Source organism: Streptomyces sp. NPDC051963 (assembly GCF_044593495.1).
Taxonomy (GTDB): Bacteria; Actinomycetota; Actinomycetes; order Streptomycetales; family Streptomycetaceae; genus Streptomyces.
Genome location: NZ_JBIUCC010000007.1, coordinates 644467 through 699750, shown reverse-complemented (window position 1 = coordinate 699750; position 55284 = coordinate 644467). Strand labels below are relative to the sequence as shown.

Below are 55284 nucleotides of genomic sequence, written 5' to 3'. Positions count from 1 at the left end.
CCCATGTTGCCGCGGAGCAGGGGGGTGTCCACGCCCCCGGTGACGAGGGCGTTGATCCGGATGCCGGCGGCTGCCGTGTCGAGGGCGGCCGACCGGGTGAGCCCGACCACGCCGTGCTTGGCGGCGCTGTAGGAGGCCATGGCGGCGGCACCGGTGACGGCGAGGTTGGAGGTGTTGTTCACGATCGCGCCGCCACCGGACGCCTGCAGCAAGGGAATCTGGTACTTCAGGCTGTAGAAGACGCTGGTGAGGTTGAGCGCCAGATCGGCGTCCCACGCCTTGGCGTCGACACCGACGATCGGGCCCACCGCGGTGGCCGCGCCAACGTTGTTGAAGGCCGCGTCGAGGCGTCCGTGCCGGTCGATCACCTGCTGGACCAGGTCCGCGACTTGGGCCTCCACGGTCACGTCCGTGGCCACGAAGACGGCGTCCGCTCCGCCGGCGCGAAGTTCGGCAGCCAGCGCGTCGCCGGCTTCCTTGCCGCGGGCCGCCAGGACGACCTGCGCACCTTCGGCGGCGATCCGCTCGGCGGCGGCACGGCCCATGCCGGAGGTGGCGCCGGTGACCAGGACGACTTTGTCGGTGAAACGTGCTGACATTGCTGCGTACTCCCACGTGTGCTCGATAGGGCCAATGGGGTCTGGGACCCGGCGATGAGGACGTCCGCCTCGGGGCCCCGTGAACGGCTCGTCCGCCGCCGTTCCCCCAGGGGTAACCGATAGGTACCTGGTACGTTTCCCGTACCTGGATCGAGTCTCCGGAACAGGTATCAACGCGACAAGAGGGCACTTTGAAGTGCTCAGGTATCACCGTGGGAACCGACCCCTGGGACGGGTGCTGCTCCTGTGATCTGCAGCATGGTTCCGGCATTGCACCTGGTTACGCTTGTATACTTCCTCGTATGGCGCAGGTGATCACGGACCCACAAGAGACAGACACCGAAATGTGCGAACAAGGCCATGACCTGATCCGCAGCGTGCTGGAACGCATCGGCGACAAGTGGTCGGTCGTGGTGATCTGCAAGCTCGCCGACACCACCCGCGGGTTCAACGAACTGCGCCGCCTCAGCGGCCCGAGCCCCATCACCCAGCGGATGCTCAGCACCACCCTGCGAAGGCTTGAGCGTGACGGTCTCGTCACGCGGACCGTCCACAACACCAAGCCCCCGCGCGTCGACTACGCCCTCACCGCGCGCGGGCTCAGCTTGCTCGGCATAGTCCAGTCACTGGCGCGTTGGGCAGAGGACAACTCCGGCGGCATCCTGGACTCGAGAACGACTTTCGACGCCGAACACGCCTGACAGACCGCTGGAGCCGACCCGCCGGTGAGAAGCGCCATTCGGGTCGGCACCAGCGAGTCGATCAGCCGGCGCCCGGTCCGCAGATCACGATGACCGACCACTCGTCGCCCATGCTCGCCTCGTGGTTGCCCACAGACACCTCCCGGAGCGGTTCCCTCGGTGATACCAGGGCACTTCAAACTGCCCTCTTGTCGACCCATCGGATCGGTCCGACGATCGTCGAGTCAGTAGTCAACCGACGCTGACCTGCGCATTGGGTACTGGAGGGTGATCCGTGAAAGCGGTAGCAGTGACCGAGTACGGCGGGCCGGAGGTGCTGCGCCTGGTCGACCTGCCCGAGCCGCATGCAGGACCGGGACAGGTCCGGATCCGAGTGCACGCGGCCGCGGTGAACCCTGCCGACACCCTCCTGCGGATCGGCGACACAGACGGGGCAATGTCCGAGGTGGTGCCTCAGCCCTACAGGCCCGGCATGGATCTGGCCGGAGTCATCGACGAGATCGGCGAGGAGACCGATACCGACCTCGAGCTCGGTGACCGAGTGATGGCCATGGTCGTCCCCATCGACGCCTCGGGCGGCGCCTACGCCGAGCTCGTGGTGCTCGACGCACGGCAGGTGAGCCGCTCCCCCGAGGGAGCGCGGCATGCCGAGGCCGCGACGGTGCCGATGAACGGGCTCACCGCGCGTCTTGCGATCGACGTGCTGTCACTCCCGCCTGGGGCTTGGATCGCGATCACCGGCGCGGCCGGCGCCGTGGGGGGCTACGCGGTGGAACTTGCGAAGGCCGACGGCCTTCGGGTGATCGCCGACGCTGCCGCAGCCGACGTCGATCTGGTGCGCGGTCTGGGTGCCGATGAGGTCGTCGCTCGAGGCGACGGCATCGCAGACCGGATCCTGGAGGTGCGACCAGAGGGTGTCGACGCGGTGATCGACGCCGCCCTCCTGGGCGCCCAGGTAGAGCCGGCGATCCGGCCGGGCGGTCAACTCGCGATTCTGCGGGGGCCGACGGAGCGGGGGGCGAGCCCGCTGTCGGGCCGAGCCGGAGTGCACGTCCGCGACGTCTGGGTGCCCGAATACCGGTTCGCCACCGACAAGCTCGAGCAACTCCGCCTTCTGGTGGAAGACGGCAAGCTCTCGATGCGGGTGGCTGCGGTCTATCCCGCGAGCGAGGCCGCTGAAACGCATCGTCGGCTCGAGGCAGGCGGAGTTCGGGGACGCCTCGTCCTCGAATTCTGAGCGCACCCGGTACTTCCCGAGAAGAGAGAGATATGACAAAGCCCATAGGTGTCGGCGTAATCGGCGCCAGTCCGGGGCCAAACAGTTGGGCGGCGAACTCGCACATCCCCGCCCTGCGCGCATTGCGCGGCTTCGAGTTGCGCGCGGTCGCGACGAGCCGACGGGCGTCCGCCGATGCCGCCGCACAGGCCTACGGCGTCGAGGGCTTCGACGATGCACGCAAGTTGATCGACCATCCTGGCGTCGATCTTGTGGTTGTCGCCGTCAAGGTCACGCACCACTACGACCTCGTCAAGCAGGCGCTCGCGGCGGGCAAAATGGTCTACAGCGAATGGCCACTGGGTGCGACGCCGGCGGAAGCCAGCACACTGGCCGAGCTCGCCGAGGCCAATGGTGTGCGCACAGTCATCGGACTCCAATCGAGGTTTGCGCCCGCAGTGCGCCGCATGCATGACCTTGTCAGCGAGGGCTATCTCGGCCGGACACTGGCAACCACGCTGATCGGGTCCGGCGTGGCCTGGGGAGCGACGACGGACCGAGCTCACGCCTACATGTTCGACGCCGCCAACGGCGCGACCACTCTCACTGTGCCGACGGGCCACGCCCTCGACGCGCTCACCTACGTACTCGGCGACATCACCAGCGTCACCGCAACCCTCGGAATCGGCCGCGGAGTGGTCCAGATCGCAGACGAGGGCGCGGATGTGCCAGTGACAGCACCGGATCAAATCGCCGTGACCGCAGGTCTACGGTCGGGAGCCACCGCGTCGATCTTCTACCGCGGAGGCTTGTCTCGCGCCGGTGATCTGCGGTGGGAGATCAACGGCACATCGGGCGACCTGTTGTTGACCAGCCCGGTGGCGAACGGGAACATCCAGGCCACCGAACTGACCTTGGCAGGCGGGAGCACCCCGGAAACAACGCTGAGCCGCCTGGAGTTGCCGAAGCCCGCCAGCCCGGACCTCGCCGCCATCCCGGTCGGACCTGCCCGTAACGTCGCCGCGCTCTACGCGGCGTTCGCCGAGGATCTGGCCAAGGACACCTGCAAAGTACCGGACTTCGCGCACGCTCTCACGATCCAGACATTGATCGCATACATCCAGGCCGCAGGCGCCCAGTCGGCCTTGACCCGTATCGGGTAGCACTCGCCCACGCAGCACCGCGTCGAGGTTGTCGGTCGACCAGTTGGACAAATGCAGCGGAGGAGGCTTCGGATGGCCGAGCCAATGGACTTCAACGAGATGAACAAGAAAGTTGTCGCCGAGTTCCGCGACAATGGCGGCAAAGTTGGTGGGGCATTCGCGGGCACGCCGTTGGTCCTGGTGCACCACGTCGGCGCCAGGTCCGGTGTCAAGCGAATCACGCCGCTGGCCTACTTCGCCGAGGACGGCCGGATCTTCGTGTTCGCCACCAAGGGCGGCGCCGACGACAACCCTGCCTGGTACCACAACCTTCTCGCCAACCCGAGAGTCACGGTTGAGCTTGGCACCGAGACGTTCGAGGGGGTCGCTCTACCGCTTTCGGGCCCTGAGCGCGACGAGTATTTCGCCAAGCAGGTCGCCGTGGCGCCGCACTTTGCCGAGTACCAACGCATGGCTGCCAGGGTCATCCCGGTCGTTGAGCTTCGACGGGTTGTCTGAGCTTGCCTCCGGCAGGAGTCCTGCGGTTTCCCAATGCGGGCGCATGCTCAATAGGCAGGTTCACAGCCGTTCCGTTCACGGCGTTCCGTCGAATGTGTCGCGGAGTTCGGGCAGGAACGAGGCGAGGTGGTTCATCTCCGCCGCGCAGTGGTGCAGCAGGGCGACTCCGAGCGCTTCGAGATCGGGCGCGCCGGTAGGTGCGCGTCCGGCCGGCGGCTGGGCCAGCGACGCGGGCGGCAGATCGAGGTGCTGCGGGTAGTTCAGGAAGAACCGGCTGCGCATCTCCGAGCCGGCTGCGGTGGCGCGTACCTGGTGGACGATCCATCCGAAGGCGGCAGGCGCGGTGCTGGGCCCGACCCTGGCGACGATGACCGTGTCGCCGGACGGGATGTCGTCGAAGCCCATCCGTGCGGGGTCGACGAAGCGGATGGCGAGCGGCACCAGGTGGCCGCCGACGTACTCGTCGACGTAGGAGACGTTGCCGATGTAGCGCTGCCGGTCGGAGAGGTCGCGGATGCCGCTGCGCGGCTGGCCGACCGCGCTGAACTGGTGGGCCTGCGGATGCCAGAGCTTGTACCGGGCCGACTCGCAGCTGTGCCAGCCGAACCACCAGTCCCACATCTCACCGGTCACGTTGGGCATGTCGGTCAGGACGGAGACCATGACCGTGCCGTCGTCCAGGACCGTCCAGCCGGTCTCCATCGGGTGGTGGCCGGGCCGGGTGAGCATGCGGACCGCGTCGGAGGGGCGGTAGCCGTATTCGGTGGGAGCCATGCCGGCGAGGAGCGCCTCTCCCACGTGGCCCTGCACCGGCAGGACGTCCTCGCGGAAGAACTCGGCGTACGGCTGGGCCCGGTCCGCCTCCCGGTAGCCCAGATACCGCGACTCGGTCCGATAGGACACGGGGACCGACGACAGGTCGGCCTCGCTGATCTCGTAGGTAACCATCCTCAGACTGTACCGAATAGTACAGTCATTGGCGCGGGCGGGTTGTGTGGCCCTGGTCATCCCAGGAGGAAGGAACACCAACTCACGGACCGTCCTCTGACGGCTCCTGCGGCGCCTGGCTCAGCGCCGTGCTGAGGCCAGCGCCGCGACGATCTCGGCGGTAGAGGCGGGAGCGGCCGGCTGGTTCAGGTACTGGTCGTTCTTGGTCACCGCGTAGGGCGCGCAGAAGACCGGGGTGCCCACATGTGAGCGCCAGCTTTCGGTGAGCGGTCCCATGTCGACGGAGTCGTACCCGAGCAGCGAGAGCAACTCGGCGGCGTGCTTCTTTGTGTCCGGGTCGTCGCCGGCGATCGGCAGGGTGGTGCGGTCGGCCGCGTCCACGGGGCGCGACAGCGCCGCCAGGTGTTTGTAGTTGATGTTGTTGAACGCCTTCACGACGTGGGCCTCGGCCAGGTGTCGCTGGAGCAGTTCGCTGTCGGTGAGTTCATGCGTTTCGAGTTCCGGGATGATGCCGTCACGCGGGGCCCAGTAGTTGCCGGTGTCGATGACCGTCTTGCCGACGAGGGGCTCCCGGGGAACCGTCGCGACAGCGCCGAGCGGGATCGTCACGACGACCCAGTCCCCGGCGGTTGCCGCTTGCGCGGGAGTGGCCGCACGGGCCCGCGGCCCCAGTTCGTCCACGAGGCCGGAAAGCGTCTGCGGCCCCCTCGAGTTGCTGAGCGCGACGTCCATGCCGGCGTCGACCGCCAGACGGGCGAGCGTGCTACCGATGTTTCCACTGCCGATGAGTCCAAGTGTTGCCATCCCTGGGAAACCTCCCGGTCGAGTGCCGATGCGCGCGAATGCCTCTCGTTGGCCCCCGAAGCGTGGCCCCCGAAGCGGGAGTCGTGCGATCAACAGTGACTGTTGAATTGCATCAAGAGCCCCGGCCCAGCTCCGCCCCGGCGAGCGGGGTCTTCGCCTGCCCGGGGCCGCAAGAGGTCGGAACGTGCCGTGCATGGCTGCGGAAGAGGCCGCCAAGGGCCCGTACCGCCGCCGGCTGTCTTCTCCTGGGGCGACAGCCGGCGGCGCATGACGGAGTTGTCCCGGCCGCGGAGCGGCTCAGGTCCGGTCGGCAGCCCCCTCCGCAGCCCGCTGTGGGGGCTTGGGGAACGGGCCGCAGCGTGATCAGTAGACGTAGGGGATGTCGTGAATGACGCCCAGGTGACGGATGCGCCAGACGCCCTCGGTCCGGCGGAAGCTGAAGCGGTAGTACCCGGACTCGATGGGCTTGATGGTGCCCTGGGCGCCGAAGGTGCCCTCGGGCCACCCGCCCTCGGGCTTCCTGATTCCGACGACGTCGAAGGTGATGAACTGGGTTTCGATGCCGGCCTCGTCGCCGTCGACGGAGACCAGGTGGTCGTAGGTGGTGTGGTGGCTCCAGCCCAGGGGCGGGTGCGGCGCCATGGACGTGGACATGGCCTCCGCGATCTGCGCTCCGCCGGAGAGGGTTCCCAGCAACTCATCCCCATCCGGGCCGCGGTGGTAGTGGACGGAAACGTCTGCGTCGGCCTCGAAGAGCTCTGCCAGCGCCTTGCCGTCGCGCTGGTCCGCGGCCCGGGTGTATCGGGAAACGATCTCCCTGATCTCGTTCTCGGTGCTCATGACGTTCTCCAGTTCTCTCTGTGATGCCCGTCGATGTCCGGGCTCGTGGGGCAGAGGGGCGACCGGTCGCTCGTGCGCCGCAGGCGGGTACCCGGGACGCAATATGCATGTTTGAAAAGTACATATCCCTGGACGGAAGCGCAACTGTAAGAGTTGCTAATATGGGGGCGTCAGGAGCCACCCGGACCGAGCGGCGGAAGAGAGGGGTACGAGCATGCTGGACGTGAGGTTCTCCAGCGCGCTGAAGGCCATGCTCCTGCTGGGCCAAGCCGAGGAAGCGGGCAGTCCCGTACTCAGCTCCACCCAGCTCGCCAGGAGTCTGGACACGAACCCGAGCCTTGTGCGCAAGCTCATGGTCCCGCTGGTACAGGACGGCCTCGTCGCGTCCATCAAGGGCCGCAGCGGGGGCGTCCGCCTCGGCAGGTCCGCGGACCGGATCACGCTGGGAGAGATCTACCGCTCATCCGTCGGCGACAAGCCGCTGTTCGCCCCCCGCCGGGAGGGGCCCCGGGAGTGCCTGGTCACCAACCACTCCGCCGAGTACTTCGCCAGGCTCACCGACGAGACCGAGGCAGCCGTCCTCGGCGCATTGGCAGGCCGCACCCTCGCCGACAGCCTCGACGAGCTGCGCGCCATCGACCGGGCCGGCGACGCTCCCGCTTCGGAACGGCCGCTCGCCGCGCCCCGTCATTAGCCGGGCTGGTTACCGTTGGGGCTTTCGCGCAGGATGGCCCGCTGACCGTCGACGTCCTGCATGAAGATGCCCTGGACGAACTGCAGCGCAGCCGTTGTCCGAATCAAGTGGCCGACAAGATCACGCAGGCGATGCGCCTACTGTCAGCGCTTCTTCGTGTCAACTCGATGCAGCCGAAGCGACAGCCGACCAGGAAACGCCCTTTCAGCAGGTCTCGCCCTTCTTCACGACGTACAGGGTGACGGATGTGGTGAGGGACAAGCGCGCAGGCGGCGGCTGCTGCGAGCAGACTTTCCAGTTGCTTCCGAGCAGCGGAATGCGATTGCTGTAGTGGGCGTCTTCGCCGGCGAGCCGGTTGAATCCTGCCTTCCGGGCGGCCGTCTGAGCCTCGCGGAGGGTCATTCCGCGCAGGTCCGGAAGCTCGGCCGTGCGCTTTTGGGCCTGTTGGGACAGGGCCACCAGAGTGACGACGATCGCGACGGTGAGGACCGCGGTGCCTTTGCGCATGACTCACTCCTGGGGTCATGCGCCCGCACACGGGATGTGCGGGCGCATCGGGGGCTCAGCGGGTCGGGGTGAAGTCGGCGTCACTGGGGGCAGGTTCGTGGGGCGCGGGGACGGCGCTGCCGAGCTTCTCGCCTTCGATGTCGACGTGCGGCAGGCGTCGGTCGAGCCAGCCGGGCAGCGACCAGGCCCGTTGGCCGAGCAGTGCCAGGACGGCGGGCACGATGGTCATGCGGACCACGAACGCGTCGAAGACCACCGCGACGGCCAGACCGAAGCCGAGTGATTTGATCATGGCGTCGGCGCCGCCGACGAAGCCGCCGAAGACACCCGTCATGATGAGGGCGGCGGCGATGACGACCTTCCCACTGTGCCGGAAGCCCTCGGTGATCGCGGCTCGCGGCTCGGCGCCGTGGACGTACGCCTCACGGATCCGGGTGACCAGGAAGACCTGGTAGTCCATGGCGAGGCCGAAGACGATGCCGACCAGGAGGATCGGCATGAGGCTCATGACCGGGCCGGTGGCCTGCAGGCCGAACAGGTCCTTGAACCAGCCCCACTGGAAGACCGCGACCACCGCACCGAGAGAGGCCAGGACGGACAGCAGGAAGCCGAGCGCCGCCTTGAGCGGCACCAGAATCGAGCGGAAGACGAGGATCAGGACCAAGAAGGCCAGGCCGACGATGAGCGCCAGGTAGGGGACCATCGCGGCTGAGAACTTCGCGGCGACGTCGATGTTCATCGCGGTGGTACCGCTGACCAGGGCCTGCGCGCCGGTCGCGGTCCGGACGCCCTGGGCCTGGTCTCGGATGGTGTGGACGAGGTCGTTGGTCTGTTCGCTCGCGGGCGAGCTCTTGGGGACGACGGTCACCAACGCGGTGTCACCGGCCGGGTTGTACATGGCCGGGGTGACGGCGGCGACGTCCTTCAAGTCCGCGACCCGGTCGGTGAGTTGACCGACCGCGGTCTTCGTGACCGCGGGATCGCTGTCGCTGACGACGAGGGTCAGCGGGCCGTTGAAGCCGGGGCCGAACGACTCGGTCAGCATGTCGTAGGCCCTGCGCTCGGTGGTGGCCGTGGGCTTGGAACTGTCGTCGGGCAGGCCCAGTTCGAGCTTGGTCGCGGGCAGTGCGATCACACCGAGACCAAGAACCGAGAAGAGCAGGACCTTCCACGGGCGGCGTAGGACGAAGGCCGCCCAGCGTTCCGCCGCCGGCGGCTTCACGGCAGTGTTCTTCGTACGGGCGGGCCTCCGGCTCGAACTACGCCCCAGGGCCCGGTCGGGGGCAAAGGCCAGCAGGGCCGGGACCAGGGTGATGGCGACCAGGACGGCGACGATGACAGCGCCGGCGCCTGCCATTCCCATGGCCGTGAGGACGGGCAGGTTCACCACGGCCAGGCCGACCAGGGCGATGACGACGGTCAGACCGGCGAAGACCACCGCGGAACCAGCGGTCCCGTTCGCCCGGGCGGCCGCCTCGCGGGCGTCATGCCCTGCGGCGCGTTCGGAGCGGTAGCGGGAGACGATGAACAGGGCGTAGTCGATGCCCACCGCGATGCCCAGCATGGCCGCGAGCGCCGAGGTACTGCTGCTGAGGTCCAGGGCGGCGGTGAGCGCGGTGATGGCACCCATGGTGATGCCGACACCGGCCACGGCGGTCAGCAGCGGCATGCCGGCCGCGATGAACGAGCCGAAGGTGATGACCAGGATCAGCGCGGCGAGCACGAACCCGAGCGCCTCGGAGGAACTGCCCGACTCGGCGGGTGCCAGTGCGCTGCCGGACGCCTCGACGGTCAGGCCCTGGTCGCGTGCGGCGTCGAGCGCGTCGTCGACGCGATGGTGGTCCGCGTCGGTCAGGTCGGCGGCCTTGGCCTTGTACGTGACCTGGGCATAGCCGGTGGTGCCGTCGGCGCTGATGGTCTTGGCCGCGAACGGGTCGGAAACCGAGGCCACCCGCGGCGATGAGGCCTTGAGTTCCTTGAGCAGTGAGGAGACTTCGGCCCGCGGACCGCTGCCGGCCAGCTTCTCCCCGTCGGGCGCCCGGACGACGACACGGGCGCTCGCCCCGTCGGCGTTGGCCGCGGGGAACTTCTCGCCGAGCACGTCGTACGCCTTCTGCGCCTCGATGCCGGGCAGGGTGATGTTCGAGTCGCTGCTGCCGCTGCTGCCCGCCGCCGCGGCGCCCGCGACGCCGAGTACGACCGCCCAGAGCAGCAGGGTCAGCCAGCGGCGCTTGAATGCGCCGCGCCCGATCCGGTGCAGAAATGTAGCCATGAGAAACACAGACTCCGTACGTCAAGAGCAAGACGAGGAAGGAGGGAGGGCGGTACCAGGGCAGCTCACCCGGTACCCCGCAGGGTGCGCCGGGGCCTCCTGGTCCGCGGCACACACTCCAGGACCACCCCGTACGCCCGGGACGCCGAAGGGTCCGGGCGCGGCCCGTCGTCGACGGGTCGGGGGTGGGGCACCGGCGCCGGGGGAACGCCCGTGCCCTTGAACCATGCTGCGGCAGCCCGCGGCGGCGCAGCGTCAGCCCTGGGTACGGACTACGCAGCGCCGTGTCGGTCATCCGGCCGACACCACGCGAGCGGTTCAGCTTCCTAGGCTGGTGACGTGGACTGGAAGCTTCCGTTTTCTCCCGGTATCCGACGCGTCATCTCCACCACCGCGATGGTGTCCCTGGCCCTGCTGTGGGCGGGCGACATCCTGGTGCTGCTGCTCGTGACCGAGCCGCCGATCTCCCCCACCACCTGGATGCCGGTGTTCGTCACCGGCCCCGCGGCCGCGCTCGCGCTGCCCGGTACCCGCTACTCGCCGGCGTTCCCGGTCCGGGCAGCGGGGGCAGCCGCCCTGTCCCTCACGCTCAGCTGCGTGTGCCTGTTCACGCCGGTGACCGGAACGGACATCGGCTACCTGGAGGCCTTCGCGCTGCTGTGCCTGATCGTCCGGACACTCGCCCTGGTCCAGCCCACCCGCACCATGGCGTGGACCGTCGCCGCACTGGCCGTCAGCATGGTGATGCAGACACTGCGTACCCGGACGCTGGACGGCTTCTTCGCGGGCAGTTACGCGGTGACGATCATGCTCTCGCTCGGCATCGCCATGGGGTGCGTCCTCCGCGCGACCGAGGCCCGTCGGCAGCGCGCCGAACGGGACGTACGGCAGGCTGAACGGCTGGCTCTGGCCCGGGATCTGCACGACCTGATCGCCCACCACATGACGGGCATCATCGTGCAGGCCAACGCGGCCAGGACCGTCCACGCGACCGCACCCGAGAAGGTCGAGCCGGCCCTGGAGGCGATCGCCAGATCCGGTACGGAGACCTTGGAGTCGATGCGCCGACTGGTGCGAGTGCTGCGCGAGGACGACCATCAGCCCCTGCGGCCGGGCGATCTGCTCGCCGAACTCGGGGATCTCGTCGGTGAGTTCTCCCGACACCGCCCGGGCGCCCCGGCCGCCCGGCTCGAGGCGAGCGCCGCGGTCCGCACGAGCCGGTTCAGCCCGGAGGTCGAGGCGACCGTGCTGCGAGTGGTTCGGGAAGCCCTCACCAATGTCCTGCGCCATGCGCCGGGCGAGCAGGTGACCGTGCGACTGGACGCCGCCCCGGAGTGGCTGCAGGTGACGGTGACCAACAGCGCGAGGCCGCGCCCGGCGGACCGTCCGGCGGGCGGCCGCGGCGGCTTCGGCCTGATCGGTCTGCGCGAACGCGTCGAGGCACTCGACGGCACGTTCCGGGCCGGTGCCACGGACTCCGGTCAGTGGGAGGTACGGGCCATCGTGCCTCCCGCCGTCACAGACGCTGGTCGCGCGAGGTGACCACGCTGTTCTCCCACGCCCAGGCCGCGATCTCGACGCGGTTGCGGGCCTCGACCTTGGCCTGGATCCGGGCCAGATACGTCTTCACCGACGACAGCGACAAGAACAGCTCCTCCGCGATCTCCTGGTTGGTGCGGCCCACCGCCACCAGACGGGCGATCTCCGTCTCCCGGCCGCTCAGCCCGGCAGCCTCCCGGTGCTCCTCGCCGCCGAGTCCGTGCGTCAGTCCGCGCAGCAGCCGCACGGTGACCGCCGGCGAGACCAGCGCGTCGCCGCGCGAAGCCGCCCGTACCGCCTCCACCAGCAGCGCGGGCGGAGCGTCTTTGAGCAGGAAGCCACAGGCCCCGTTGCGCAGTGCGTCGCGCACGTAGTCGTCCTGGTCGAACGTAGTGATCACGACGACGTTCGTCGTGGGTTCGCCCGACCGCTCGCCCGCCAGGAGGCGGGTGACCTCCAAACCGTCCATCCGCGGCATACGAATGTCGACCAGCGCCACCGCGGGGCGCAGCCGGCGGGCCAACTCGACGCACTCGACACCGTCGCGGGCGACACCCACGACCCGGATGCCCGGCTGGGCATCGAGGATCATCTCGAAGCCGGCCCGGACCAGCTCCTGATCGTCGGCGATCACCACATCGATCAGCTCATCGGCCACAGGTGTCCTTCTGTCTCTCAGATGAGGCGTCCCGCAGAGGAACCCACTGACGTGTGACCGAACAGGTGGTACCCCGTGCCAGCGAAGGCGGCAACCTCAACAGGCTAGTACTCCAGCAGGATGTTCAGGGTTGACCTGGGGAAACGCTGGGCGGTGGGAGTGTTGCGTGAAGCTCGCCGACCACCGTCGGCGCCGCCGTCGCGACCCACCCCGCCGCGCCACTACACCGCGGTGAATCCGCCGTCGACGGTGATGGTGGCGCCATGAACCTGGGACGCCTCGTCGCTGGCGAGGAACACGACGGCGGAGGCCACCTCTGCCGGGGTACCAGCCCGGCGGGAGGGCATGCCCGCGATGATCGGGGCCAGGTGCTCCTCCATCGCCGCCACCTTCTCCGTCAGCGTGGGGCCGGGAGCGACGGTGTTGACCCGGACGCCGTGCGGCCCGTACTCCGCGGCCCACGACGCAGTGAGCGAATGCACGGCCGCCTTGGTCATGCCGTAGAGCGCCGAATTCGCCATGCCCCGCATGCCGTTGATGGACCCCAGGTTGACCACGGCGCCGTGGCCGCGCTCAGCCATGGGCGGAACCAGCAGGCCGGTGAGCAGGAACATCGACCGCACGCTCACGGCCAGCGCCTCGTCGATGGTCTCCTGCGTGACCTCCGCGGTAGGGGTCGGCGCGAGCAGGAGCGCCGCGTTGTTGACGAGCACGTCGATCCGCCCGCCGGCCGCGGCGACCGCGTCCGTGGCGAAGCGGCCGATCACATCGGCGCCCGCGGACAGATCCGCCTTGACGAAGGCGGCCGCACCACCGTCCTTCTCGATGCGCTCCACCACCTCCGCGCCGCGACGCTCGTCACGTCCGCTGACGACGACGAACGCGCCTTCGGCGGCCAGGGCTACCGCGATGGCGGCGCCGATGCCCGTGGTGGAGCCGGTGACCAGGGCCGTCCGCCCGGTGAGTCGCTGGGTCATGATGCCGTGCCTTTCTGTACTGAACCGGTCTGCACTGAACCGGACTGAACCGGACTGCACTGAACCGGACTGAACCGGTCCGTACTGAACCGGCCGGGAACGGCAAATCTGCCACCCAAAAAATGGACCTTCAAGTCCAGAAAGTGGCAGGATGGCGGCATGGCACCACAACTGACCCCCAAGGGTGCGGCCACCAGGCAACGCATCATCGAAGGAGCCGCGGCGGAGATCCGCGAGCGCGGCGTGATCGAGACGACGCTGGACGACATCCGCGCCCGCACGGCCACCAGCAAGAGCCAGCTCTTCCACTACTTCCCCAGCGGCAAGGAGGAGCTCCTGCTCGCCGTGGCCCGGCACGAGGCCGGCCGCGTCCTGTCCGACCAGCAACCCCACCTCGGTGAGCTGACCTCGTGGCAGGCCTGGCGCAACTGGCGGGACGTAGTCGTCGACCGCTACCGCAGACAGGGTCAGCAGTGCCCGCTCAGCGCGCTCATGTCGCAGCTGACACCCGCCACGCCCGGCACACAGGCCGTCACCAGACAACTGATCTCCTCGTGGCAGGCCCAGATCACGGCCGGCATCCGGGCCATGCAGGACCAGCGCGAGATCCCGCTCGGCCTCGACGCCGACCGCGCCGCGGCCGCCCTGCTGGCCGGTATCCAAGGCGGCGTCTTGATCATGATGTCCACCGGCTCCCTCACACACCTCGAAGCGGCCCTCGATCTGGGCATCCACCAGCTCATGGCCTCGCCCGCTCCGGTCCGCGCGACGCCGACGGGCTGACCGGCCCGCAGGCACGGGCCCTGGGGCGATCTTCGAGTGGTTGGGCATGCAAAAGGCAAACACCACAAACGCCAGGTGGATTACGATCGATTCGTAAGTAAGCGCCTTTTAGTGCGTTGCACTCCCGACAGGAGAGACAGATGGCCACCAGGTCGAAGCCGACGCACCAGATCGAGCCCGGCACGTACGAGGCGTACATGCATGACTGTCCCGCGGTGGCGCTGCTCTCGACGATCAGCAACCGGTGGGTCAGCCTGACGATGTGCACCCTCGGGGCACACGGCGACCCCATGCGATACAGCCACATCAGCCGCGAGATACCAGGCGTCAGCCAGAAGATGCTCACCCAGACCCTGCGCATGCTCGAGCGCGACGGCATGGTGAAGCGGACGGCTACACCCACTGTGCCGGTACGTGTCGACTACGAGTTGACCCCGCTAGGGGAGGGCCTGTACGACCTGCTGTCCCAGGTACGCGACTGGGCGGCCGACAAGACCGATGAGGTCGACGCGGCACGAGACCGCTACGACACCCGGCAGACCGACCAGTAACGGCAGCTGGTCGCAGTTCGGCCAGGTCCGGATGAGCCTCTTCTGCTATCCGCCCGACAGCGGCGTTACGCACTTAAAAGTGCCTACTTACGAATCGATCGCAACTCGCCTAGCGTTCGTAGCGTTCCTGACGTTCGAATACGCAAAGGGAAGAGCGAAGATCATGCGCGCAGCGATCGTGAAGAAGGTCGGTGGACCCGAGGCTGTCGAGGTCTTGGAGGTTCCCCTCCCGGAACCAGGGCCCCTGGAGGTCCGTATCAAGGTCGCGGCCGCCGCGCTCAATCCCGCAGACGCCGCTGTGTGGGCCGGGGTCTTCGTGCAGCCGGAGGGCATGGAGTACGCCGGTCTGGGACTGGACGCCGCGGGGACGATCGATGCGGTCGGCCCGGGTGTCCTCCTGGAGGTCGGAACCCCGGTGATCGCGTTCGATGCCCCGGTACTGCGCCCGACGAAGGCCCAGGCCGAATACCTGGTGACCGACCTGGCTTCCATCGCGCCCGCCCCGCAGGGCATGGACCTCACCCTCGCGGCGACGATCCCCCTCAACGCGATGACCGCCTCCCTGGCCCTGGACCACCTCCCGCTGCGCCCCCGCGACACCTTGCTGGTCACCGGCGCCGGCGGGGCCGTCGGCGGCTACGCCGTCGAGTTGGCCCGGACCCGGGGCGTGCGGATCGTCGCGCAGGGCCGGCCCGAGGACGAGGAGTTCCTCCGCGGTCTCGGCGCCACCTGGTTCGTGTCGCGCGAGGAGGAACTGAGCGAGGCGGTTCGCCGGTTCGCGCCCGAAGGCGTGGACGGCGTACTCGACGCGGCGGCACTGGGCGCCCCCGCGCTGGCGGCCGTCCGCGACGGCGGCATCTTCGTCAGCGTGAGAGGCGACGTGCTCCCGGCGCCGCAGCGGGGCGTGGTGGTACGACTCACGACCGCCGGCCCCGAAGCAACCCGCCTCTCCTACCTCTCCGCGCTCGCCGAGGTGGGCGTCCTGACACCACGCGTGGCACACACCTACCCCCTGTCGCAGGCCGCCGAAGCCCATGGCCGGCTCACCCAGGGCGGCAGGCGCGGCCGGATCGTACTGGTCCCGTGACCGACATCGACGGCACCGGAAGGAGCCGATCGTGAAGAAGACCCCCACCGCCACCGCGGTGACCAGGATCTCCGCTCCGGTGGAGGACGTCTGGCGCGTGCTCGTGGCGTTCGACCAGTACGCGCAGTGGCACCCGGTTCTGTCCCTCGACGCGAAGTCCGAACAGGTAGTGGTCGGGGCGGACATTCCGGGCCGCCGCTCGGGCGGCGACACCGGTCAGCAGGACGTCGCTCTGAGGATCATCGACGTGCGGGCCCCCCACCGGCTGGTCTGGGAAGGCGGATCGCTCGACACGATCCTCGGCAGGCACTCGTTCGTGCTCACCCCCCAGCCCGACGGCACCACCGAACTCACCGACTCCGAGGAGTTCTTCGGCGCCGCCGCCGCCGAACTCATCCCGGCAATCGACCAGCTCACGCAGGAGTACTCCCGATACGGCGCCGCCCTGCGCGCACGCGTGGACGATCTGTCCGGCTGACGAGGCCGGTGAGCGGTAGAAGGCCGCCAAGGAACGGCCGACCGAGCGCCGAGGCTTCTTCTTCCCCATATGGTCCGTGACGGACATCCTCCCGGGGACGAACCCCTGATCTCAGATGTCCGCCAAAACGGATCAGGCCCAGCTGGTGGCTCAGCCGATTTCGAGGACGACCTTGCCGGTGATGTTCCCGGCGGCGAAGGCGCGCTGTGCCTCGGCCGCCTTCTCCAGGGGGAAGACCGCGCCTACGCGTACGGTGAGCAGGTCTGCCTCGGCCAGTGCTGTGACCGCGGTGAGGTCGGCGCGGTCCATGCGGGCGAAGACGTCCGTGGAGCCGGGGACGCCGGGTTCGGCGATGGACGCCAGCCGGCCGCCGGACCGTGCGGCCCCGGCCGACGCAGCGAGGGTACCGCCGCCGATCGTGTCGAACACTGCGTCCACACCGTTCGGGACCAGGCCGAGCACCCGGTCGGTCAGGCCCTCACCGTACGCGACCGCTTCGGCACCGAGCCTGCGCAGGTAGTCGTGATCGTCGGCTGAGCCCACACCGATGACGCGGGCGCCCCGGGCCAGGGCGATCTGCGCGGCAACGGATCCCACGCCACCGGCGGCCCCGAGCACGAGGACGCTCTCGCCCTGCTGTACGGCGAGTGCGTGCACCACGCCCTGGTAGGCGGTGAGCGCGGCCAGCGGCAGTCCCGCGGCTTCGGTGAAGGACATGGCACTCGGCTTGTGCGCCACGGTGCGCACGTCCGCCGAGACCAGTTCGGCGAAGCCGCCGTGCGCCCGCTGCACGTCGCCGCGGATGTACGCGATCACCTCGTCGCCCGTCGCGAACTCAGGTGCGCCAGGCCCGGAGCGCTCCACCACACCGGCGATGTCCCAGCCGGGCACCACCGGGAAGAACGTTTCCACGGCGCTGTCCAGCGCCCCGGCTTGGATGGCGGCGTCCGCGCGGTTCAGCCCGGCGGCCCTGACCCGGATCAGCACCGAGTCCACGTGGGTCTTCGGCTCGGGCAGCTCGGTGAGTTCGAGGACTTCCGGTCCGCCGTAACGACGGTAGACGACGGCCTTCATCGCTCAGGCCCCCGGGATCGCCATCGGCATGTCCATCAGGACGCGGTGCCGGACGATCTTCCACTCGCCGTCGACGCGGCGCAGGTCGGTGTCGTAGTAGCCGGACTCGATGGGCCGGACGGCGCCCTGGGCGCCGAAGGCGTCCTCGGGCCAGCCGCCTGCCGGGCGGGAGGAGGCGCGGACCTCGAAGACCACGAACTGGGCGTTCATGTGCGCCCGGTCGCCGTCGACCTCAATGAGGTGGTCCGCCGTGACGTGGTGGCTGGAGCCGCCCTCGGGGTGCGGCGCCATGAAGTTGTCGACGGCGTACTCCACACCCGAGCCGCCGATGATCGGCTCGCCGACCTCCTCGTAGGCGTCGGGGCCGGTCTTGGTGAAGATCTGCGCGGTGGCGTCGTCGGTGAACAGGGCGCCCTGGCTCTTGCCGTCGCGTCGGTCGGTGGCGCGGACATAGCGTGCCAGGATCTCCTGGACCTTGCGCTCGTCGCTCATGGTTCGCACGTTCCCTTTCGTGTTCCTGATGCAAGTCGTGTTCCTGTTTCGAGTGGACCACCGGGAACGGTCGCGAACCATGAGGGTTCCGGCAAGGGTCGATACCCTGGAGGTATGGATCGTCTGGAGACCCGCGAACTCGACTATTTCGTCGCGGTCGCCGAGGAGCTGCACTTCGGAAAGGCCGCGGAGCGCCTGGGCATGGCCCAGCCCCCGCTGTCGCGCGCGATCAGCCGTCTGGAGCGCCGAATGGGAGTCCTACTCCTGGAGCGCAGTAGCCGCCGTGTCGCGCTCACCGACGCCGGTGCCGTGTTCCTGGACGAAAGTCGACGGCTGCTCGACTCGCTCGACGCGGCCGTGCGGCGGGCCCAGCGCGTGCAGCAGCCCGGCCGGCTGGTGATGGCGGTACGTCCCGGCACCGCGTCCGCGCTGATCGCCGATCTGCTCCGCTCCTCCGAGGTCGGCGGCCACGATGTCGTTTTCGCGCACGACCGCCCGGCCGCCCTCAGAGACGGCAGGGCCGATATAGCGCTGCTGTGCGTCGGCACCGACGACCTCACCGGCCTGCGGACCGCCGACCTGACGGAGGAGGCGCCCCTCGCGCTGCTCCCGCGTGACCATCCACTGGCCCGGCGCCCCGTGGTGACGGTCGCCGAGCTCCACCAGGACGCGAACTTCGAGCCCGAGTGCCCGCTGGTCGGGCTCGACGAGATCGTCGACCGGGTCGTACTCGGACGCCTGATCACCGTCGTGGGTTCGGGAGCCGCCGAACGACTCTCCTCCGGGGTGGCCGCGGTGCCGGTGTCGGATCTGCCGCCCACGCGTCTTGTCCTGGCGTGGCCCGAGGGGGCGTCCCGTCCGGCGGTCACCGCTTTCGTGCGCTCGGCCCGCGCAGCCGAGGCGCGGCGGGCGCTTGACGCGAAGGGCACAAGCGCGGCCGGGTCTTGAGGCTGCCTGGCGGTCTGCCGGGGCGTGGTTGGCATCAGCTGGAGCATGAGGCCCGGCGACCGCAGGGTCAGCGGAGTTTCCGGAAGGTTGTCCGGAGGTCGGTGACGAAGGCTTCGGTGTTCTCGTACTGCACGAAGTGGCCGCCCTTGTCGTGGGCGTTGACATTGATCGGGTTGAAGACGCCGCGGGTGGGGCCGTTCTCGAAGGCGGCGATGCGCTCCTCGACGGTGCGGACGCCGGGCGGGTAGGCGTCCCCCAGGAGGAAGGTGAAGCCGGCCGGGGGCTCGACCGTCGGCTGACGGTCGTGCGAGGGCACCCATGGATAGCGCGCCGCGTTGCGGTACATGCGGATGGAGGTGCCGATGGACTCGGTCACCCAGAAGGTGGTGGCCTGGGTGAGGACGAAGTCGCGGGGGAAGGCCGTCTCGAAGTCGCCGTTCTTGTCGCTCCACTTCTTCCAACGCTGCAGCAGCCAGGCCAGCATGCCGATGGGAGAGTCGTTCAGACCGTGGGTGAGGGTCGACGCGTCCAGCATGTGGGCCGTGACGTGCGAGACGTAGGTCCTGACGAGGTTCTCCATGCCGGCCCGCAGTTCCGGCGTGGCGTCCTCGGGGATCTTGGCGCCGTCGGTCAGGTCCCAGAACCGTTCGTTGCCGAACATGCCCGGGGGCAGGTCGTGGCCGAAGTGCAGGCCGATGATGCTGTCGGCGTAACTGTGGCCGAGTGCGCTCGCGACCAGGGCGCCGTAGTCGGAGCCCGCTACGGCGTACCTCTCGTAGCCCAGCGTCTCGGTCATCAGCTTGTGCAGGATGTCGGCGATCTTCCAGTAGTTCAGGTCACCCCTCGCGAGGGGGGTGGACCACGCGAAACCGGGCAGGTTCGGCACGACGACGTCGAAGGAGTCGGCTGCGTCACCGCCGTGGGCGACGGGGTTCGTCAGCGGGCCGACGACCGGGAGGCTGAACTCGCCGGGCCAGGGCCAGCCGTGCAGAACCATGATCGGGACCGTGTCCGGGCCCGTGCCGTGCTCGTAGACGAAGTGCACCGGTGCGCCGTCGATCTCGACCTTGTGCTGGTTGTAAGAGTTCAGCCGCTTCTCCTGCGCACGCCAGTCGAACCCGTCCGCCCAGTACTCCACGAGCGGCTTGAGGTAGGCGGTGCTCAGACCGTAGTACTCCCCCTCGTTGTCCAGGTCGTCGAAGAAGCGGGTCTTCCTCAGGCGGTCCCTGAGGTCATCCAGGACACCCTCGGGGACATCGATCTTGTACGGTTCGAGCGCGGTGCGCTTGGATTCGTTGCTCACAGTCGTGCTTCCTTCTCGTAGAGGGTGAGTGAGGGCTTCCCAAGGCCGAACAGGCTGTTGCCGTCGGGGAGTTCGACGTATCCGGCACGATCGGTGATCGCGTCCCACCGCGAGGCGACCGTCGCGGTGCGAGTGCCCGCGCGGGCACCGCGGTGTCAGTGGGTGAAGTCCAGGCGCAGGCGGGTCTGCTCGAGTTCGGCGATGTACCAGGCGCTGTCGGTCCTGACGAAACGGGCGTGGTAGTGGCCGAAGCCGTGCATGGCCTTGAACGGAAAGTCCGGGTTGACCTCGGCGCCCTCGGGGCGGGTGATGATGTCCTCCATTGACCAGGTGCCGCGGGCGCTGGTCGCCGACCTGATGTCGATCTCGTCGGAGAAGAGGTGGTGGATGAGGACGTCGTCGGGGCCGCTGCTGCCGCCGATGGTGGCGGCGATCTCCTCGCGGCCGTTCATCCGCAGCCAGACCGAGCCGTCGGGCTTGTGCGGAGTGAAGGTTCCGTCCGGAGTGAACAAGCCGGCCAGGTCCTGCCAACGCTTGTGGTCGGCGTAGCGGACGTAACGCGCCATCAGACGGCGCAGGTCCTCGATCGCGCTCAGGTGTTCGACGTCGTTCATGGGTTTCTCCGTCCGGGCAACCGAGCAGTCTGGACCGTTCGGTCCATCTCCTACGGATGTCAGCATGCGCTTCAAAAACTGGACCAGCAAGTCCAAAATCTACCGCTGGGCGTACCAGGTCTTGCGCCGCGTCATCGACGGAACATGCGGGCAGATGGTTGCGCCGAACACACCACCGCTCTCCCCGCCTACAACCCCGCGATCGCGTTCCACCGCTTCGCGAACTCGGTCCGCTCGCCCGCCCGGATGTCCCGCGCGATGGCGAGCCGTTCCCGCATCTCGGTGTCTGGGAAGATCAGCGGGTCCTCGGCGAGGGCGGCGGTCTCCTCGTCCTTCGAGGAGGCGAGGATGTCCTGGGCGGCCGGGACGGGGCAGACGTAGTTGACCCAGGCGGCCAGCTCGGCGGCGACCTCGGGCTCGTAGTAGTAGTCGATCAGCCGCTCGGCGTTGGTCTTGTGGGCGGCCAGATTCGGGATCATCAGCGACTCCGCCCAGAGTTCGGCGCCCTCCTCGGGGACGACGAAGCGGATGTCGGGGTTGTCTGCCTGGAGTTGGATCACATCGCCGGAGTACGCCTGACAGGCCAGTACGTCACCGCTGACCAGGTCCTTGGTGTAGTCGTTGCCGGTGAAGCGGCGGATCTGGCCGCTGTGGACGTACTTCTCGACCTGGTCGCACACCTGGTGGAAGTCGTCCGCCGTCCACTTCGTGATGTCGACGCCGTTGCCCTGCATCAGCAGCGCGAACGCCTCGTCGAGCCCGGACAGCAGCGTGACGCGCCCCTTGAGGTCGCTCGCCCACAGATCGGAGACGTGCCGGATCTCCCGGCCCAGCCGACGGCGGTCGTATGCGATGCCGGTGATCCCCGACTGCCACGGCACGGTGAACTTGCGGCCGGGGTCGAAGGCGGGCGACCTCAGCTGCGGGTCCAGGTACTTCGTCACGTTCGGCTGTGCGGTGCGGTCCATCTCCTGCACCCAGCCGAGCTTCACGAACCGCGCGCACATCCAGTCGCTGATGACGATCAGGTCGCGGCCGGTCCGCTGGTGGTTCATCAGCGCGGGGCTGATCTTGCCGAAGAACTCGTCGTTGTCGTTGATCTCCTCGACATAGTCGACGGCGATCCCCGTGCGCTTCTCGAACGCCTCCAGCGTGGGCCGCCTCGTCTCGTCCTCGTCGTCGGTGTCGATGTAGAGCGGCCAGTTCGCCCAGGTCAGCCGCTTGTCACCGGCGGACAGATCGGCGGCGGCCCGATCACCGGGCTTGACGTACGCGGCGGGTACACCGCACCCGGCGAGCCCACCGAGCGCGGCGGTGCCGCCCAGCGCACGCAGCAGGGAACGACGGGAGAGCGAGGGCGTCTTCGGCGTAGGGGGCATTGACGCAGCATCCCGCTACCGGCCGTGCCGGGACAATGGACGCTGCGTCGAGCCTGATCAGAGGGACCCGACACCTTGTCGCTCTTTTTGTACGTCCATTACGTCCACGGCGTACGGCGTCGGCGTCAGCGTCGGGGCCGGGAAACCGACCTCCACGGTCAGCCCGCCCTGGGGACGCGTCCGGGCCAGTACCCGGCTGCCGTGCGCTGCGACCACCGCCGCCACGATCGACATACCGAGGCACAGTCCGTCCCCGCCTCCGCACCCGCTCCGGACCCAGCCGCCGGAACGGCTGGAACAGCCCCGCCGCCCGGTCGGCCGGGATCACCCGACCCCTGTTCTCGATCCGCAGCCCGGGCCGCCCCGCCCCGTCCACTCCCGTCCACACACGCACCCAACCGCCCTCCCCCGGTGGGAGGTTGTGCCGGACGGCGTTGTCGGTGAGGTTGACCACCAGCCGCTCGATCAGCTGCGGATCGCCGAGCACCGGCGCCGGATCGAGCCGCGCCTCGACATCGGGTCCGGCATCCGGCAGCCGCTCCCGCACGATCGCCGTCAGATCCACGAACTCGCGCCGCTCCAGGCCCCGTTGACTGAAGGTCGACAAGGACGACGAGGCGGAGCTGAGGAGCAGGGCGTACCGCAAGGCGATCAAGAAGTGCGCCCCGATCCTGAAGGAAGTGGGCATCGCCATCCCGTCCGCCCCGGACGGTATCCGCCCGCCGGACCTGCCTGAACTCCCCGGCCGCCAGGGCGAGCACGAACTCCCCTCACTGACCAGCAGCGTCTGAGACCACCGCGGAGGGGGAACGGAGCGGCCCCGGACGGCACTTGCTCCGTCCGGGGCCGCCGACGCTCAGCGGAGCGTCACGCGTCCAGGGACGTCATCACATGCTTGATCCGCGTGTAGTCGTCGAACCCGTACGCCGAGAGGTCCTTGCCGTACCCGGACTTCTTGAACCCGCCGTGCGGCATCTCGGCGACCAGCGGAATGTGGGTGTTGATCCACACGCACCCGAAGTCGAGCGCCTTGGACAGCCGCATCGCGCGTGCGTGGTCCTTGGTCCACACGGACGACGCGAGGGCGTACTCGACGCCGTTCGCCCACTCGACGGCCTGCGCCTCGTCGGTGAAGGACTGAACGGTGATGACCGGACCGAAGACTTCCTTCTGGATGATCTCGTCGTCCTGCTTGACCCCCGAGACGACGGTCGGCGCGAAGAAGTACCCCTTGTCGCCGACCCGCTTGCCACCGGCCTCCACGCGCGCGTGGGCCGGCAGCCGCTCGATGAACCCGGTCACCTGCTCCAGCTGGTTGGGGTTGTTGAGCGGCCCGTACAGCACATCCTCGTCATCCGGCAGGCCCGTCTTCGTGTCGGCGGCGGCCTTCGCGAGCGCGGCGACGAACTCGTCGTGGATCGACTCGTGGACGAGGACGCGGCAGGCGGCCGTACAGTCCTGCCCGGCGTTGAAGAAGCCCGCGACCGAGATGTCCTCGACGGCCTTGGCGATGTCGGTGTCGTCGAAGACGACGACCGGCGCCTTGCCGCCCAGCTCCAGGTGGACCCGCTTGAGGTCCTTGGACGCGGACTCGGCGACCGACATGCCGGCCCGCACGGAGCCGGTGATGGACGCCATGGCCGGGGTCGGGTGCTCGACCATCAGACGGCCGGTGTCACGGTCGCCGGCGATGACGTTGAAGACGCCCTTGGGCAGGATCCCGCCCATGATCTCGGCCATCAGGACGGTGGAGGCCGGGGTGGTGTCCGACGGCTTCAGCACGACCGTGTTGCCGGCCGCGATCGCCGGGGCGAACTTCCATACGGCCATCATCATCGGGTAGTTCCAGGGCGCGACCTGCGCGCAGACGCCGACCGGCTCACGGCGGACGATCGAGGTCAGGCCCTCCATGTACTCGCCGGCGCTGCGCCCCTCCAGCATCCGGGCCGCGCCCGCGAAGAAGCGGATCTGGTCGACCATGGGCGGGATCTCCTCGGACCGCGTGAGTCCGATCGGCTTGCCCGTGTTCTCCACCTCGGCCGCGATGAGCTCCTCGGCCCGCTCCTCGAACGCGTCCGCGATCTTCAGGAGGGCCTTCTGCCGCTCGGCGGGGGTGCTGTCGCGCCAGGCCGGGAAGGCCGCGGCGGCGGCCGCCATCGCGGCGTCGACATCCGCCTGTCCGGACAGTGGCGCGGTCGCGTACGCCTCGCCCGTCGCGGGGTTGACCACCTCGGTGGTCCGTCCGTCGGCGGCGTCCCGGAACTCACCGTCGACGTAATTCCGTAGGGTGCGCAGCCCACGCAGCTCGGTGCTCACTGCCGGCCTCCTGTGTCGGGTCGAACTGTCCATTGGCTGAGACACCCACCCTAATCCGCCATCCCACGTTTTCAACACCCCCGATCGCGCCATTCCTGCGAAATCCGCAAGTCTCAGTCGCGTAAACAACGAATTTCATCGCTCCAGCCTTGCGGAACTATCGAGACGTCGTGCACAGTGAGGCCGTGGCCAGTCGAAGCGCAGATCAGCGGAACGGCAATCCCCAGCTGGATGCCGTCTCCCTCGCCATCATCGAACAGCTCCAGGAGGACGGCCGCCGGCCGTACGCCGCCATCGGCAAGGCCGTCGGCCTCTCCGAGGCGGCCGTGCGTCAGCGCGTGCAGAAGCTGCTCGACCAGGGCGTGATGCAGATCGTCGCCGTCACGGACCCGCTCACCGTGGGCTTCCGGCGGCAGGCGATGGTCGGCATCCATGTCGAGGGCGAAGTGGAGTCCGTGGCCGACGCGCTGACCGCCATGTCCGAATGCGAGTACGTGGTGATGACAGCAGGCTCCTTCGACCTGATGGTGGAAGTCGTCTGCGAGGACGACGACCACCTGCTGGACGTCATCAACAAACGCATCCGGGCCATCCCCGGAGTGCGCTCCACCGAGAGCTTCGTCTATCTGAAGCTCAAGAAGCAGACCTACATGTGGGGAACCCGATAACCGTGAGGACCCGATAACCGTGAGCACCAAGGACCTCAGCCAGACCGCGTACGACCACCTGTGGATGCACTTCACCCGCATGTCCTCGTACGAGAAGTCACCCGTCCCGACCATCGTCCGGGGCGAGGGCACCTACATCTACGACGACAAGGGCAAGCGCTACCTCGACGGTCTCGCGGGCCTGTTCGTGGTCCAGGCGGGCCACGGCCGCGTGGAGCTTGCGGAGACCGCCTTCAAGCAGGCCCAGGAGCTGGCGTTCTTCCCGGTGTGGTCCTACGCCCACCCGAAGGCGGTCGAGCTGGCCGAGCGCCTCGCGCACCACGCCCCCGGCGACCTGAACAAGGTCTTCTTCACGACCGGCGGCGGCGAGGCGGTGGAGACCGCCTGGAAGCTGGCCAAGCAGTACTTCAAGCTGACGGGCAAGCCCACCAAGTACAAGGTCATCTCCCGCGCGGTCGCCTACCACGGCACCCCCCAGGGCGCCCTCTCCATCACGGGTCTCCCGGCCCTGAAGGCCCCGTTCGAGCCCCTCGTCCCGGGCGCGCACAAGGTCCCGAACACCAACATCTACCGTGCCCCGCTCTTCGGCGACGACCCCGAGGCGTACGGCCGCTGGGCCGCCGACCAGATCGAGCAGCAGATCCTCTTCGAGGGCCCCGAGACGGTCGCCGCGGTCTTCCTGGAGCCGGTGCAGAACGCCGGCGGCTGCTTCCCGCCCCCGCCCGGCTACTTCCAGCGCGTCCGCGAGATCTGCGACCAGTACGACGTGCTGCTGGTCTCGGACGAGGTCATCTGCGCCTTCGGCCGCCTGGGCACGACGTTCGCCTGCGACAAGTTCGACTACGTCCCGGACATGATCACCTGCGCCAAGGGCATGACCTCGGGCTACTCCCCGATCGGCGCCTGCATCATCTCCGACCGGCTGGCCGAGCCGTTCTACAAGGGCGACAACACCTTCCTGCACGGCTACACCTTCGGCGGCCACCCGGTGTCGGCCGCGGTGGGCCTCGCCAACCTCGACCTCTTCGAGCGCGAGGGCCTCAACCAGCACGTCCTCGACAACGAGGGCGCCTTCCGCGCGACCCTGGAGAAGCTGTACGACCTGCCGATCGTCGGCGACGTCCGCGGCAACGGCTTCTTCTACGGCATCGAGCTGGTCAAGGACAAGGCCACCAAGGAGTCCTTCAACGACGAGGAGACCGAGCGCGTCCTGTACGGCTTCCTCTCCAAGGCGCTGTACGACAACGGCCTGTACTGCCGTGCCGACGACCGTGGCGACCCGGTCGTCCAGCTCGCCCCGCCGCTGATCTCCAACCAGGAGACCTTCGACGAGATCGAGCAGATCCTGCGGGCGACGCTGACAGAGGCGTGGACGAAGCTGTAGCCCCCAGCTGCCCGGCGGCCCGGGTGCACCCGAACGAGTGGGATGGGTGCACCCGGGCCGCGTGCTGTCCGGCGTTCCTGCCCCGGATCCCTAGCGTGCCTTGTAGCCGATCGGCCCTGCCGTCGTTCCCCCGCACGGGGGATCGGCACCGGGAATTACGGATCTGAACGAGGTGTACGCCCATGGTGGCCCCGCCGGACAACGACGTGCTCTGGGCACGCTCCCTGCACTTTCGGCACGAGGACGGCTCGCCCGCGCTCGGCGGCGTCTCGCTCCACGTCCAGGAGGGCGAGATCGTCGCCGTCAACGGCCCCCGCGGGAGCGGCAAGACGACGCTGCTGAAATGTCTGTCCGGCCTGGAGCGACCGCTGAGCGGCGAGGTCTGGTTCAACAGCGTGCCGGTGCACACCATGGGCCCCCTCACCCGCGAACGGCTGCGCCGCGACCGCTTCGCCTGGATCGACCCGGCCCCGCTCCTCGTCCCCGAACTCAACGCCTGGGAGAACGCCGCCCTGCCCCTGATGCTCCGCGGCACCAGCCGCCGCCGCGCCAAGGTGACGGCGATGGAGTGGCTGGAGCGCCTGGACATCGGCGACCGCGCCCGTAAGCGCCCGCACGAAATGGTCCAGGCGGAACGGCAGCGCGTCTCGATCGCCAGGGCCCTGGCCCCGACGCCCACGGTCCTGTTCGCGGACGAGCCGACGGCCCCTCTGCACCGCGCCGACCGCGGCCACATCCTGCGCACGCTCACCACGGCGGCACGCTCGCACGGCATCACGGTGATCCTGGCGACACACGACGCGGAGACGGCGGCGGTCGCGGACCGTACGCTCTCCCTCCTGGACGGCCGGCGCGTGACCACCGTGCATCTGCCCCCGGTCACCGAGTCGGAAGGCCGGGCCGCGTGCTCGCTCTCCGTCTGACCCGCGTCGCCCAGCCCGCCGTACAGCTGCGCCGTCTCTCGGTGGCCGCGGCCTCGGCAGCGACGGGCTTCCTGCTTCTCTCCGCCCTGGGCCACGCACTGTCCCACCAGGAGCCCGCCGCGTCGACCCTCCGTCTGGCCTGGTGCGCGGCGCCCCTCGCCACCACCGTCTATCTGGCCGTGGCGGTGGCCCGCACCGACCCGGCGACCAAACCCCGCCCCGGCCTCTCCGCCATCGGTCTCGGCCCCGGCCGCCTGATGGTCGTCTCCGCCCTCACGACCGCTCTCGCCACCACCCTCGGCTCCCTGCTCGCCCTTCTGGTCTTCCTCCACCTGAGGGGCGACCTCACCGGCATGCCGTTCGACGGCGCCGCAACGGAGTTCCTGGCTGCGGAACAGCCACTCCCCCTCCCGGCGACCCTGACGCTGCTCGCGCTGGTACCGGCGGCGGCGTCCCTCTCGACGGCCCTGGTGCTCCGCCCGAAAGACCCTCGCAGGCCCGCGCAGCACGGGGCCCGCAGGAGTTACGGCCGCTTCGGCGCCTACGGCCTGGCGGCGGCGCGCGAGACGTTCGGAGCGTACGGCCGCTTCGGCACGCACATGGGACGAAAGCCCGCGGACAACCGCCAGGCCGCGGGCCCCGCGACCGACCCCGCGACCGCGACCCCGGACAGCGCACCGGCCGACGCCCACGAGCCCGACCCCCGCCTCGAACTCCCGGCCCTGCGACCGGCGCCCCGCGGTCTGCCCTGGGGCATCACCGTCCTCACCGCGGGCCTCACCGTGGAGGCCTACGCCAGCCGCAGCGCGGACACCACGTCCCCCGGCACCCTCGTCGGCTGGGCCCTCACCGCGCTGGGTCTCACCCTCGCCGCCCCGGGCCTGACCCACCTGTGCGGCCGTCTCCTCCAGTCCCTCCACCCCGGCGCTCTGCGCCTCCTCGCGGGCCGCATCCTCATGGAGGAGTCCGCCCGCATCGGCCGCCCGCTGGGCGTCGCCTGCGCGGTCGCCTCGGCTGCGTACACGTCGGCCCTCGTCCATGACACCGAGGTCCAGCCCCTCGGCTCGCTCACCACCCTCGGCACCCTGGTGGTCGTCGGCAGCACCGCGGCCACCCTTCTCACCGCCGCCGTGGAGGCGAAGCAGGCCCGTGCCGACACCACCGCCGCCCTCGTGCGCCTCGGCGCCCCGGCCGCCATGCTCCGCAGCGCCGCCGCCCTCCGCGCCGGCGCCCTGCTGGCCCTGTTCGGCCCGCTCAGCCTGATCGTCGCCGAGCTGGCGGCGCTGCCGATGGCCCACTGAACGTCGTACGAGAACACGTACGAAAAAAAGTCTCCGCCCGGCGATGAGTTCCGCTCGGCCCCTGGGTCTACCCCACGCAACGACACGAACTCGATGGGAGAGACCGCGATGTACCAGCAGATGATCTTCGTGAACCTGCCCGTGAACGACCTCGACGCCTCGAAGAAGTTCTTCACGGAGCTGGGCTACTCGATCAACGCACAGTTCACCGACGAGAACGCGGCATCGGTCGTGATCAGCGACACCATCGTCGCGATGATGCTCACCAAGCCGTTCTACTCGACCTTCACGAACAAGGAGATCGCGGACGCCACCAAGACCAGCGAGGTGGCGATCTGTCTGAGCGCCGAGAGCCGCGAGAAGGTCGACGAACTGGTCGAGAAGGCGGTCGCCGCGGGCGGCACGGCGTCGGAGCAGGTCCAGGACCACGGCTTCATGTACGGCCGTGGCTTCGACGACCTCGACGGCCACCACTGGGAGGTCGTGTGGATGGACCCGTCGGCGATCGAGGGCTGACCCCTGGCCGACGATCCGACGTGCCTAGCATGGGCGGGTGCACTCGACACCCGCCCAGCCGTTCGACGGCTCCCACGACCGTGAGATCGAGTCCCTCGCCGAGTTCGACGAGGTGGTCGCAACGGTCGGCTCACTCGCCCATCACCGTGTCCAGGCCGTCGATCTGACGGACCGTACGGACGTCCTGCTGACCGTGGACGCCACGGGCGCCGTCTTCCTCGGCTGCCCGATGGACCCCGGGGCCGCCGCCCACGTGCGCGTCTCCGGGGCCCTGGTCTTCCCGCCCGTCCCGGGTCTCCCCTTCGACCCGTACCGCGGCTTCGTCTACGCGCCCGACGAGTTGTTCGCCGGCCTCGACGAGGGCTATGAGGCGACCCCGGACGCCCGCGCGTACTCCTGGTTTCAGCAGACCAAGTCGGACGGCGACATCTTCTCGTCCATGTTGCGCTCGATCCACGACGACGCCGTCTCGGACGCCCTCGACGAACTCCTCGTCGGCGCCCGGGTGGTCGGCGTCATGGGCGGGCACGCCATGGCGCGCGGCACGGAGGAGTACGGCGATGCCGCCCGCCTCGGCCAGGAGCTGGCCCGGGCCGGTTTCACGGTCGCCACCGGCGGCGGGCCGGGCGCCATGGAGGCGGCGAACCTGGGTGCGTACGCGGCGCCGTACGGCGACGGCATGCTCACCGAGGCGCTCCAACTCCTCGCCAAGGCACCGAAGTTCGTCCCGTCGATCACCGACTGGGCGCGCGCCGCGTTCGACGTCCGCGAGCGCTGGCCCGAGGGCGGCCCTTCGGTCGGCATCCCGACCTGGTTCTACGGCCACGAGCCGCCGAACGCGTTCGCCGCACACATCGCCAAGTACTTCGCCAACGCCACCCGCGAGGACGGCCTGCTGGCCCGCTCCACCGCGGGCGTCGTCTTCCTGCCGGGGGCCGCCGGCACCGTACAGGAGATATTCGACAACGCGACGCCGAACTACTACGAGTCGCGGGGCGAGCCCACCCCCATGGTGCTGGTGAACCGGGCGCACTGGACGGAGAAGTTGCCGGCCTGGCCGCTGCTCCAGGCGCTCGCCCGGGACCGTGCGATGGAGGCCCGAATTGCCCTGGTCGACCGAATCGAGCAGGCTCCGGCGGCTCTGAAACGTGTCGGCGGTTAATAAGAGGGCAAAGCCGGGGGCTGTGTCGCGCATATGCGTTGACACCTCTTACGTGGCGCTTATAGACCTGTGAATCTCTTGGGAGTGTTGATGTCCCATCAACACTCCCCCAGCCCCCCGCATTTGCGCTTCTCGTGAAGGACAAACGTGGCAGTCCTGCCCCTATCCCGCCGTACCGTCGCACGCTCCGTGCGCATCCTCGGTGTCGCCTCCGCCTCGGCCGCGCTTGCGCTCGGTGCCGCGGGCAACGCCCTCGCCTGCAACATCAATGAGTTCACGGCCGCCGCCAAGTGCGACGGCGACAAGGGTGTCATCACCGTCACCGACGTGGACCCCGCCGGTGTTCCGGCGACCGTCACCGTGTACCTGCAGAACAATGGCGCCGACCTCAAGAAGGTCGGCGAGCAGGTGGTCAAGGGCTCGCGCGAAGGTGTGACCATCACCTTCACCGAGGACTGGAAGCCGAACGCGGAGTACCGCATCCACGTCAACGCCGCGCCCTACGTGGACGAGGACATCAAGCCCAACCTGGTGACCCCGGACACGGCCTGCAAGACGGAGGAGCCCGAGACTCCGCCGGCCACTCCGACGCCGTCGGAGACCCCCTCCGCCCCGGCCGAGGAGACGCCCAGCCCGACCCCGTCGGCCTCGGAGAGCGACAGCACCCCGCCCGCGGACACCGCGAGCAACGCCCCGTCTCCCGCGGCCGGTGACTCCAACCTCGCCGAGACCGGTGCCAACTCGAACACCGGCATGATCGCCGGTATCGCGGCAGCGCTGGTCGCCCTGGGTGGCGGCGCCGTCTACTTCGGCTTCCGCCGTCGTGGGGCCAACAGCACTCGCTGACGGCTCAGGCAAAGCACCATCGCTGTGGCCCGTCCCGTAACTCGGGGCGGGCCACACGCATGTCAGCCGAACGTCGCCCGCTCCAGCCAGAACTCCAGCAGCTCCCGCTCACCGAGGACCTCCAACTGCGGGCTGTCCAGCGGCAGTCGGCGGTAGAAGGCGAGCAGTACGTCGGTCAGCGGGCCGCGCAGGGCCACGGTCGCCTTCTCATGGCCGCGGCGCCAGGCGACGCCGTCCGCACCGAGCTCGATCACCCACTCGGCGTTCACCTCGGGGGTGGTGTCGTTGGCGTGCAGATGGATGCTGCGTCCGGGGCCGCGCAGCTCCGTCGCCGCGTCGTGCGGCATCGTCCGCTGTACGAACTCGATGATCTGAAGCCACTCGTCGATCGCGTCCGCCGCCACGTCCGGCGCGACGTCGTAGGGCAGTCCGGCGGCGAGGGTGGCGTCGGCGCGGTGGACGGTCAGTTCGTGCGTCATCCGGCGGGCCCAGAAGCCGGAGGTGTGGATCCCGGCCCACGCCCACACCTTCGTGTCAGGACCGGCCTCACGCAGCGCGGCGACGACCATCTCGCCGGTCTCGGCGAGCCAGGCGTCCAGGGCGGCGGGGTCGCCTTTGGCTTCGGGGCCGTGGCCCAGCTCCACCTCGTCCTCGGGGATCTCCTCCTGCGCCCGCGTCCGCACCAGCGCCTCCACCCAGCGCAGGGCGCCACCCGTATGCCGGACGAGATACTCCAGCGTCCAGTCCGGACAGGTCGGCACCGTGGCGGACAGGTCGGCACCGGACGTCACCACCGCCCTCAACCGGCCCACCTGGTCGGCGATTTCGTCGCAGTAGTGGTCGTGCGCGAGTAGCGTCATGCCCCTGACCTTAGGGGCGCCCGGTCAACCGAGCACGGCGATTTCGGCCGCGTCGAACTCCACGCCGACCGTGTCCCCGACCTCCGGCGCGTCCCGCAGCGCACAGGCCGCTTCGAGGCGCGGCGCGTCCTCCGGCTGAAGGTGTACGGCGACATGGGTGCCCCTGAAGGTGCGCGCGGTCACCGTGCAGCGCAGGCCCGTGTCGGTGGACACCAGCCGCACGCCGGCGGGCCGTACGAGCAGCGTCCGCGTCCCCTGTGCGGCGCCCTCACCCACCGGCAGCTTCCCCCACGGCGTGTCCGCGGCCTCCCCGACGACCGTCCCCTCGACCACGTTGTCGAAGCCGAGGAAGCGGGCGACGAACTCGTCCGCCGGCCGCTGCCACACCTCCAGGGGCGTACCGCTCTGGGCGATCCGCCCGTCCCGCATCACCACGACCCGGTCGGCGAGCGCGAAGGCCTCGCCCTGGTCGTGCGTGACGGCGAGCACGGTGGTGCCCAACCGGCCGAAGAGTTCCCGGAGTTCGACGACCAGCCGCTCCCGCAGCGACCGGTCGAGCTGGCCGAGCGGCTCGTCCAGCATCAGCAGCCGCGGCCGGGGCGCCAGCGCACGGGCCAGCGCCACCCGCTGCTGCTCCCCGCCGGAGAGGGACGCGACGCCACGGCGGGCGGAACCCGGCAGCCCTACCAGATCGAGCAACTCCCGTACCCGCTCCGCCTGTTCACTCTTCGAGGCCCCGTGCATCCGCAGCCCGAAGGCCACATTGCCGCCCACGTCGCGCTGCGGGAACAGCTGATGGTCCTGGAACATCAGCCCCACCCCACGCTGATGCGCGGGCACCCCCGACTGATCACGCCCGTCCAGCAACACCCGCCCGGCGTCGAGGGGTTGCAGTCCCGCCACCGCACGCAGCAGCGTCGACTTGCCGCTGCCGCTGGGCCCGAGCACGCACACGATCTCGTGCTCGGCGACCTCCAGGCCAACGGCGTCGAGCACGGCCCGACCGCCGAACCGTACGGTCGCCTCTTCGATGCCCAGCAGCATCAGAACTCTCCCGTCCGATCGGTCCGCAGCCGCTCCAGCACCAGCAGCGCCGCCGCGCACACCACCATCAGAATCGTCGAAAGGGCCATCGCCTGGCCGTAGTTGAGCTCGCCGGCCCGCCCGAGCAGCCTGGCCACGGCGACCGGCAGCGTCGGGTTGTCGGGCCGCGCGATGAACACGGTCGCCCCGAACTCGCCCAGCGACACCGCGAACGCGAACCCGGCCGCGATCAGCAGCGCCCGTCGCACCATCGGCAGGTCGACCTCACGCCACACCCGCCAGGGCGACGCCCCGAGCACGGCGGCCGCCTCCCTGAGCCGCCCGTCCACCGCCCGCAGCACGGGCAGCATGGTCCGTACGACGAACGGCACACCGACCAGCGCCTGCGCGAGCGGCACCAGGATCCAGGAGGCCCGCAGATCCAGCGGCGGCTCGTCCAGCGCGATCAGAAACCCGAAGCCGACCGTCACCGCGGACACCCCGAGCGGCAGCATGAGCAGCGCGTCGAACCCGCGCACGAACCGGCCCGCGTCCCGCCGGGTGAGCGCTGCGGCGGCAAGACCACCGATCACCATGGCGATGACGGTGGCGACGACGGCGTACTGGAGCGAATTGCCGATCGCCTCGATCGGCGCCACCAGGAACACGCCCCCGTCGGACGACGTCAGCGCCCGGTAGTACCCGAAGCCGGGTGCGTCGAACGACCGTTGCACCAGCACGGCCAGCGGCAGCAGCAGGAGTACGACGATGGAGGCGAGAACGCCCGCCAGCAGCGCCCACTGGCCCGTCCCGCGCGGTCGCCGGGCCGTCACCGACGCGTCCACCAGACGCAGCGCGGTCTCCCGCCGCCGTACGGTCCAGGCGTGCAGGGCGAGGATCGCGCCCACCGCCACGAACTGGACGATCGTCAGCACCGCGGCCGTGGACAGATCGAAGATCTCCGAGGTCTGCCGGTAGATCTCGACCTCCAGCGTCGAGAACGTCGGTCCGCCGAGGATCTGCACCACGCCGAAGGAGGTGAAGGTGAACAGGAACACCATCAGCGTGGCCGCCGCCAGGGCCGGTGCCAGGGCCGGGAGGGTGATCTGACGCCAGGCCCTCAGCCGCGACGCCCCGAGCATCCGCGCCGCCTCCTCCTGTCGCGGGTCGAGCTGTCCCCAGAGCCCGCCGACCGTCCGTACGACGACCGCGTAGTTGAAGAAGGCATGCGCCAGCAGGATGGCCCAGACGGTCGTGTCCAGCCGTACGCCCCACAGCTCGTCCAGCAGCCCGCCGCGGCCCACGAGCGCCAGGAACGCCGTACCGACGACGACCGTCGGCAGCACGAAGGGGACGGTGACGATCGCCCGCAGGACCTGCTTGCCCGGGAAGTCGAAGCGGGCGAAGACGTAGGCGCCGGGCAGGGCGATCAGCAGGGTGAGCGCGGTGGAGGCGAGGGCCTGCCAGGTGGTGAACCACAGGACATGCCGGATGTCGGACTGCGCGACCACGTCCCAGATCCGCCCGAAGTGCCAGACCCCGTCGACATGGAGCCCGCGCGCGAGGATCGCGGCGACGGGGTAGGCGAAGAAGACCGCGAAGAACGCGACGGGCACGGCCATGAGCGCGAGCCGCGCCGCGTACGTCCGGCGGACGGGGGCTACTTCAGTAGAAGTGAGGTCCATGACTTGACCCACTGGTCGCGATGGGCGGCGATCTTCGCCGGGTCCATGGTCTCGGGGTCCTCGGCCTGCGGACCGTACTTCGTGAACTCCTCGGGCACCTCGGCGCCTTCACGCACCGGGTAGACGAACATGTTCATCGGCATGTCGTCCTGGAACGTCTTCGTGAGCATGAAGTCGAGGAGCGCCTTGCCGCCCTCGGTGTTCCGCGCGTTGCTCAGCAGCCCCGCGTACTCGACCTGCCGGAAGCAGGTGCCGGTCGCGACGCCGGTCGGCGCGGTCGTCGGCCTGGGGTCCGCGTAGATGACCTCGGCGGGCGGCGAGGAGGCGTACGAGACGACGAGCGGCCGGTCGGCCTTGGCCTTCTTGCCGCCGGCGGAACCGGAGAACTCCTCGTTGTAGGCCTGCTCCCAGCCGTCGACGACCTTGACGCCGTTGGCCTTGAGCTTCTTCCAGTAGTCCGGCCAGTTGTCGTCGCCGTACGCGGCGGCACTGCCGAGCAGGAAGCCGAGGCCGGGCGAGGAGGTGGCGGCGTTCTCGGTGACGAGCAGATTCTTGTACGCGGGCTTGATCAGGTCGGCGAAGGACCGGGGCGGGGTCAGCTTGTGCTCGCTGAACCAGGCCTTGTCGTAGTTGACGCAGATGTCGCCGGTGTCGACGGGCGTGACACGGTGCTTGTCCTCGTCGACCCGGTACTCCGGCTTGATCAGGTCGGCGCCCTTCGCCTCGTACGACTGGAAGAGACCGTTGTCGAGGGCCCGCGAGAGCAGGGTGTTGTCGACGCCGAAGAAGACATCGCCCTGCGGGTTGTCCTTGGTCAGGATCGCCTTGTTCACGGCCTGCCCGGCGTCGCCGTCCTCCAGGACCTTGACCTGGTAGCCGGACTCCTTCTCGAAGTCGGCGATGACGCTCTTGGAGACGGCCCATGAGTCGTGGCTGACGAGCGTGACGGTCTTGGAGTCACCGCCCGAGCCGGAGGACGATCCGCACGCGGACAGCGTGACCAGGCCCAGTCCGATGGCCATGACTATGTACTTGTTCGTGGTTCTCATGAGTGAAGACCGAACTTCCTACCCAGAATGACCTGGGCGAGGTTCAGAGGGTCTGCGGCCCACCGGAAGACGGCTGCCGCACTCTCAGCGCTGTGGCGCTCCCCTGTCGGAAATGAATCGGATATGAAGTTGTCCGGATATGAAGTTGTTTCGGATATGCAGTTGTACTGACGCCGGTCAGACTACCTCTCGGTGGCCGCCAGCTGACCACACGCCCCGTCGATCTCCTGACCTCGGGTGTCCCGGACGGTCACCGGCACGCCATGGGCGGCGATGGCCTCCACGAACGCCTTCTCGTCCTCGGGCCGGGACGCGGTCCACTTCGAGCCCGGCGTCGGGTTCAGCGGGATCAGGTTCACATGCACCGGCTTGCCCCGGAGCAGCCTGCCGAGCCGGTCACCGCGCCACGCCTGGTCGTTGATGTCCCGGATCAGCGCGTACTCGATGGACAGCCGGCGCCCGGACCGGGCCGCGTACTCCCAGCCGGCGTCGAGCACCTCGCGCACCTTCCACCGGGTGTTGACCGGTACGAGGGTGTCGCGCAGCTCGTCGTCCGGTGCGTGCAGCGAGATCGCGAGCCGGCACTTGAAGCCCTCGTCGGAGAACCGGTGGATGGCCGGGACGAGCCCGACCGTGGAAACGGTGATGCCCCGCTGCGACAGCCCCAGCCCGTCCGGCTCGGGGTCGGTGAGCGCTCGGATCGCACCGACGACGCGCTTGTAGTTGGCGAGCGGCTCGCCCATGCCCATGAAGACGATGTTCGAGAGCCGGGCCGGACCCCCGGGAATCTCACCGTCCCTGAGCGCCCGCATCCCGTCCACGATCTGGTGCACGATCTCGGCGGTGGACAGATTCCGGTCGAGACCCGCCTGCCCGGTGGCGCAGAACGGGCAGTTCATACCGCAGCCCGCCTGCGAGCTGATGCACATCGTCACCCGGTCCGGGTACCGCATCAGCACCGACTCCACCAGCGTCCCGTCGAACAGCCGCCACAGCGTCTTGCGCGTGGTGTCCTGGTCCGTCGACAGATGCCGCACGACCGTCATCAGCTCCGGAAGCAGCGCCTCCTGAAGCTTGCCGCGCGCCGCGGCCGGGATGTCGGTCCACTGAGCCGGGTCGTGCGCGAACCGCGCGAAGTAGTGCTGCGAAAGCTGCTTGGCGCGAAACGGCTTCTCCCCGATCTCGGCGACGACCTCTTTGCGCTCGGCCGGCGAGAGATCGGCAAGGTGCCGCGGCGGCTTCTTGGCTCCGCGGGGGGCTACGAAAGTGAGTTCTCCGGGCTTAGGCATGGCGGTACCAGTGTCGCAGATCGAATCGGGTGACCTGCGGCCGTCGGCCCCGGGGGTGGTCGTTGACGGTCGTTGTCGGTCGTCGTTGATCCCCCTCGGACGGCCCACAGACGGCCCGGCAACGGGCGAGTGACCTGGGACAACGCTGGACCTGAGAGTCTCGCACCCCGTACCCGGGGATTTGCAATGTCACGGACAGACGCACCTCAAGTGCGGTAGCGGTGGAGAATGACGGACCCCGCGCCGCCGACTCACCAATGGACCGAGTGTTCCCAAACCGAAGAAATCGCGGATAGCGCTTCTCCGTGCCGAGGCGAAGTTGTCGAACCTTACACGGAATGCCTTTCGCGGCTTTCAACAGACGAACGTGGCAGGCATTTCAATTCCATGCACGAGCGGCCCAGGGTGAGCTATCAAGGAACGACGATCGATCCGGATCTTTTCCTGCGCGTCACTGCAAGTTGCCCGGCTACACGTGCAGCTGAGCGTTGGCTGCTGCAGCTGTACTGGCTTCTATCGGGGTACGGATTACGTGCGTCGCGCGCGCCAGGGTGGCTCTTCCTGGCGAGCGAGGGGAAGGTGACTTTCGAGATCGACAAAACAGCTCCGAAGAACCCTAGCGACGAACGGTTCACTTCCGAAGGACCTCACTACCACTGGCGACTACATTGAAATGGCCTCCCACTTCTCCGAACCGGTTCTCCTCGGTCTCGCTGTGCATTGCCGTTCGTAGGCGGGTAAAGCGATGACGGAAGGTTCTGGAGCTGACCGCTTGGCCAAAAAACAATGGCCCCAACACCATGCCCCCGAAGCGCCTCTGCTGAGGGCCGGCAGAAACGCTGCGTAGCCTGGGACGCCCTGTATGCGGACGCCCTCGCCCGCGCCATGCCCTTCCTGCGGGCCGCCGCCCGTGCCGAGTCCGGGACGGAGGAAGCGGCATGAGCGCCCAGGACGCCATGCTCGCCACCGCTCACGCGGAGACTGAGGCGGAGATCACGCGGACCGACACCAAGACCGGTCTGCTGCTCGCGTTCGTCGGCGCGGTCGTCGCCGGATCGTGGACGGGCGCCAAGGCCATGCCGCTCAACCTCGCCGCCTGCATCGTGGGCGGTCTCGGCACGGCGCTGTCGGTCGCCGCGGCCGATCTGCTGCTGCGGTCCGTGCGCCCGAACATTGGCGGCCGTCACGGCTTTCCGCTGTCCCGCATCGCGGTCGCCACATTCACGGGCCTGAAGCGCGCGGTCGACCTCACTTGCGCGGGCGGCGCCCTGCTCATCGTTGCAGCCCTGGTCACGGCGGAAGGTCGGCATGAGCACGCCCGCCGCTCCCCCGATGCCCGCTCCCGGGGTGCCGCCGCTGACCCGCCCTGAGATGGGCCTCGCCGGAGTCGGCGCGCTCGGTCTGATCTCCTCCTTCGACGCCGTCTCCAAGGCTGCGGCCCGCTGAAACTTCAACGAGGCCTGGATGCTGCCGGTCGGTATCGACGTGGCCATCCCGGTGTTCACCGTGGCCAACCTGCTGTTGATCCGGATGGACATGGCGCTCGCGGGGGTGCGATTCATGCCCCCGTACCTCAGTGCACTGCTCGGCTGCCAACGCCCGCAAGCCGTGGGACCAGTTGAAGGCCGAGGCAAGTGCTACGACCCGACTGGCGCCCTGCGCGGCATCCCACCTACCCGTGACGTCTGGACCCCGATGGTCTGGCCCCGTCGTCAGCTGCGTGCCAGGGGCTTACGGCCGGGCGGTCAGCCGATCGCGGCACAGGTCATGCGTGGTCAGCCGCCGGGCCGGGGGCGTCCGGGGCGGCTACCTCTACCGCGTCGACCGTGCCAAGCCGGTCCGGCCGATGACGTCGCGCAAGTGGGGCGCGCTCGCACTGGCGACGCTCGCCCGCCGCACCTGCCCCCGCTGCCTGCTCGACGTCGGCTACTGCATCCAGCGCTCCCGCGGCATCCGCGGCATGTACATCGACGCCGAGAAACACCGCGCTGCCTGACCTACCAGATGTCCAGGAACTCCCAGACAGCCTCCAGGATTCGATTCCTGCGGCGATGTGCCTTGCTGCAAAAACGCCGCCTTCGCCAACGGCTTTTGGGCTGCTGCACCGGCTCGCCACACCAATCGCACTGCCGCGTCCTGACCTCAGATTCCCCCATGCCACCCCCCATAGCACCACCGCGCGGGGTCCGTCCGCCAGCCAGACCCGCCCTGCCTCCCATTGGAAGGAACCATCAGTGAAGCACCCCGACGACGACAACGAACTCTTCCACCGCCTCGAAGCCGACATGGCGGCCGACTCCGGCGGCGATGTCGTCGACCTCGACAAGGCCCGGTTCGCCCGTACCGGGTCGGCCGACCCGACCGCCCGCCGGTTGTCCGACCTTCCGACCACGAAGGCGGCCGGTCCGGGCTACCTGGGTCGGCTGCTCGCCGCAAAGCGCCGCCCGGTCGTTCCGCTGTGGCTGAAGTCCGTAGCGGAACTGAAGACCGCTACGGCGTGGGTGGCCCCCCACTACGCCCACTCCGGTGAGCTACCACGCGCTCCGCTCCCCGGTCTACGCCGGACGGCTGGCCCTGTAAAGGGCCGTCCGGCGCCGCGAAGTTCGTGGGCTCCACCATGCGGTGGGTGGCCGACCGCGAGGGCGAGCCGGTCCGACTCGTCGCTGTCCGGCGCGAGGACGCAGCCGAATACCTGAAGCTCTCCCGGCAGCGCGACGGCCGGGTCCGACTGCGGACCCTGGTCGCCGTGCTCACGATGTTCATCGGGCTGGGCTCCGCACTCGCCGTCTACGTCCTCGCCCCCGACTGGCTTGAGGCCGTCGGTCGGCGCGGTGACGATGACGCTCGGGGCCGCCGGCAACAAGGCCGACGACCCGGTCATCCACCGCGCGGTGGAGCTACCCAAGGCGGTCAAGCTCACCAGCGACATCGTGCTGCGGGCACTGGGGGGCTCTCGGCATCCCCGCCATCAAACGTGTGCGCGTCCTCGCCGTTCGGCAACTGCCGCAAGTGCTCCGGCTGGAGCTTCGCCATGAAGACCGACCGTAAGGGCCGCATGAAGCGCGGCAAGGACTGCCGCCGCTGCCGCGCGACCGGCAAGCGCATACGCGTCGGCCGCTGGATCTACAACCGCTGGGCCAGCATCTACCGCGCCGGCACCGGCTGAGCATGCGACCGGCGACTGCCCGTCATGAGACGAACCCCGCTCCGCGCAGGAGCCAGGTGGGCGCTGTCGCCGGTCAACGCCCCGAACTTGCCGGCACCCGGGGCCTACGGAACGTATCAACCCTTCTGCCTCGCCCGAAAGCGAGATTCGCCATGGCCGTGACCATCTCCCTCGCGCTGCTCTTCGGCTTCGTGCTGTTCATGCACGAGCGCCATCGTCACCGCGCTCCCGGACTTGTAGGAGACGGCCGTGAACGTTCAGGAACACCGCGAGCTGGGTGGTCTGGCGCAGCAACTTCAACATCCAGGAGTGGATGCCCGCTCTCGCTGAGGCACTTCTACGCGTCCGTGCTGTTGGTCGCCGGGGAGAACGTCAAGGCCGTGAGCCAGTACTTCGGCGGGGCGCTGCTCCCGAGGTCGGCCAAGTCCCAGTAATCATTTCGGTATCAGGCGCGGAGCCGTCGTAAGTCAGTTCCGCCAAACTCGCGACAATCTGGGCGATCCGCTGGCACCATCCCAGGCCATGATGCTGCTCGGTGTGGCCTTATCCGAAAAGTTCATACCGGACACGTGCGCGAAGGGGCCAGGAGACTGGAACCCCATCGGCTCAGCGCAAGCGCTCAGTGCCTTCTGTGGCATCTTCGCCGGTTTCGTTTTTTCCGGCATCGTCATGGTAATTGGGCAGAAAAACCCGCCAGGCGGAGACGGGCATGCTTCAAGTGGACTACGCCTGCTACTACCCAGCTTCTTCGGGCTCGCAGTTGCCGCCTATCTGTACGCGGTGATCACGGGCGAACTGGTGTGTAGGCGGGCGCAGGTCGAGCAGCTGTTCGCCGGCGCGATTCTGGCGGCCGACGCTGCTGTGGTCATTGCTGCATTGGCTTGGCTGCTCCTCGCATACGGGCGCAACGCCCACGGTGAGTTGTCCTTCTTTCGTGGGCTCATTCTCGTCGCAGCGATCTTTGCCATGGCGATGCTGGCGGTGTCGTCGGTCGGCTTCCACAACACCTGGACCGAGCACACCGCGGCTTGGTGGGTCGACTGGATGGTGTGGGGGACCCTTGCGATACTCGTGGCGATGGCAGTGATTTTCTGGCGTAAGCCGGTTCCTTCGACGCCCTCCGGATCCGCCGCAAACTGGCCGTACACGCACTACTTCAACAAGCGTGTCAACGTCTGTGCGTGGCTGACATTGATGGTGAGTGCGATCCTCGCGGCAGCCAGTGCCTCTTTTGTGGGCGTTCCCTACGACCAGCTGAACCTTCCAGTAGGGGTGGTCTACGCCATGAGCGAGGTGGCCTTTGTCGTGCCTGCCTTGATCGTTGTGGCTGCGATGAGAGCCGTACCGAGGGGTTGATGGGGGGATACAGCAGCAGCGCCAGGGCAAGAGGTATCGAGGTTGAGCGGTGGCAACTCGTCCTCACGCAGTCGCGCCCCCAGGCATTCGAGAGCTTCTACTGGCATAGCTCGAACAGCTGCTGCCCTGAAGCGATGCTCGTCAGCCATGTCTTGGACGGCACCAAGACTGGCCCACAGGATGTCGGTGAGACGTGTCCGGAGCTCAGCGTCGGGCAACCTCATCAGCACTTGATCGATACGTAGACGATGTGCAGAGTCACGAACTCCCCGCGGCCCAGAGACGGCGCGACGGCCCAAAACAGGACCTCCACCGACACCAAACGCGCTGGTGGGAGGTTTATGGCTGCCGAATCGCTGCCGGTTCTCCGGGCTTGGGCATGATTTCCCAAGCGTCGCAGATCGTTTCTGTGCCCCCGGACGGGCTACGAGGCGGGACCGCCAAAGCCTGCCAACCACCCCGCCGCCAAAGACAAGAGCCCCCGCCCCCGTAAGAGGGCGAGGGCTCCAGCGAAGTTCCGATGCCGTCAGGCCGACCCGACGAACAGCACCATCAGCAGCCACACCACCGGCGCCGTCGGCAGCAAGGAGTCCAGCCGGTCCATGATGCCGCCGTGGCCGGGAAGCAGCGTGCCCATGTCCTTGATGCCCAGGTCCCGCTTGATCATGGACTCGCCGAGGTCGCCGAGCGTGGCGCTGGCCGCGACCGCGAGGCCCAGCAGCAGGCCCTGCCACCAGGTGCCGTCGTCGATCAGGAACTGCATGCACAGCGCGCCCGCCGCCATCGCGAAGGTGACCGCGCCGAGCAGGCCCTCGCGGGTCTTGCCGGGGCTGATGCGCGGGGCGAGCTTGTGCTTGCCGAAGCGCCAGCCGACGGCGTACGCGCCCGTGTCGCTGACGACGGCCAGCAGCAGGAAGGTGAGAACCCGCCGTGCCCCGTCGTCCGCGGTGAGCATCATGGCCACGAAGGTGGCGAGGAACGGGATGTAGAAGGCCGCGAAGACGCCGGCCGTGACGTCCTTGAGGTAGCCCTCGGGCGGTTCGGTCATCCGCCAGACCAGCACCGCCAGCGCGGTGAGCGCCATCGCCACCCAGGCGCCCTCGGCACCGCGGACGTACCCGGCGACGACCATCCCCGCACCGCCGACCGCGAGCGGCACGAGCGGCGCCTTGATGCTCTTGCGCTCCTGAAGCCGGGACGTCAGCTCCCAGAGGCCCACCACGACGGCGACCGCGATCACTCCGACGAACACGGCCTTGACGACGAACAACGACGCGATGATCACCGCACCGAGCCCGACCCCGACCCCTATGGCCGCACCCAGGTCCCTGCCCGCGCTCTTCTTCTGCGGTGCGGGCGCCGGCTGCGGGGCGTCGGGCATGGGCTCCGGATTCTGCTGCGCCGTCCCGTAGGGCGTCCCGTTGGGCATCCCGTAGGGCGACGTCTGCGGCGTATCGTCGCGGAACAAGGGGCCGCCCAGCCGAGCGGCCCCCCGCTCGTCATCCTGGTCTCCGCCATACGCGGGCGTGTCGGGCACGTTGGGCATGGGGCGAGTCTGCTGCGCGTTGTGCGCATCGTACGCGGGACCCGCCGGGGCAGCCCCCTGGACAGGTCCGCGGTCGGACGGCCCCCAGTACCCGGCTTGTGGCGGCGCCCCCCAGGAAGAGTCGTTCATCAGACCTCGAGCAGCTCCGCTTCCTTGTGCTTGAGGAGCTCGTCCACCTGGGCCACGTACTTGTGGGTGGAGTCGTCGAGTTCCTTCTCCGCTCGGCGGCCTTCGTCCTCGCCGACCTCGCCGTCCTTGATCAGCTTGTCGATCGCGTCCTTGGCCTTGCGGCGCACGGAGCGGATGGACACCCGCGAGTCCTCGGCCTTGCTCTTGGCGACCTTGATGTAGTCGCGACGGCGCTCCTCGGTGAGCTCCGGGAACACCACACGGATGATGTTGCCGTCGTTGCTCGGGTTGACGCCCAGATCGGAGTCGCGGATCGCCTGCTCGATGTTGCGCAGCGCGGTCTTGTCGAACGGGGTCACGACCGCCATACGCGGCTCCGGCACGGAGAACGAAGCCAGCTGGTTGATCGGCGTCGGCGCGCCGTAGTAGTCGGCCACGATCTTGTTGAACATCGCCGGGTGCGCACGGCCGGTGCGGATCGCGGCGAAGTCCTCCTTGGCGACCACGACGGCCTTCTCCATCTTCTCCTCGGCCTCGAGGAGGGTCTCTTCGATCACCACTTGCTCCTGCGTGTCTTGAGTAGGCCCGGCTGCGGTTCCTTGCGGGGGGCGGCGGCCGGCTGCGTCGCGTCTTCCTTCTGCACGTTTCCCGACCGGCAGAACATTGTCCATCCCCCGGTCAGGGTCATCAGCCTTGGCTGCCTTGGTCACCCACAAGCGTGCCGATCTTCTCACCCTTGACGGCGCGCGCGATATTGCCCTCCGCCAGAAGCTCGAAGACCAGGATCGGGAGCTTGTTGTCGCGGCACAGCGTGATGGCGGTCATGTCGGCGACCTTCAGATCGCGGGTGATGACCTCGCCGTAGCCGAGGGAGTCGAAACGCACGGCGTCCGGGTTGGTCTTCGGGTCGGAGTCGTAGACCCCGTCCACGCCGTTCTTGCCCATCAACAGCGCCTCGGCGTCGATCTCCAGGGCGCGCTGGGCGGCGGTGGTGTCGGTGGAGAAGTACGGCATGCCCATACCGGCGCCGAAGATGACCACGCGGCCCTTCTCCAGGTGGCGCACGGCGCGCAGCGGGATGTACGGCTCGGCGACCTGCCCCATGGTGATGGCGGTCTGCACCCGGCTGTCGATGCCCTCCTTCTCCAGGAAGTCCTGGAGGGCGAGGCAGTTCATCACGGTGCCGAGCATGCCCATGTAGTCGGAGCGGGCCCGGTCCATGCCACGCTGCTGGAGTTCTGCGCCGCGGAAGAAGTTGCCGCCGCCGATGACGACCGCGATCTGCGCTCCGTCACGCACGACGGCCGCGACCTCGCGGGCGATCTTGTGCACCACGTCAGGGTCGACGCCCAGGCCCCCACCGCCGGAGAACGCCTCTCCGGACAGCTTCAGCATGAACCGGCCGCGTACTTTGCCGTCGTCGCTCTTCTGGGGCTTGGTGGTCATGGAGATTTCGCCTCTTAACGTGTCGCACATACGAAGAAGGCCATTGCCGATGGGGGGTGTGCTCCCATGTGCGGCAATGGCCTCCTCGTCAGATCTGCTGTCGTCCGCCACGCACACGAGCGCGGCGTCGTACGCGGACGACTGCTGTCGACCCTATCGGGATCGCGCGTCGATCGCGGTACGGACTCAGATGCCGACCTTGATGCGCGTGAAGCGCTTCAGGGTGACACCGGCCTCGTCCAGAACCTTCTGGACGGACTTCTTGTTGTCGAGCGCATACGGCTGGCCGAGCAGCGTGGCGTCCTTGAAGAAGCCGTTGAGGCGACCCTCGACGATCTTCGGCAGGGCGGCCTCGGGCTTGCCCTCGGCGCGGGTGGTCTCCTCGGCGACGCGACGCTCGGACTCGACGACCTCGGCCGGCACGTCCTCCTTGGAGAGGTACTTCGGCGCGAAGGCGGCGATGTGCTGGGCGACGCCCTTGGCGATCTCGGCGTTCGGCTTGTCCAGCTCGACGAGGACACCGATCTGCGGGGGCAGGTCGGGCATCGTGCGGTGCATGTACGCCGTCACGAAGCCGTCGGTGTACTGCGCGAAGCGGTCCAGGACGATCTTCTCGCCCAGGTTGGCGTTGGCCTCGTCGACGTACGCCTGAACGGTCTTGCCGGCCTCGATCTCGGAGGCGAGCAGCGCCTCGAGGTCGGCCGGGGAGGTCTTGGCGACGTGCTCGGCGATCGCGTTCGCGACGGCCTGGAACTTGTCGCCCTTGGCGACGAAGTCCGTCTCGCACTTCAGCTCGACGAGGACACCGGAGGAGTTGTCGTCCGCGATGATCGAGACCACAGCGCCGTTCTCGGCGGAGCGGCCCTCGCGCTTGGCGACGCCCTTCTGGCCCTTGATGCGGAGCGCCTCGACGGCCTTCTCGACGTTGCCATCGGCCTCGTCCAGCGCCTTCTTGCAGTCCATCATGCCGGCGCCGGTGAGCTCACGGAGCTTCTTGACGTCAGCGGCGGTGTAGTTCGCCATGATCTGTGAATCTCTTCTCGGAGTTCGAAGTCTCGAAGTCGGCGGCGGCCGCGGCTTGAGCGGCGTCCGCCGAAGATCTACGGGCTACGAAGATCTGCGGACACCGCAGATCTAGAGGCTGCGGGTGAACGGCGGGTGGCGTGGTCGACGCCACCCGCCGTCACTTTCAGCCATACGGCCCTACGACCCAGAGGGTCAGGCCTGCTCGCCCTCGGCGGCCGGAGCCTCGGCGTCGGCGGCGGGAGCCTCGGCAGCGGGGGCCTCAGCGGCGGGAGCCTCGGCAGCAGGCGCCTCGGCGGCGGGGGCGGCCTCAGCAGCCGGGGCCTCAGCAGCGGCCTCGGCAGCCGGAGCAGCCTCCTCGGCCTTCTTCTCGCCCTCGAGCAGGTCGCGCTCCCACTCGGCGAGCGGCTCGCCCGCGGCCTTCTCGCCCTTGCCCTCGGTGGCGACACCGGAGCGGGAGATGAGGCCCTCGGCGACGGCGTCGGCGATGACACGGGTGAGCAGGGTGACGGAGCGGATCGCGTCGTCGTTGCCCGGGATCTTGTAGTCGACCTCGTCGGGGTCGCAGTTCGTGTCGAGGATGGCAACGACCGGGATGTTCAGCTTCCGGGCCTCGCCGACCGCGATGTGCTCCTTCTTGGTGTCCACGATCCAGACGGCGCTGGGAACCTTGGACATCTCGCGGATACCACCGAGGGTCTTCTCCAGCTTGGCCTTCTCGCGCGAGAGCACGAGAAGCTCCTTCTTGGTCAGACCGGACGCGGCGACGTCCTCGAAGTCGATCTGCTCAAGCTCCTTGAGGCGCTGCAGACGCTTGTAGACGGTGGAGAAGTTGGTGAGCATGCCGCCCAGCCAGCGCTGGTTGACGTAGGGCATGCCGACGCGGGTGGCCTGCTCGGCGATGGCCTCCTGCGCCTGCTTCTTCGTGCCGACGAACATGACCGTGCCGCCGTGGGCGACGGTCTCCTTGACGAACTCGTAGGCGCGGTCGATGTACGACAGCGACTGGAGCAGGTCGATGATGTAGATGCCGTTGCGCTCCGTGAAGATGAATCGCTTCATCTTCGGGTTCCAACGACGGGTCTGGTGACCGAAGTGGACGCCGCTTTCCAGCAGCTCCCGCATCGTGACGACGGCCATGGCCGTTCTCCTTGTGTTTCTCGGTTGTGCCGCGGGTGCCGGACAGCACTCGCGCCTGACGCCCACATGCGCCGTGCCGCGAAGGACCGAGGGGCGCTGATACGGACCGTTGCCGGCCGTGTATCGGGGCGTGCGAAGTCGACCCGGTGACCCGGATCGCCAGAAGAAGTGTACGGGACCCGCGAGGGACCGGGTGACGCCGCTGTCCACAACCCGGGAGTAGTCCACAGGTCCCGGCCATGATCGGCCGCCGTGCGGGACGGTTCCCCCATGTCATATGCGCGAGCGAAGCGATGTGCGGTCACCTGGGCGGGACTCCTGCCGGTCCTGACCCTGGCGTTCCTGGCACCGGGCGCGTGGGCCGGCTCCCCGGCCCATGTGCGCGCGGCACCCCCGGCACCCGACCGCACAGTTCCGGCCATCGCCCGGTCCTGGCCGGTGGGACTTCGCCCCTCGGTGGTACGGGGCTGGGAACCTCCGGCGACGACCTACGGCCGAGGCCACCGTGGCGTCGACCTGACCGCTGCCCCCGGAGCACCCGTACGGGCGGTGGCGGCGGGCCGGGTGTCCTTCGCCGGCCGCGTGGCAGGAAAGGGCGTCGTCTCGGTCGAACTGTCGGCCACGGGCACGCCACCCCTACGGACGACATACGAACCCGTGAGCCCCTCGGTGAAGAAGGGGGACGAGGTGGAGCCGGGCCAGGTACTGGGAACGGTCGCACCCAAGGGCTCCCACTGCACAACACCATGCATGCACTGGGGCCTGCTCAGAGCCAGGACCTACCTCAACCCGCTGTCCCTGCTCCCCCCATGGCTACTGCACCAGGGCCCATCAAGACTCCTACCGGTACTGGGCGTACCACTGCCCGCGTAACCACCACACCACGAGTAACCGAACCGCCCGGCCGCAGGCATCCGCGCGCGCCCGCCCAGCTGCGGGCATTCGTGCCGCCTGGGGCGGCACGGGTGGGCGCAGGCGGCACCCCGGCAGCGCCGGGCTGCGCAACGCGCCCCCCAGCAACCCCCACTCAGCCGCGCACACCCCGCAGCGCCATGGAAACAGCCGCATCCGTGATCGCCGAAGGCTCCTCCGCGGCCCCCAGCTCGATCCGCCGCACAGCCGCATCCACCACACCCTGAAGCAACATCGCAGCAAGCCGAGGCTCCGCGTGCCCCATCTCCCCCAACGCCTCGACGATCATCGCGACCAACCCCCCATGCGCGGCCCGGATCTTCTCCCGAGCCCCCGCATCCAGCTCACTCGCGGAGATCGCGACCACAGCGCGATGCCGCCGATCCCCGACCAGCGCCAGCTGCTGCCGCACATACGCCTCGACCTTGCCCTCAGGCGTACCGGCCCGCTCCATGGCCGCCGACACTTCCGCCGCCCAGACAGGGAAGTCGACCTCGCACAGCTCCTCGACCACGGCGGCCCGTGACCGGAAGTACTCGTACACGGACGACCGCGCAAGCCCCGTCCGCTCGGCGAGGGCCGGAAACGTCAGCGCCTCCGTCCCACCCTCGGACAGCAAAGACCGAGCCGCGTCCAGCAGGGCGGCTCGCTGCATCGACCGGTGCTCGGCCACAGAGGCCGCTCGAATCCTTGGCACGTCAAACACTTTACGGACGCACCGCCCGCGAGGGGAGTCACTCCCCCGCGCTCCTCCCGCTCATCGGCCGAAACTCGCCAGCTTCGCCCGCAGCTGAAGCACGGACTTGGTGTGGATCTGGCTGACCCTGCTCTCGGTCACTCCCAGCACATTGCCGATCTCGGCGAGCGTGAGCCCCTCGTAGTAGTACAAGGTGACCACGGTCTTCTCCCGCTCGGGCAAGGTGTTGATCGCCCGCGCCAGGAACCGCCTCAGCTCCCGGTCCTCGGCCACCTCCACCGGGTTGTCCGCGGCGGTGTCCTCCAGCGTGTCCATGAGGCTGAGCCGGTCGCCCCCCTCGCCCCCCACATGCAGCAGCTCCTCCAGCGCCACCACGTTGGCCAGCGACAACTGACTGAAGACCGCGTGGAGATCGTCCACCGCGATCCCCATCTCGGCGGCCACCTCCCCCTCCGACGGCGTACGTCTGAGCCGCGCCTCCAGCGTCGCGTACGCCCGCTCCACGTTCCGCGCCTTCTGCCGCACCGACCGCGGAATCCAGTCCAGCGCCCGCAGCTCGTCGATCATCGCGCCCCGGATGCGGGTGATCGCATACGTCTCGAACTTGATCTCCCGGTCGATGTCGAACTTCTCGATCGCGTCGATCAGTCCGAACACCCCGGAGGACACGAAGTCCGCCTGCTCGACGTTGGGCGGCAGCCCGACGCTCACCCGGCCGGCGACGTACTTCACGAGCGGCGAGTAGTGCAGGATCAGCTGCTCGCGCAGCCGCTCGTCCCCCGTCGCCTTGTACGACCGCCACAACTCGTCGAGCGTCGAGGGAGCGGGCGGCCGCACGCTGCCACCGTCACGGGCGGCTGGGGGGATCGCCGCCCGGTCGGACCCGGAGGTGTGCTGGGGCATTCGTCGCCTTGTGCCGTTCTGCCGTGAAGTGAGGGTGCCTGGGTGAGCTGTCGGTCTGGTGTGGAGTTACCGGTCTGCGTCCGGATCCTCGTGAGCGTAGCGTGACTGAAGTGTCGCAGTGCGCGAAGGACGGGGCCGAAGCCGTGCGCAGATACGTTCCGCTGGACGCCCCGCCAGGTCACGACGATCGCTGTGCGTGATCACCGGCGGGCGCCAACTGCGGGAAATCCCAAGGGCGTCGGGGTTCCCCCGGACGGCCGAACACGCTCGGTCAGCACCCGCGCCGAGACCCGCGGACGGAGATCATTGCCTGGCGTGTCAACTTCCAGCCGTCGCCGTGTCGTTCGACGTAACCAAGTGCTCGGAGTTCGTACAGCCTCGCGATCGTGTCGTCCTCCGTCGTCTGCGCGCCGCGCGCGATCTCGTCCACCGCGGCGGCACGGCGGGCGGGCAGTGCGGCCAGCACCCGGCGGGCGCCCGGTTCCAGCAGGTCCCGCGGCAGCACGGGGCCTCGTCGGTCCGGAGCCAGCTCGCCCATCGCACCGACGAGCTCGACGACGTCCGCGGCGTCGGTGACCAGCACCGCGTCCCCGCGCAGGAGTTCGTGCACCCCTGCCGAGAGCCCACTGGTGACCGGCCCCGGCACCCCCATGGTGTGGCGCCCGAGCCGCTGTGCCGCCCGGGCCGTGACCAGCGAGCCACTCCGATGGGCGGCCTCGACGACCACGGTGCCCCGGGTGAGCGCGGCGATCACCCTGTTCCGCAGGACGAATCTGCTCGGGGTCGGATGTTCCCCGGGTGGCAACTCACCGATCACCAGCCCCTGTTCGGCGATCCTGGTGATCAACTCGGTGTGTCCCCGCGGATAGGGCCGGTCGACCCCGCAGGCGAGGACGGCCACGGTGGCACCGCCGGCGCCGAGGGCACCGCGGTGTGCGGCGCCGTCGACCCCGTAGGCTCCGCCGGACACGACCACCCATCCGCGCTCGGCGAGGCCGGCGGCGAGGGTGACGGCCATGTGCGCGCCGTACTCCGTGCAGGCCCGCGCGCCCACCACGGCGACCGACCTGAGCGCCCATATCCGCAGGCTGGGCCGTCCACGCACCCACAGCCCGAGGGGCCGGGCGTCCCCCAGATCGTCGAGCTGCCCCGGCCACTCGCCGTCTCCGGGAGTCACGAACCGCACCCCGGCGTCCCGGGCGACGGCGAGATCCCGCCGAGGTTCGGCCGCCCCGGCCCTGGCCCGCAGTCCGGCCCAGCGTCTGTCCGTCACCCCGACCAGCTGCGCCCCGTCCTCCCGCAACGCCCGCGCCACCTCCACGGCCCCCAACTCCCGCACCCACCGCCCTCCGACCTCGTCGCCGGGCTCGATGACACGGGTGAGAAAGGCACGGGCGTGGAGTTCGTCGCTCGGATCGTCGTCGCCGTTCACGTCAGGGCCCCGATGGCCATGGGCACGCCGCGTGGCACCCCGGTCCGCAGTTGCAGCGCCAGCGCCACGTCCGTCACGTCGGGCCGGTCGTGGCCCACGAGGTCCGCGACGGTCCAGGCGACGCGCAGCACACGGTCGAGTCCGCGAGCGGTCAGCACGCCACGCTCGAGGTTCCGTTCCGCTTCGTCCATGGCACCGCGAGCCGCGTGCCACCGGCTGCGGAGCTCACGCCCGGGGACTTCGCTGTTGGTGCACCATGGCGTGCCGACGAGGCGTGCAGCCGCCCGCTCCCTGGCGTCTCGCACCCGCTCGGAGACCGTCGCGGTGGATTCGCCCCGCGCACCACGCTCGGTCAGCTCCGCCCTCGTGACGCGGTCCACCTCGACCCGGAGGTCGACCCGGTCCAGCAGCGGGCCGGACAGCCTGGCCTGGTAGCGGCGGATCGACGACGGCGGGCAGTCACAGAAGTCGTCCTGCACGGAGAAGCGGCCGCACGGACAGGGATTGGCCGCGAGCACCATCTGGAACTTCGCCGGAAAGCGCACGACGCCGGCACTGCGCGCGATCACGACGTGCCCCGCTTCCAGGGGCTGCCGCAGCGCATCCAGGGCCTGGCTCCTGAATTCCGGTGCCTCGTCCAGAAAGAGAACGCCCCGGTGGGAGAGCGACACCGCACCGGGCCGGGCGATGGAGGCGCCGCCGCCGACCAGCGCCTGCATCGTCGCCGAATGGTGCGGGGCGCAGTACGGGGCGACGTCGATCAGGGGTTTGCCCGGCGGCAGCAGACCCGCCACCGAGTGCACCGCCGTAACCTCCAGCGACTCCTGTCGGCCGAGCGGGGGCAGGACGGCCGGCAGCCGCTCCGCGAGCATGGTCTTCCCCGCGCCGGGCGGTCCCGACAGAAACAGGTGGTGACCCCCTGCGGCGGCGACCTCCACCGCCGTGCGTGCCGAGATCTGGCCGACGACGTCGGCGAGGTCATGGCCGTGATCAAGCTGCGCGGTGCCCATGCTGTGCATGCCCGTGGCCGCACCTGTGCCGGGTACGCGCAGGCCGGCCAGGAGCGGGTCGGGGCGACTTTGATCGTCGGGCTCCTCCTCCGGCACGGGCTCGTCGGCGAGAACCGCGATCAGCTGGCGCAGGCTGCGCACACCCAGTACGGAGACACCGGGCACCAGGGAGGCCTCGGCGGCGGCGCACTCGGGCACGACCACCTGCTCATAGCCCGCGTCGGCCGCGGCGAGCACGGCGGGCAGGATGCCCCGAACCGGCCGCACCCTTCCGTCCAGCCCCAGCTCGCCGATCATCACGATGTCGGCGAGGACCCGTGGGTCGATCCGCTCCGCGGCGCCGAGAACGGCGCATGCGACCGCCAGATCGAAGCCGCTGCCCGCCTTCGGCACGGACGCCGGGCTGAGCCCCACCGTCAGTTTCTTGGCGGGCCACTCGGCCCCGGAATTCACCACCGCGGCCCGAACCCGGTCCCGGCTCTCCGTCAGGCTCTTGTCCGGCAATCCGACCAGCGTGAACGCGGCGACACCCGGTTCGAGGTCGGCCTGGACCTCGACGACGACGCCCTCGACGCCGACCAGCGCCACCGAGCACGTACGAGCGAATCCCATTCAGGCCACCCCCCGCGCATGCTCGACCACGGCGGCCCCGCGGCGGGGCAGGACGACGCCGATGAGGTCGATGCGGACGCCGCCCGGTGGAGCCCCTCCATGGGCGTGGAGCCAGCGTTCGGCGAGGCCGCGCAGGCGCTCTGCCTTCTCCGGGGTCACCGCGGCCATCGGATGCTCGAAGACACCCGCCCTGCGGGTCTTGACCTCGCAGACGACCAGGACATCCCCGTCCCGGGCCACGATGTCGATCTCCCCCGACCGTCCGGAGCGCCAATTGCGCTCCAGGACGGTCATCCCGGCCTCGGCCAGCCGCCGCGCGGCCAGCTCCTCGCCGTACTTGCCGAGTGCGTTTCGTGCCAGATGTGTGTTCATGTCGGCACCACCTCCGGCGCCAACCGTCACGCATCCGACCCCACCAAGTGGATCTTGGTGGACTACTCAGAGGTTGTGGACAACTCCGTCACCCTCGCGAGGGACGCTCACCCCGCTCACCCGCCCGGCAGCTCCAGATCGCTCTTGTTCAGCTCCTCGATGTTCACGTCCTTGAACGTGAGCACGCGGACCTGCTTCACGAACCGGGCCGGCCGGTACATGTCCCACACCCAGGCATCCGCCATGGACACCTCGAAGAACACCTCACCCTGGACCGAATGCACCTGCATCTCGTAGTCGTTGGTCAGGTAGAAACGCCGCTCGGTCTCGATCACGTATTTGAACAGACCGACGACATCGCGGTACTCCCGGTAGAGCTTGAGCTCCATCTCGGTCTCGTACTTTTCGAGGTCCTCGGCGCTCATGGCATGTTCCCCTTCAGCCGTGCGATCCCACCATTGTGCGCCAGTCCCGTGAGCCTCTAGACGATTTCCGTGTCAAGGATCTCGGGCCTGGCCGGGGGACCTTCGTCGAGCAGCCTGCGGAGCAGCTCGGCGAGTCTGGTCGGATACACCGTCTCATGCGTCCGGGTCAGTTCCTGACAGGTCCACCAACGCGCTCCGGCGACACTGCGGCGCTCCAGCTCGGTGAGGCCCGCGGCCCTGGTGGCCGTCTGCGTCGTACGGGCCAGGTAGTACCACTCGTCCTGGTCCCAGCGGCGGCCGGCGAACGGGAAGGAGCACTTCCGCCGCCACAGCACCGGACCGAGCTCGACCTCGGTGATGCCGGTCTCCTCCGCGAGTTCCCTGAGGGCGGCCTGCTCGCGTGTCTCGTCACCCTCCAGACCGCCACCGGGCGTGAACCACCAGTCGTCGGCCCGATCGTCCGGCTCATGGCCGTGCAGCAGCAGGATGCGGTCCTCCGGGTCGAGGAGGACGACCCGGGCCACCTTGCGCAGCCCGCCTTCGTACGGTTCCGCGCCGGCGTCCGTCGCCTCAGCGGACACCGGCGAGCTCCGGGCTCGTGCGGTTGTGGGAGCCGAACCGCTTGGCGATCGGACCGTACGCGCCGCCACCGAGGACGAGGACGCCGCCGGCGATCACCAGGGCGACGATCGTCCGCAGCGGTCCGGGCTCGGAGAGGGCGCCCAGCGTCTGGAAGCCGGTGGGGCGCTTCAGCATGCCGTCCATGGGCCAGACGACGGCGTCCACCCGGGCGCTGACGGCGCTGCGCGCCACGGTGCCGCCGGCGGCGTCCGTCAGGTGCGCGGTGGAGTCCAGGGAGCCCTCCCGCTCGTCGCCGAGCAGGAACAGCCGCCCCTCGGGGACGGTCACGGTCGGAATGCCGTTGGTCTCGGCCACGCTGCCCTCGGGCAGATACGGTTCGTCGATCTGCTTGCCGTTGACGGTCAGCTTGCCGTCCGTGCAGCAGGCGACCGTGTCCCCGCCGACAGCGACGACCCGCTTGACCACGGGCGCGTTGCTCACCCAGGTCTTGTCCGTGAAGACGACGACGTCGCCACGGCGTACCTCACCGCCGTCGACCCGCTGCGCGAGCACCCGGTCGCCCATCTCGATCGTCGGCGACATCGAGCTGGTGGGCACGGTGTACGGCCGGTAGACGACCGCTCCCCACGCGAATCCTCCGAGGAACAGCACAAGGCCCAGCGCCACGGCCAGTCCGGACAACCTCTGTCCGATCCGGCCGCCCGCCGGGCTCCTGTTCACCCCACCGCTGCGTGGGGCCGTACGTGTCGTGCTCTCGCCACCCATGAGTCCGCACCCTACCCGGGGGTACGGCACCGGGTCAGCCCAAGTTTTGGTTCATAAATCGAGCCCGGAGTTACTCGGAGACCTTCCGGAACTCGGCGACCTGTCGACGGCGCCGCACGAGCACCAGCGGCACCGCTCCGACGAGCGCCACGGCACCCGGCGACGTGACCGCGGCCGCTGCCTGGGCGTTCAGGCCGGACTGGTCGAAGGTGTCCGGGACCGGGAGCGTGCCCCAGCGGTTGATCGGCCAGGCCTTGACGATCGCGCGGCCGACGACCTTGTCCACCGGGACCATGCCGTGGTTGGCGTCCTGCTGGTTGTAGCGGGAGTCGCGGGAGTTCTGCCGGTGGTCGCCCATGACCCAGATGAAGCCCTCGGGGACCTTCACCTTGAACTGGCCGCCCTGGTCGTCCACGCTGCACGGCGTGTTGCCGGGGTAGACGTACGACGATTCGTTCAGCGCCTTGCCGTTGACCGTCAACGGGCCCGTGCCCTTGCACTCGACGGTGTCACCGCCGACGCCGACCACACGCTTGATGAGGTCCTTCTCCTCCGCGGACGGCATCAGGCCGATCCAGCTGAGGAAGGTCTGCAGGGCGTTCGGATTCGTCGTGGGCTCGC

56 protein-coding genes, 4 pseudogenes and 1 riboswitch (2 of these 61 cut by a window edge) are annotated in these 55284 nt (G+C 69.1%); of the genes and pseudogenes, 25 read left to right on the top strand and 35 right to left on the bottom strand.

What is annotated here, in order from left to right; translation table 11 throughout:
* Nucleotides 1-599, bottom strand: the 5' portion of a protein-coding gene (locus tag ACIHFB_RS31205) for an SDR family oxidoreductase (protein WP_365286284.1). It extends 166 nt beyond the left edge of the window; 599 of the gene's 765 nt are visible here — the first part of the coding sequence; it begins with the start codon at nt 597-599; its stop codon lies off the left edge, out of view.
* Nucleotides 600-901: 302 nt separating this feature from the next.
* Between ACIHFB_RS31205 and ACIHFB_RS31200 the strand changes: the two genes are divergently transcribed.
* The 4 genes from ACIHFB_RS31200 to ACIHFB_RS31185 all read left to right on the top strand — a co-directional run bounded on the left by ACIHFB_RS31200 (nt 902) and on the right by ACIHFB_RS31185 (nt 4177).
* Nucleotides 902-1300, top strand: a complete 399-nt coding sequence (locus tag ACIHFB_RS31200; RefSeq protein ID WP_400128705.1) for a winged helix-turn-helix transcriptional regulator — start codon at nt 902-904, stop codon at nt 1298-1300.
* 289 nt (nt 1301-1589) lie between these two features.
* Complete coding sequence (locus ACIHFB_RS31195; protein ID WP_400128704.1) at nt 1590-2537, top strand: NADP-dependent oxidoreductase; 948 nt, start codon at nt 1590-1592, stop codon at nt 2535-2537.
* A 32-nt stretch (nt 2538-2569) separates the two neighbouring features.
* The gene (locus tag ACIHFB_RS31190; protein WP_400128703.1) at nt 2570-3679 is read left to right on the top strand and encodes a Gfo/Idh/MocA family protein; all 1110 of its coding nucleotides are present in this window, start codon (nt 2570-2572) and stop codon (nt 3677-3679) included.
* Between the two features lie 72 nt (nt 3680-3751).
* Nucleotides 3752-4177, top strand: coding sequence for a nitroreductase family deazaflavin-dependent oxidoreductase (locus ACIHFB_RS31185; RefSeq protein WP_365286292.1), 426 nt, complete (start codon nt 3752-3754; stop codon nt 4175-4177).
* A 75-nt stretch (nt 4178-4252) separates the two neighbouring features.
* Here ACIHFB_RS31185 and ACIHFB_RS31180 read toward each other — a convergent pair whose 3' ends face one another.
* The 3 genes from ACIHFB_RS31180 to ACIHFB_RS31170 form a co-directional block, all read right to left on the bottom strand.
* Entirely contained in the window at nt 4253-5125 is an 873-nt protein-coding gene (locus ACIHFB_RS31180) for a DAPG hydrolase family protein (protein ID WP_400128702.1), read from the bottom strand.
* A gap of 120 nt (nt 5126-5245) precedes the next feature.
* Complete coding sequence (locus ACIHFB_RS31175) at nt 5246-5929, bottom strand: NADPH-dependent F420 reductase (RefSeq protein WP_400128701.1); 684 nt, start codon at nt 5927-5929, stop codon at nt 5246-5248.
* A gap of 363 nt (nt 5930-6292) precedes the next feature.
* Nucleotides 6293-6769 carry a nuclear transport factor 2 family protein gene (locus tag ACIHFB_RS31170; RefSeq protein WP_365286298.1) on the bottom strand — a complete coding sequence of 159 codons (477 nt, stop codon included), beginning with the start codon at nt 6767-6769 and terminating at the stop codon, nt 6293-6295.
* A gap of 214 nt (nt 6770-6983) precedes the next feature.
* Between ACIHFB_RS31170 and ACIHFB_RS31165 the strand changes: the two genes are divergently transcribed.
* Nucleotides 6984-7463: an Rrf2 family transcriptional regulator gene (locus tag ACIHFB_RS31165; protein WP_365286300.1), complete on the top strand. Its 480-nt coding sequence runs from the start codon at nt 6984-6986 to the stop codon at nt 7461-7463.
* Between the two features lie 204 nt (nt 7464-7667).
* On the opposite strand, the gene ACIHFB_RS31160 is transcribed toward ACIHFB_RS31165, so the two are convergent.
* Together ACIHFB_RS31160 and ACIHFB_RS31155 are read right to left on the bottom strand one after the other, a co-directional pair.
* The gene (locus tag ACIHFB_RS31160; protein ID WP_365286302.1) at nt 7668-7970 is read right to left on the bottom strand and encodes a PASTA domain-containing protein; all 303 of its coding nucleotides are present in this window, start codon (nt 7968-7970) and stop codon (nt 7668-7670) included.
* Nucleotides 7971-8025: 55 nt separating this feature from the next.
* Nucleotides 8026-10242 (bottom strand): MMPL family transporter, encoded by a 2217-nt coding sequence (locus ACIHFB_RS31155; RefSeq protein ID WP_400128700.1) that lies wholly within the window; start codon nt 10240-10242, stop codon nt 8026-8028.
* A gap of 339 nt (nt 10243-10581) precedes the next feature.
* Between ACIHFB_RS31155 and ACIHFB_RS31150 the strand changes: the two genes are divergently transcribed.
* Nucleotides 10582-11784: a histidine kinase gene (locus ACIHFB_RS31150; protein ID WP_365286306.1), complete on the top strand. Its 1203-nt coding sequence runs from the start codon at nt 10582-10584 to the stop codon at nt 11782-11784.
* Here ACIHFB_RS31150 and ACIHFB_RS31145 read toward each other — a convergent pair.
* On the bottom strand, nt 11759-12439 hold the full coding sequence (locus tag ACIHFB_RS31145; RefSeq protein ID WP_365286308.1) for a response regulator transcription factor: 681 nt from the start codon (nt 12437-12439) through the stop codon (nt 11759-11761). The genes ACIHFB_RS31150 and ACIHFB_RS31145 overlap by 26 nt on opposite strands.
* A gap of 221 nt (nt 12440-12660) precedes the next feature.
* Nucleotides 12661-13416 (bottom strand): SDR family NAD(P)-dependent oxidoreductase, encoded by a 756-nt coding sequence (locus tag ACIHFB_RS31140; RefSeq protein ID WP_400128699.1) that lies wholly within the window; start codon nt 13414-13416, stop codon nt 12661-12663.
* Between the two features lie 159 nt (nt 13417-13575).
* On the opposite strand from ACIHFB_RS31140, the gene ACIHFB_RS31135 reads away from it, so the two are divergent.
* The 4 genes from ACIHFB_RS31135 (at nt 13576) to ACIHFB_RS31120 (ending at nt 16315) form a co-directional block, all read left to right on the top strand.
* Nucleotides 13576-14199, top strand: coding sequence for a TetR/AcrR family transcriptional regulator (locus ACIHFB_RS31135; RefSeq protein WP_400128698.1), 624 nt, complete (start codon nt 13576-13578; stop codon nt 14197-14199).
* A 140-nt stretch (nt 14200-14339) separates the two neighbouring features.
* The gene (locus ACIHFB_RS31130; RefSeq protein WP_365286315.1) at nt 14340-14750 is read left to right on the top strand and encodes a helix-turn-helix domain-containing protein; all 411 of its coding nucleotides are present in this window, start codon (nt 14340-14342) and stop codon (nt 14748-14750) included.
* Between the two features lie 163 nt (nt 14751-14913).
* A complete protein-coding gene (locus ACIHFB_RS31125; RefSeq protein ID WP_400128697.1) occupies nt 14914-15837 on the top strand; it encodes a zinc-binding dehydrogenase in 924 nt (307 codons plus the stop codon).
* Between the two features lie 31 nt (nt 15838-15868).
* Nucleotides 15869-16315 (top strand): SRPBCC domain-containing protein, encoded by a 447-nt coding sequence (locus ACIHFB_RS31120; protein ID WP_365286319.1) that lies wholly within the window; start codon nt 15869-15871, stop codon nt 16313-16315.
* A 150-nt stretch (nt 16316-16465) separates the two neighbouring features.
* On the opposite strand, the gene ACIHFB_RS31115 is transcribed toward ACIHFB_RS31120, so the two are convergent.
* Together ACIHFB_RS31115 and ACIHFB_RS31110 are read right to left on the bottom strand one after the other, a co-directional pair.
* Nucleotides 16466-17389 (bottom strand): NADP-dependent oxidoreductase, encoded by a 924-nt coding sequence (locus tag ACIHFB_RS31115; RefSeq protein ID WP_365286321.1) that lies wholly within the window; start codon nt 17387-17389, stop codon nt 16466-16468.
* A gap of 3 nt (nt 17390-17392) precedes the next feature.
* Nucleotides 17393-17881 (bottom strand): nuclear transport factor 2 family protein, encoded by a 489-nt coding sequence (locus ACIHFB_RS31110; protein ID WP_400128696.1) that lies wholly within the window; start codon nt 17879-17881, stop codon nt 17393-17395.
* A gap of 114 nt (nt 17882-17995) precedes the next feature.
* On the opposite strand from ACIHFB_RS31110, the gene ACIHFB_RS31105 reads away from it, so the two are divergent.
* The gene (locus ACIHFB_RS31105; protein ID WP_365286325.1) at nt 17996-18829 is read left to right on the top strand and encodes a LysR family transcriptional regulator; all 834 of its coding nucleotides are present in this window, start codon (nt 17996-17998) and stop codon (nt 18827-18829) included.
* A 67-nt stretch (nt 18830-18896) separates the two neighbouring features.
* Here the strand turns inward: ACIHFB_RS31105 and ACIHFB_RS31100 are convergent, their stop codons facing one another.
* From ACIHFB_RS31100 to ACIHFB_RS31075, 6 genes and pseudogenes are all read right to left on the bottom strand, one after another.
* Nucleotides 18897-20132 (bottom strand): epoxide hydrolase family protein, encoded by a 1236-nt coding sequence (locus tag ACIHFB_RS31100; RefSeq protein WP_400128695.1) that lies wholly within the window; start codon nt 20130-20132, stop codon nt 18897-18899.
* Nucleotides 20133-20287: 155 nt separating this feature from the next.
* Nucleotides 20288-20746 (bottom strand): nuclear transport factor 2 family protein, encoded by a 459-nt coding sequence (locus ACIHFB_RS31095; protein WP_400128694.1) that lies wholly within the window; start codon nt 20744-20746, stop codon nt 20288-20290.
* 188 nt (nt 20747-20934) lie between these two features.
* Nucleotides 20935-22125: an extracellular solute-binding protein gene (locus ACIHFB_RS31090; RefSeq protein WP_365286331.1), complete on the bottom strand. Its 1191-nt coding sequence runs from the start codon at nt 22123-22125 to the stop codon at nt 20935-20937.
* Nucleotides 22126-22182: 57 nt separating this feature from the next.
* A complete protein-coding gene (locus ACIHFB_RS31085; protein ID WP_400128725.1) occupies nt 22183-22359 on the bottom strand; it encodes a hypothetical protein in 177 nt (58 codons plus the stop codon).
* Nucleotides 22360-22441: 82 nt separating this feature from the next.
* Nucleotides 22442-22813: pseudogene (locus ACIHFB_RS31080) on the bottom strand (hypothetical protein); the annotation flags it as partial.
* Nucleotides 22814-22992: 179 nt separating this feature from the next.
* The gene (locus tag ACIHFB_RS31075) at nt 22993-24441 is read right to left on the bottom strand and encodes a gamma-aminobutyraldehyde dehydrogenase (RefSeq protein ID WP_365286335.1); all 1449 of its coding nucleotides are present in this window, start codon (nt 24439-24441) and stop codon (nt 22993-22995) included.
* Nucleotides 24442-24611: 170 nt separating this feature from the next.
* On the opposite strand from ACIHFB_RS31075, the gene ACIHFB_RS31070 reads away from it, so the two are divergent.
* The 7 genes from ACIHFB_RS31070 (at nt 24612) to ACIHFB_RS31040 (ending at nt 31241) form a co-directional block, all read left to right on the top strand.
* Nucleotides 24612-25109: an Lrp/AsnC family transcriptional regulator gene (locus tag ACIHFB_RS31070; RefSeq protein WP_365286337.1), complete on the top strand. Its 498-nt coding sequence runs from the start codon at nt 24612-24614 to the stop codon at nt 25107-25109.
* A gap of 19 nt (nt 25110-25128) precedes the next feature.
* Complete coding sequence (locus ACIHFB_RS31065) at nt 25129-26493, top strand: aspartate aminotransferase family protein (RefSeq protein WP_365286339.1); 1365 nt, start codon at nt 25129-25131, stop codon at nt 26491-26493.
* A gap of 182 nt (nt 26494-26675) precedes the next feature.
* Complete coding sequence (locus ACIHFB_RS31060; protein ID WP_365286341.1) at nt 26676-27416, top strand: ATP-binding cassette domain-containing protein; 741 nt, start codon at nt 26676-26678, stop codon at nt 27414-27416.
* On the top strand, nt 27398-28717 hold the full coding sequence (locus ACIHFB_RS31055) for a hypothetical protein (RefSeq protein WP_365286343.1): 1320 nt from the start codon (nt 27398-27400) through the stop codon (nt 28715-28717). Before ACIHFB_RS31060 ends, ACIHFB_RS31055 begins: the two co-directional genes overlap by 19 nt.
* Nucleotides 28718-28825: 108 nt before the next feature.
* Entirely contained in the window at nt 28826-29233 is a 408-nt protein-coding gene (locus ACIHFB_RS31050; RefSeq protein ID WP_365286482.1) for a VOC family protein, read from the top strand.
* Between the two features lie 37 nt (nt 29234-29270).
* Nucleotides 29271-30395, top strand: coding sequence for a Rossmann fold nucleotide-binding protein (locus tag ACIHFB_RS31045; RefSeq protein ID WP_365286345.1), 1125 nt, complete (start codon nt 29271-29273; stop codon nt 30393-30395).
* Nucleotides 30396-30584: 189 nt separating this feature from the next.
* Nucleotides 30585-31241: an LAETG motif-containing sortase-dependent surface protein gene (locus ACIHFB_RS31040; RefSeq protein WP_365286347.1), complete on the top strand. Its 657-nt coding sequence runs from the start codon at nt 30585-30587 to the stop codon at nt 31239-31241.
* Nucleotides 31242-31303: 62 nt separating this feature from the next.
* Here ACIHFB_RS31040 and ACIHFB_RS31035 read toward each other — a convergent pair whose 3' ends face one another.
* From ACIHFB_RS31035 to rlmN, 5 genes are all read right to left on the bottom strand, one after another.
* The gene (locus tag ACIHFB_RS31035) at nt 31304-32101 is read right to left on the bottom strand and encodes a maleylpyruvate isomerase family mycothiol-dependent enzyme (protein WP_365286349.1); all 798 of its coding nucleotides are present in this window, start codon (nt 32099-32101) and stop codon (nt 31304-31306) included.
* A 24-nt stretch (nt 32102-32125) separates the two neighbouring features.
* Nucleotides 32126-33145: an ABC transporter ATP-binding protein gene (locus ACIHFB_RS31030; protein ID WP_400128693.1), complete on the bottom strand. Its 1020-nt coding sequence runs from the start codon at nt 33143-33145 to the stop codon at nt 32126-32128.
* Complete coding sequence (locus ACIHFB_RS31025) at nt 33145-34809, bottom strand: ABC transporter permease (protein WP_400128692.1); 1665 nt, start codon at nt 34807-34809, stop codon at nt 33145-33147. Before ACIHFB_RS31025 ends, ACIHFB_RS31030 begins: the two co-directional genes overlap by 1 nt.
* Nucleotides 34785-35858: a thiamine ABC transporter substrate binding subunit gene (locus tag ACIHFB_RS31020; RefSeq protein ID WP_400128691.1), complete on the bottom strand. Its 1074-nt coding sequence runs from the start codon at nt 35856-35858 to the stop codon at nt 34785-34787. The genes ACIHFB_RS31025 and ACIHFB_RS31020 overlap by 25 nt, the downstream gene beginning before the upstream one ends.
* A riboswitch (TPP riboswitch) is annotated at nt 35856-35973 on the bottom strand. It overlaps the preceding gene by 3 nt.
* Nucleotides 35974-36040: 67 nt before the next feature.
* A complete protein-coding gene (rlmN, locus tag ACIHFB_RS31015) occupies nt 36041-37147 on the bottom strand; it encodes a 23S rRNA (adenine(2503)-C(2))-methyltransferase RlmN (protein ID WP_365286357.1) in 1107 nt (368 codons plus the stop codon).
* A gap of 471 nt (nt 37148-37618) precedes the next feature.
* Here rlmN and ACIHFB_RS31010 point away from each other — a divergent pair.
* The 6 genes and pseudogenes from ACIHFB_RS31010 to ACIHFB_RS30985 form a co-directional block, all read left to right on the top strand.
* A pseudogene (locus ACIHFB_RS31010) lies at nt 37619-37896 on the top strand (hypothetical protein); the annotation flags it as partial.
* Between the two features lie 189 nt (nt 37897-38085).
* Entirely contained in the window at nt 38086-38517 is a 432-nt protein-coding gene (locus ACIHFB_RS31005) for an integral membrane plasmid transfer protein (RefSeq protein ID WP_365286359.1), read from the top strand.
* A gap of 238 nt (nt 38518-38755) precedes the next feature.
* A pseudogene (locus ACIHFB_RS31000) lies at nt 38756-39143 on the top strand (RRQRL motif-containing zinc-binding protein).
* Nucleotides 39144-39381: 238 nt separating this feature from the next.
* Nucleotides 39382-40129, top strand: a pseudogene (locus ACIHFB_RS30995) (cell division protein FtsK); the annotation flags it as partial.
* Between the two features lie 49 nt (nt 40130-40178).
* A complete protein-coding gene (locus ACIHFB_RS30990; protein WP_400128690.1) occupies nt 40179-40313 on the top strand; it encodes a hypothetical protein in 135 nt (44 codons plus the stop codon).
* A gap of 522 nt (nt 40314-40835) precedes the next feature.
* Nucleotides 40836-41669, top strand: coding sequence for a hypothetical protein (locus tag ACIHFB_RS30985; RefSeq protein WP_400128689.1), 834 nt, complete (start codon nt 40836-40838; stop codon nt 41667-41669).
* Between the two features lie 526 nt (nt 41670-42195).
* Here ACIHFB_RS30985 and ACIHFB_RS30980 read toward each other — a convergent pair.
* The 5 genes from ACIHFB_RS30980 to rpsB all read right to left on the bottom strand — a co-directional run bounded on the left by ACIHFB_RS30980 (nt 42196) and on the right by rpsB (nt 46953).
* The gene (locus tag ACIHFB_RS30980) at nt 42196-43344 is read right to left on the bottom strand and encodes a phosphatidate cytidylyltransferase (protein ID WP_365286363.1); all 1149 of its coding nucleotides are present in this window, start codon (nt 43342-43344) and stop codon (nt 42196-42198) included.
* Entirely contained in the window at nt 43344-43901 is a 558-nt protein-coding gene (frr, locus tag ACIHFB_RS30975) for a ribosome recycling factor (protein WP_365286366.1), read from the bottom strand. The genes ACIHFB_RS30980 and frr overlap by 1 nt, the downstream gene beginning before the upstream one ends.
* A 130-nt stretch (nt 43902-44031) precedes the next feature.
* On the bottom strand, nt 44032-44790 hold the full coding sequence (gene pyrH, locus ACIHFB_RS30970) for a UMP kinase (RefSeq protein WP_210588117.1): 759 nt from the start codon (nt 44788-44790) through the stop codon (nt 44032-44034).
* A gap of 186 nt (nt 44791-44976) precedes the next feature.
* Nucleotides 44977-45813, bottom strand: a complete 837-nt coding sequence (gene tsf, locus ACIHFB_RS30965) for a translation elongation factor Ts (RefSeq protein ID WP_365286369.1) — start codon at nt 45811-45813, stop codon at nt 44977-44979.
* Nucleotides 45814-46008: 195 nt separating this feature from the next.
* Nucleotides 46009-46953, bottom strand: coding sequence for a 30S ribosomal protein S2 (gene rpsB, locus ACIHFB_RS30960; RefSeq protein ID WP_400128688.1), 945 nt, complete (start codon nt 46951-46953; stop codon nt 46009-46011).
* A gap of 270 nt (nt 46954-47223) precedes the next feature.
* On the opposite strand from rpsB, the gene ACIHFB_RS30955 reads away from it, so the two are divergent.
* Complete coding sequence (locus ACIHFB_RS30955) at nt 47224-47826, top strand: M23 family metallopeptidase (protein WP_365286373.1); 603 nt, start codon at nt 47224-47226, stop codon at nt 47824-47826.
* Nucleotides 47827-47980: 154 nt separating this feature from the next.
* On the opposite strand, the gene ACIHFB_RS30950 is transcribed toward ACIHFB_RS30955, so the two are convergent.
* From ACIHFB_RS30950 to lepB (ACIHFB_RS30910), 9 genes are all read right to left on the bottom strand, one after another.
* Complete coding sequence (locus tag ACIHFB_RS30950; protein WP_210588156.1) at nt 47981-48538, bottom strand: TetR/AcrR family transcriptional regulator; 558 nt, start codon at nt 48536-48538, stop codon at nt 47981-47983.
* Between the two features lie 84 nt (nt 48539-48622).
* Complete coding sequence (gene whiG / locus ACIHFB_RS30945; RefSeq protein WP_210588113.1) at nt 48623-49465, bottom strand: RNA polymerase sigma factor WhiG; 843 nt, start codon at nt 49463-49465, stop codon at nt 48623-48625.
* A gap of 271 nt (nt 49466-49736) precedes the next feature.
* Nucleotides 49737-50897 (bottom strand): DNA-processing protein DprA, encoded by a 1161-nt coding sequence (gene dprA, locus ACIHFB_RS30940; RefSeq protein WP_400128687.1) that lies wholly within the window; start codon nt 50895-50897, stop codon nt 49737-49739.
* Nucleotides 50894-52519 carry a YifB family Mg chelatase-like AAA ATPase gene (locus ACIHFB_RS30935; protein WP_400128686.1) on the bottom strand — a complete coding sequence of 542 codons (1626 nt, stop codon included), beginning with the start codon at nt 52517-52519 and terminating at the stop codon, nt 50894-50896. The genes dprA and ACIHFB_RS30935 overlap by 4 nt, the downstream gene beginning before the upstream one ends.
* Nucleotides 52520-52891 (bottom strand): YraN family protein, encoded by a 372-nt coding sequence (locus ACIHFB_RS30930; RefSeq protein WP_365286380.1) that lies wholly within the window; start codon nt 52889-52891, stop codon nt 52520-52522. It abuts the gene before it with no gap.
* A gap of 116 nt (nt 52892-53007) precedes the next feature.
* Nucleotides 53008-53316: a DUF2469 domain-containing protein gene (locus ACIHFB_RS30925; RefSeq protein WP_003965949.1), complete on the bottom strand. Its 309-nt coding sequence runs from the start codon at nt 53314-53316 to the stop codon at nt 53008-53010.
* A gap of 56 nt (nt 53317-53372) precedes the next feature.
* Nucleotides 53373-53897, bottom strand: a complete 525-nt coding sequence (locus tag ACIHFB_RS30920) for an NUDIX hydrolase (protein ID WP_400128685.1) — start codon at nt 53895-53897, stop codon at nt 53373-53375.
* A complete protein-coding gene (gene lepB / locus ACIHFB_RS30915) occupies nt 53887-54663 on the bottom strand; it encodes a signal peptidase I (protein ID WP_400128684.1) in 777 nt (258 codons plus the stop codon). The genes ACIHFB_RS30920 and lepB (ACIHFB_RS30915) overlap by 11 nt, the downstream gene beginning before the upstream one ends.
* A gap of 70 nt (nt 54664-54733) precedes the next feature.
* Nucleotides 54734-55284, bottom strand: partial view of a signal peptidase I gene (gene lepB / locus ACIHFB_RS30910; protein ID WP_400128683.1) — the 3' portion only. Its footprint extends 430 nt past the window's final position; only the last 551 of its 981 coding nucleotides appear in the window; its start codon lies off the right edge, out of view — the gene reads right to left on this strand; the stop codon is at nt 54734-54736.

Excerpts from the sequence above, each read along its gene's own strand:
- ACIHFB_RS31200 (WP_400128705.1), top strand. The coding sequence starts at position 902 with ATGGCGCAGGTGATCACGGACCCACAAGAGACAGACACCGAAATGTGC.
- ACIHFB_RS31190 (WP_400128703.1), top strand. The coding sequence starts at position 2,570 with ATGACAAAGCCCATAGGTGTCGGCGTAATCGGCGCCAGTCCGGGGCCA.
- ACIHFB_RS31185 (WP_365286292.1), top strand. The coding sequence starts at position 3,752 with ATGGCCGAGCCAATGGACTTCAACGAGATGAACAAGAAAGTTGTCGCC.
- ACIHFB_RS31180 (WP_400128702.1), bottom strand. The coding sequence starts at position 5,125 with ATGGTTACCTACGAGATCAGCGAGGCCGACCTGTCGTCGGTCCCCGTG.
- ACIHFB_RS31175 (WP_400128701.1), bottom strand. The coding sequence starts at position 5,929 with ATGGCAACACTTGGACTCATCGGCAGTGGAAACATCGGTAGCACGCTC.
- ACIHFB_RS31170 (WP_365286298.1), bottom strand. The coding sequence starts at position 6,769 with ATGAGCACCGAGAACGAGATCAGGGAGATCGTTTCCCGATACACCCGG.
- ACIHFB_RS31165 (WP_365286300.1), top strand. The coding sequence starts at position 6,984 with ATGCTGGACGTGAGGTTCTCCAGCGCGCTGAAGGCCATGCTCCTGCTG.
- ACIHFB_RS31160 (WP_365286302.1), bottom strand. The coding sequence starts at position 7,970 with ATGCGCAAAGGCACCGCGGTCCTCACCGTCGCGATCGTCGTCACTCTG.
- ACIHFB_RS31155 (WP_400128700.1), bottom strand. The coding sequence starts at position 10,242 with ATGGCTACATTTCTGCACCGGATCGGGCGCGGCGCATTCAAGCGCCGC.
- ACIHFB_RS31140 (WP_400128699.1), bottom strand. The coding sequence starts at position 13,416 with ATGACCCAGCGACTCACCGGGCGGACGGCCCTGGTCACCGGCTCCACC.
- ACIHFB_RS31135 (WP_400128698.1), top strand. The coding sequence starts at position 13,576 with ATGGCACCACAACTGACCCCCAAGGGTGCGGCCACCAGGCAACGCATC.
- ACIHFB_RS31130 (WP_365286315.1), top strand. The coding sequence starts at position 14,340 with ATGGCCACCAGGTCGAAGCCGACGCACCAGATCGAGCCCGGCACGTAC.
- ACIHFB_RS31125 (WP_400128697.1), top strand. The coding sequence starts at position 14,914 with ATGCGCGCAGCGATCGTGAAGAAGGTCGGTGGACCCGAGGCTGTCGAG.
- ACIHFB_RS31115 (WP_365286321.1), bottom strand. The coding sequence starts at position 17,389 with ATGAAGGCCGTCGTCTACCGTCGTTACGGCGGACCGGAAGTCCTCGAA.
- ACIHFB_RS31110 (WP_400128696.1), bottom strand. The coding sequence starts at position 17,881 with ATGAGCGACGAGCGCAAGGTCCAGGAGATCCTGGCACGCTATGTCCGC.
- ACIHFB_RS31105 (WP_365286325.1), top strand. The coding sequence starts at position 17,996 with ATGGATCGTCTGGAGACCCGCGAACTCGACTATTTCGTCGCGGTCGCC.
- ACIHFB_RS31095 (WP_400128694.1), bottom strand. The coding sequence starts at position 20,746 with ATGAACGACGTCGAACACCTGAGCGCGATCGAGGACCTGCGCCGTCTG.
- ACIHFB_RS31090 (WP_365286331.1), bottom strand. The coding sequence starts at position 22,125 with ATGCCCCCTACGCCGAAGACGCCCTCGCTCTCCCGTCGTTCCCTGCTG.
- ACIHFB_RS31085 (WP_400128725.1), bottom strand. The coding sequence starts at position 22,359 with ATGTCGATCGTGGCGGCGGTGGTCGCAGCGCACGGCAGCCGGGTACTG.
- ACIHFB_RS31060 (WP_365286341.1), top strand. The coding sequence starts at position 26,676 with ATGGTGGCCCCGCCGGACAACGACGTGCTCTGGGCACGCTCCCTGCAC.
- ACIHFB_RS31050 (WP_365286482.1), top strand. The coding sequence starts at position 28,826 with ATGTACCAGCAGATGATCTTCGTGAACCTGCCCGTGAACGACCTCGAC.
- ACIHFB_RS31035 (WP_365286349.1), bottom strand. The coding sequence starts at position 32,101 with ATGACGCTACTCGCGCACGACCACTACTGCGACGAAATCGCCGACCAG.
- ACIHFB_RS31030 (WP_400128693.1), bottom strand. The coding sequence starts at position 33,145 with ATGCTGCTGGGCATCGAAGAGGCGACCGTACGGTTCGGCGGTCGGGCC.
- ACIHFB_RS31025 (WP_400128692.1), bottom strand. The coding sequence starts at position 34,809 with ATGGACCTCACTTCTACTGAAGTAGCCCCCGTCCGCCGGACGTACGCG.
- ACIHFB_RS31020 (WP_400128691.1), bottom strand. The coding sequence starts at position 35,858 with ATGAGAACCACGAACAAGTACATAGTCATGGCCATCGGACTGGGCCTG.
- rlmN (WP_365286357.1), bottom strand. The coding sequence starts at position 37,147 with ATGCCTAAGCCCGGAGAACTCACTTTCGTAGCCCCCCGCGGAGCCAAG.
- ACIHFB_RS31005 (WP_365286359.1), top strand. The coding sequence starts at position 38,086 with ATGAGCGCCCAGGACGCCATGCTCGCCACCGCTCACGCGGAGACTGAG.
- ACIHFB_RS30990 (WP_400128690.1), top strand. The coding sequence starts at position 40,179 with ATGAAGACCGACCGTAAGGGCCGCATGAAGCGCGGCAAGGACTGCCGC.
- ACIHFB_RS30985 (WP_400128689.1), top strand. The coding sequence starts at position 40,836 with ATGATGCTGCTCGGTGTGGCCTTATCCGAAAAGTTCATACCGGACACG.
- ACIHFB_RS30980 (WP_365286363.1), bottom strand. The coding sequence starts at position 43,344 with ATGAACGACTCTTCCTGGGGGGCGCCGCCACAAGCCGGGTACTGGGGG.
- pyrH (WP_210588117.1), bottom strand. The coding sequence starts at position 44,790 with ATGACCACCAAGCCCCAGAAGAGCGACGACGGCAAAGTACGCGGCCGG.
- tsf (WP_365286369.1), bottom strand. The coding sequence starts at position 45,813 with ATGGCGAACTACACCGCCGCTGACGTCAAGAAGCTCCGTGAGCTCACC.
- rpsB (WP_400128688.1), bottom strand. The coding sequence starts at position 46,953 with ATGGCCGTCGTCACGATGCGGGAGCTGCTGGAAAGCGGCGTCCACTTC.
- ACIHFB_RS30955 (WP_365286373.1), top strand. The coding sequence starts at position 47,224 with ATGTCATATGCGCGAGCGAAGCGATGTGCGGTCACCTGGGCGGGACTC.
- whiG (WP_210588113.1), bottom strand. The coding sequence starts at position 49,465 with ATGCCCCAGCACACCTCCGGGTCCGACCGGGCGGCGATCCCCCCAGCC.
- ACIHFB_RS30935 (WP_400128686.1), bottom strand. The coding sequence starts at position 52,519 with ATGGGATTCGCTCGTACGTGCTCGGTGGCGCTGGTCGGCGTCGAGGGC.
- ACIHFB_RS30930 (WP_365286380.1), bottom strand. The coding sequence starts at position 52,891 with ATGAACACACATCTGGCACGAAACGCACTCGGCAAGTACGGCGAGGAG.
- ACIHFB_RS30925 (WP_003965949.1), bottom strand. The coding sequence starts at position 53,316 with ATGAGCGCCGAGGACCTCGAAAAGTACGAGACCGAGATGGAGCTCAAG.
- lepB (WP_400128684.1), bottom strand. The coding sequence starts at position 54,663 with ATGGGTGGCGAGAGCACGACACGTACGGCCCCACGCAGCGGTGGGGTG.